Genomic DNA, 57,190 nt, shown 5'->3' on the forward strand with positions numbered 1-57,190 from the left:
TGAAGAGCACCCCGAAGGTCTGGGCCGCCTACCAGGCGACCGTCGTGGAACCCCGGCGCCGCAAGCAGGTGGACCTCCTGCGCCGGGGCCAGGAGAACGGCGAACTCCGCACCGACATCGACCCCGAGCTGATGAACGACCTGCTCGTCGGCCCGATGCTCCTGCGCACCGTCATGCGCGTCGACGCCGACCTCCCCGAGGGCCTGTCCGAACTCCTGGTCGACACGGTCCTGGTGGCGCTGCGCCCCGACCGCCAGGGCACGTGACGCGTGAACTGACGCGGCCCTGACGCCCCGTCCGTATGTGCGCGTTCCGTCACAGAAGCCGCTGTCGCCACCCGCGTTCGGAACTCCGGACGCCGACTTGTACGTCCTCGTGCCAGTACGGCCGTCATGGCACGGCGGATCGGGACCGATCATCCCCTAGGGTCGTAGGCGCGGGGACGATGGTGTGCACGGCAGGTAGTGAGGCGACGGTATGGCACAGCAGGCGTATGTGACGGAGACGGACGGCGGCGGCTCGGGGGACGAGCAGCGGGGGTCCCGGCTTCGGCGCCTGTGGAACAGACTGCGCGAGAGCTGGCGCGGCCCGGGGATCTGGCGCCGGGGTCTGATCCTCGCGGCGTTGGCGATCCTCCTCGCCCTCGTCATGCTGCTGCACTCGCGCATCCCGAACCGCATCGGCAACCTCGGCAGTCTCACGGAGACCTTCCTGCCCTGGTTCGGGCTCGTGACCCCGGTGCTGGTGGTCCTCGGCCTGGTCCGCAGGTCGGCGACCGCGCTGATCGCCGTGGTGCTCCCGGTGACGGTCTGGCTGAACCTCTTCGGCGGGCTGCTGCTCAGCGACAAGACGGGCATCGGCGGCGACCTGACCGTGGCCACCCACAACGTCAACGCGGACAACCCCGATCCGGCCGCTACGGCCCGTGACGTGGCCGCGTCCGGCGCGGACGTCGTAGCCCTGGAGGAGCTGACGGCCTCGGCGGTCCCGACGTACGAGAAGGCGCTCTCCTCGACGTACAAGTACCACTCGGTCCAGGGCACGGTCGGGCTGTGGAGCAAGGACCCGATGAGCGGCATCAAGGCGGTGGACATCAAGCTGGGCTGGACCCGCGCGATGCGCGCCACCGTCACCACCCCCGAGGGGCGGATCGCCGTCTACGTCGCCCATCTCCCCTCGGTGCGGGTGAAGCTGGAAGCCGGTTTCACGGCCCGGCAGCGCGACACGAGCGCCGACGCGCTCGGCGAGGCCATCGCCGCCGAGCCGCTCCCGCGGAAGATCCTCCTCGGCGACCTCAACGGAACGATGAACGACCGCTCCCTGAACGCCGTCACCGCCCAGATGCGCTCCACCCAGGGCGCGGCGGGCAGCGGCTTCGGGTTCAGTTGGCCGGCCTCGTTCCCGATGGCCCGGATCGACCAGATCATGGTCCAGGGTGTGGAGCCGGTCAGCTCCTGGACCCTCCCGAAGACGGGCAGCGACCATCTCCCGATCGCGGCTCGTGTGAACCTCGACACGAGCTCTTAACCTCGTGGAATAGCGGGCCTGGGAGTCTTTGTTCCGTAATTGAACTTAAGGTTCGACTGTACGGAACTCGGCTCTCCCGGAAAGGCACAGGCACCACCATGCCCCTGGCCCTGCTCGCACTGGCCGTCGGCGCTTTCGGTATCGGCACCACCGAATTCGTGATCATGGGCCTGCTGCCCGAGGTCGCGGACGACCTGCACGTCTCGATCCCCACGGCGGGACACCTGGTCTCGGCGTACGCGCTGGGCGTGGTGATCGGCGCCCCGCTGCTGGCTACCCTCACTGCCCGCATGCCCCGCCGCAAGGTCCTGATCGGCCTGATGCTCCTGTTCATAGCGGGCAACACCCTCTCGGCCTTCGCCCCCGGCTACGACTGGCTGCTCGCCGCCCGCTTCCTCAGCGGCCTGCCGCACGGCGCCTTCTTCGGCGTGGGGGCGGTCGTCGCCACCGGCCTGGCGGCCCCCGACCGCAAGGCCCGCGCGGTCTCCCTCATGTTCCTCGGCCTGACCATCGCCAACATCGTGGGCGTGCCCGCGGCCACGCTCATGGGCCAGCACTTCGGCTGGCGCTCCACCTTCCTCGGCGTCAGCGTGATCGGCGTCCTGGCGGTGGTGTCCCTGGCGTTCCTCGTCCCCCACGACACCACCCAGGCACCCGCGGCGGGCCTCCGCGGCGAACTGGCCGCCCTGCGCTCACTCCCGGTCTGGCTGGCCCTCGGCACGACGGTGGCCGGCTTCGGCGCGCTGTTCGCCGCGTACAGCTACATCACCCCGATGCTGACGGACGCCGCCGGGTACGCCGACACCAGCGTGACCCTGCTCCTCGCCCTGTTCGGCGTAGGCGCGACAGCGGGCAACCTCCTGGGCGGCCGCCTCGCGGACCGCTCGATGCGGGGCACGCTGTTCGGCGGCCTGACGTCGCTGGCGGTGGTCCTGGCACTGTTCCCGGCGTTGATGACGACACGGTGGACCGCGGCCCTGGCAGTGGTCCTGCTCGGCACGGCGGCGTTCGTGACCAGCTCCCCCCTGCTCCTGATGGTGATGGAGAAGGCATCCTCGGCCCCGTCGTTGGCCTCGTCGGCGAACCAGGCGGCCTTCAACTTGGCGAACGCGGGCGGCGCTTGGATCGGCGGGCTCGCCCTGTCGGCCGGTTTCGGCGTTACGTCCCCTGCGGTGGCCGGAGTGGGCTTGGCGCTGCTGGGCCTGGGAGTTGCCGTTACGGCGTGGGTGGTGGACCGGCGGCGCGCGGTACCTGGGCGGGAGCGGGTTGTCGCTACGCATGTGGCTGAGCAGGAGAGGGCGTTGCAGTCCTGACCGGCGACGTGGCTCGGCTATTGAAGCTCTGCCGGCCGCGTGCTGGTGAGCGCGCAAGATTGTGGAGTCCACCGACACGGCCGCCGCACTTCAAGGTCCTGCCAGGATCGGCCAGTTGTCCCGCGTCGGGCTCGGAAAAACACAGCGCGAAGGTCAGCGCCGTACCTGGGCGGCCGCCTCTGCGATGAGGTCGGCGACGCGCTCGGGGACCTCGTTGGGAAGGAAGAACACCGCGCCCGCGATCGTCACCACCCGGATGTGCGGGCACGCCTCGAGCACGCGCCGCTCCTGCGCGGTGAGCCCGCCGTCGCCCTTCTCCGCGTGCACCACCCAGGTCGGGACGCCCGCCGCGCACAGCCGCTCGGCCCGTTGTTCGTGGCGGTGCAGCCACCGCAGGTACGCGCGCAGAGCGGGCTGCTGGTGGCGCGGTACGTTCTTCGCGAAGTCGGCCCGCAGTTCGGCCCGGCGCTCGGCGGGCAGGTCGACCTTGCCGACCATCGCCGCGGCGCCCTTGGCGAGCACCGCGGCCGGCACGCCGCCGAGCACATCGCCGGCCCGCACCAGGGCGCGGAAGAAGGCCGGTTCGTCCGCCCGCGACATGCTGACGCCGAGCAGCACCGTCGGCCCGGTGAACGCCCCGGAGATCACCATCTCCAGCGCGACGACGGCACCCATGCTGAACCCGACGACGACATCGGCGCCGACCTCGGTGGCCAGGGCGGCGGTGAGTTCGGCGTACCGCTCGACGCTGTACTTGTCCGGCGGCGGTGCGCCCGCCTGGCCGGGCAGCGTCGCGGCGACCAGGCGCAGCCCCGCCAGGCCGGGCTGCGCCATCACCTCCGCGTAGGATCCCGCGCTGCACATGCCACCGGGTAGCAACAGCACGGTTGCGCGGCCGTCGGAGGGCCCTGACTGCCTGAGCTGCCAGTCCATGCTCATGCCGCATCGCCTCCAGGCCCCCGGTACGCGGACGGACCCTCAGTCCCATGCTAGGCCGACCCCACCGGCCCCGCCGCTGACCGGTGATGACCAGGTCCTGCATTCGGATCAGGCCGGCTGCACGGTGCGGTGCCTTCCGGCCGAGCCGGGCCGGCCTGATGGGGGTGCCCCCCTCGTGCGAGCCGGGTTGAGCGCGGCGAGTGTGCGGCTGCGAGGCGGAGGAACGGCAGGGCCTAGTCGAACCGCTCCAGATCCCGCAACCAAGCCGTGGCCGACCCGTCCGAAGGCGCCCGCCAATCCCCCCGAGGCGACAGCGAACCCCCCGCCGACACCTTCGGCCCATTCGGCATCGCCGACCGCTTGAACTGCGCGAACGCGAAGAAGCGGCGGCAGAAGACCTCCAACCACCGGCGGATCTCCGGCAGTTCGTAAGCGACCCGCTTGGCCTCGGGGAAGCCCGGCGGCCACGCGCCCGCCGCCGCGTCGTGCCACGCGTGCCATGCCAGGAACGCGATCTTCGACGGGCGGAAGCCGTACCGCAGGACGTGGAACAGGGTGAAGTCGTGCAGGGCGTACGGGCCGATCTTCGACTCGGTGGACTGCATCTCCTCGCCCGGTACCAGCTCGGGGCTGATCTCGGTGTCGAGGATCGCGGTGAGGATCTTGCCGGTCTCCTCGTCGAACTGCTCGCTGCTGACGATCCAGCGGATCAGGTGCTGGATCAGGGTCTTCGGTACACCGGAGTTGACGTTGTAGTGGCTCATCTGGTCGCCCACGCCGTACGTGGACCAGCCCAGCGCCAGCTCGGACAGGTCACCCGTGCCGAGGACGATCCCGCCACGCTGGTTGGCGAGGCGGAAGAGGTAGTCCGTGCGCAGGCCCGCCTGTACGTTCTCGAAGGTGATGTCGTACACCGGCTCGCCGGAGGCGAAGGGGTGGCCCATCTCCTTCAGCATCAGACGGGCCGTCGGCGTGATGTCCAGTTCCGCCGCGGTGACGCCGAGCGCGGCCATCAGCTTGTGCGCGTTGTCCTTGGTGTGGTCGCTGGTGGCGAAACCCGGCAGGGTCCACGCGAGGATGTCGCTGCGCGGACGGCCCGCCCGGTCCATCGCGCGGGCGGCGACGATCAGCGCGTGCGTGGAGTCGAGGCCGCCGGAGACTCCGATGACGACCTTCGGGCCGCCGATCGACGCCAGGCGCTGCTGAAGGCCCGCGACCTGGATGTTGTACGCCTCGTAGCAGTCCTGCGCGAGCCGGTCCGCGTCGGCCGGTACGAACGGGAAGCGTTCCAGGCGGCGGCGTAGGCCCAAGTCCGTGAGTGGCGGGGCGAGTTCGAAGCCGATCGTCCGGAAGTCCGAAGTCCGGCCCCGGTGCGTCCGCCGGTTGTCGTCGAACGTGCCCATCCGTTGCCGCTCCTGCCGCAGCAGGTCGAGGTCCACGTCGGCCACCGCGTACTCGTCGCCCAGCGGGAAGCGCTCGGTCTCGGCCAGCAGTACACCGTTCTCGTAGACCATCGCCTGGCCGTCCCACGACAGGTCGGTGGTCGACTCGCCGAGGCCGGCCGCCGCGTAGACGTACGCGGCGAGGCAGCGGGAGGACGCCGAGCGGCACAGCAGTTTGCGGTCCTCGGCGCGGCCGACCGTGATCGGGCTGCCGGAGAGGTTGACGAGGACGGTCGCGCCGGCGAGGGCCGCCTCCGCGCTGGGCGGCACCGGTACCCACATGTCCTCGCAGATCTCCGCGTGCAGGACCAGGGACGGGACGTCCAGCGCCGTGAACAGCAGGTCCACACCGAAGGGGACCGTCTCGCCGCCGACCCGGATCGTCCCGCCGCGCTCGTCCGCGCCGTCGGCGATCTGGCGGCGCTCGTAGAACTCGCGGTAGTTCGGCGGATACGACTTCGGTACGACGCCGAGGATCCGGCCGCGGTGGACGAGCACCGCGCAGTTGTAGATCCGGTTGCGGTGGCGCAGTGGGGCGCCGACGACCAGGACCGGCAGCAGGTCGGCCGAACCGGTGACCACTTCCCGGAGCGCATCCTCGACCTGGTCGAGGAGGGCGTCCTGGAGCAGCAGGTCCTCGATGGAGTAGCCGCACAGGGTCATCTCCGCGAAGACGGCGACGGCGACACCCTCCTCGTCGCAGCGGCGGGCATGGCGCAGGACGGTCTCGGCGTTGGCGTGCGGGTCCGCGATCACGGTGTGGCCCGTGCAGGCGGCGACGCGCGCGAAGCCGTGCTGATAGATCGACCAGAAGTTCAGTGGAGGCACCCACCCACTCTAATCGTCAGTGAGACACGATGGGGTGGCGTGGGGGGTTCTACCTCCCACGCCACCCCATCGAAAGGTGGTACTCGACTGCTACTCGCTACCGCTGCCTGGTCAGTGGTGACCCTGCGAGCGGCTGAACGACTGGACGTAGCCGTTCGCGGGCGTGCCCACGCCGGTCACGTCGTCGTAGCCCTTCACCGCGGACAGCGAGCTGTCCTTGCCGAGGCTGCGGACCGAGGTCAGCAGGCCGTCGGTGGCGTCGTAGCCGTTGGCGAAGTCCACGCGGGCCACCGCCAGGCCGGAGCCCGTGGGGTTGTCCGTGACGTCGTGGAACGCCTTCGAGCCGTACTTCGCGTAGATCGACGGGTTGGCGAAACCGATCGCCTTGCCGCCGCGCGCCTCCTGGGCCAGGGCCTGGACGGCCGCGATCACCGGGGAGGCCAGCGAGGTGCCGCCGATGCGGTACTCGCTGTACGCCACCGATCCGTCCGGGAGGGTCTGCGTCTGGCCGACCTTGAAACCGGTGTTCGGGTCGGCGATCGCCGAGATGTCCGGGACGACACGGTTGCCGGTGGCGCTGTTGGCCGTGGCGAGCGCGTTCGGGACGACACCCTTCTGGTAGAAGGGCTCGGCCACCGTCTTGCTGGTGCCGCCGCCCGCGCCCGAGGTGAAGGCGCCGGGGAAGCTCGTCCAGCTCTTGCCGTCGGCCGACAGCGAGGCCTTCTCGGTGCCCCAGCCGGTCTCCCACAGGTACTTGTCGCCCTTGCCGACGGCGAGGGAAGTACCGCCGACCGCCGTCACCCACGCCGAGTTGGCCGGGGTGTCGACCTGCTTCGTACCGGTGTTGGCGACCTCGTCGCCGTTGTCACCGGAGGAGAAGTAGAAGCCGATGCCCTCGACCGCGCCCAGTTGGAACACCTGGTCGTAGGCGGCCGCGAGGTCCGGGGTCTGGTTGGCCTCGATGTCGCCCCACGAGTTGGAGACGATGTCGGCCAGGTGGTTGTCGACGATCTTGCCGAGCGAGTCGAGCAGGTCGTCGTCCATGCAGGAGGCGGCGCCCACGTACGTGACGTTCGCCGCCGGAGCTACCGCATGCACGGCCTCGACGTCGAGGGTCTCCTCGCCGTACCAGCCCGAGGCGTCGCACTCGTCGGCACCGGTGTGGGTGTAGTCCGACGGGAGGACCTGCTTCAACTGGCTGGTCTTCCAGGTGGCGTCACCGTGGTTCTTCGCGTACTTGGCGGCGTCGTAGGCGATCGTCGGCGAGGCGTACGCGTCGGTGATCGCGACCCGCACCCCCTTGCCGGTGTACGTGCCCGCGCCGTAGGCGGCACGCAGTTGCTTGCCGGTGTAGCCCTGGACCGCGTACGGGATCTTCTGGCCGTAGGCGGACGGCAACGTGCTCGCCGTGTTCGAGCCGTAGTACGAGGAGAACGGCCCGGCGTTCTTGAACACCGCGGTCGGACCCGGCAGCGTGTCGTCGTGGCTCGCCGTGTGCGGCGCGTTGTCGAGACCGGTGACGGTCAGGACGGCACCGTTCAGGCTGTCCGGCGCGGAGGCCGTCTTCGACGGGGCGCGGTAGGTCTTCGAGCCCTTGGCGTAGTTGTGCAGCGAGGTGCTGAACGCCTTCTCGACGGCGGCCACGTCACCGGAGACCGTGACGTAGTGCTGGGTGGTGCCGGTGACCTTCAGCCCGGCGGACTTCAGCCAGGACTTGACCGCGGACACCTGGGCCGCCGTGGCGCCGAAGCGCTGCTGTACCTGAGCGGCGCTCAGGTACTTGCCGTACAGGGCCGAACTCGGGTCGGAGACTGCCTTGGCGTACGCCGCGAGGCCGGAGGCGTTCCGGCCGGCGAGGTAGACCCGAGCGGTGACCCGGGAGCTGTCGGAGGTCGCTCCCTTGTCCGCCTTGGCCGTGGCCCACGCGGGCTTGGTGCCCGCGAGCGTGTCCCGGCCCGGGCTGTCCGCGGCGTGCGCCGCGGGTATGCCGAGCGCCAGGGCACCGGCGATCATGGGCAGTGTCGCTGCCATGCTCACGCCGGCGCGCATGGTGGCGCGATTGGATCTCATGAAACCCCCTGCTATGCGGTTCGACGCATGGAGTGGTCGGTCCTCTGCGACCCGTACGGAACCTGCGGCGGAAGGGTCCGTGGATGGATCACACGATGGGGGCCACTCTTTCGATGAACCGTTCATGCCAGGGGAACGCAAAGGTCAAGAGAAACCCAAGGAACCGTCACCCAGGGCGAATTGGGGGCTTTTTTCCTTACGGGCGTGTAACGAACGACCGGGGATGCTTTACGAACGCGCTTTTGCGCCACGCTCCTTGAGCATGCCGGCCATCAACTGGATCTCCGACTGCTGCGCGTCGACCATCCCCTGCGCCAGCCGTTTCTCCACCCCCACCCGGCACTTGGCGACACACCCCTCCGCCATGTGGATACCGCCCTTGTGATGGTCCGTCATGAGTTGGAGATAGAACACCTCGGCCTGCTTGCCGCTGAGCGTGTTCAGCTTCTCCATCTCGGAGTTGGTGGCCATCCCGGGCATCAGCGCGCCGTCCTTCCCGGACGCCATGTCACCCATGCCCATCCAGGTCATCGGCGGATCGGCCGACACCTTCGGCAGCTCCCACAGGTCCAACCAGCCCAGCAGCATGCCCCGTTGGTTGGCCTGCGTCTGCGCGATGTCGTAGGCGAGCCGCCGTACCTCCACGTTCTTCGTCCGGTCGCGCACGATGTACGACATCTCGACGGCCTGCTGGTGATGGACCGCCATGTCCCGCGCGAACCCGGCGTCCGCCGAATCGGCCGTAGGGACAGAGGAGTTGGTGGATCCGCCGCCGTCCTCGGCGACCGCGTAGGTGATCGCGCCGGCCGCGACCAGGACGGCCGCGGCGGCACCCGCGACCCATCCGATGTACGCCCTCACGTCACATCGTCCCGCCGGTGCACGAGGCACCCGGTTCCGGCGTCTGGCTGCCCTGCACGAACTGGGCGAAGAACTTGTTCACGTTCGGGTCGCTCGCGCTCTTCACGGTGCGCTGGTGCCCCCACGCCGACAGCATGATCGGGTCCTGCTGGCTGTCGTAGGGACTCATCAGCGAGTACGGGGTCGCCTTCACCTTCGCCGCGAGCGCCTTGACGTCGGCGGCCGAGGCCTTCTTGTTGTACGTCACCCAGACCGCGCCGTGCTCCAGCGCGTGCACCGCGTTCTCGTCCTTGACGGCCTTCGTGTACACGTTGCCGTTGCAGTTCAGCCAGACCGGGTTGTGGTTGCCGCCCACCGGCGGGCGCATCGGGTAGTTCACCGTGCTGGTGACGTGGGTGCGGCCCAGCGTCCCCTTCCACGTCTTCACGCCGTCCGCGCCGGTGACGAAGTGCCCCGAACCGCTCTTGGAGTCACTGGCCGAGCTGTCCTTGTCGTCCTTGCCGGACTGCGCGTGCACGACGGCGACCCCGCCGACCACGAGACCCGCGGCGACCACCACGCTCGCCGCGATCTTCACGATCCGGCCGCGTCGCTCGCGGGCCTGCTCGGCGCGCCGCATCTCCTCGATGCGGGCCTTGCGCGCCGCGTTGCCGGTGCTCTTGGCGGAACCCATGGAATGTGTCCTTTTTTGGGGGAAGGGACAGGGGAAGGGGGGCGGAGTGAGGGACAGTCGAGTCCGCTGATCGTAGTGGGGGGTGAGGGGTTTCTCGTAGGGCGCCCACAGCAAAGACCACGGAAGAGTGCACCGGCCCCGGGCCAGGCATTACGAATGTCAGTCCGAGCAGGCAAGATGGGCACAAGAGCAGGACACCTGCCGTACGCGAGGCGTTCAGCCCAAGGACGGCCGGCCGATCATGGTCCGCAACGCGCACGAAATGGTGTTGTGGTGGGATGCTCAGGTGCCCGACCGCCTCCCGCGGTACGAGGACAGGCGGCCTGACCAGCAAGGATGGGGAAGCGGAAGATGGACAAGCAGCAGGAGTTCGTGCTCCGGACGTTGGAGGAGCGCGACATCCGGTTCGTACGGCTGTGGTTCACGGACGTGCTGGGCTTCCTCAAGTCCGTCGCCGTGGCCCCCGCCGAGCTGGAACAGGCCTTCGACGAGGGCATCGGATTCGACGGCTCCGCGATCGAGGGCTTCGCCCGCGTATACGAGTCCGACATGATCGCCAAGCCGGACCCCTCCACCTTCCAGGTCCTGCCCTGGCGCGCCGAGGCCCCCGGTACGGCCCGCATGTTCTGCGACATCCTCATGCCGGACGGCTCCCCGTCCTTCGCGGACCCGCGCTACGTCCTCAAGCGGGCGCTGGCCAAGACCTCCGACCTGGGCTTCACCTTCTACACCCACCCGGAGATCGAGTTCTTCCTCCTGAAGGACCGCCCGCTCGACGGCTCCCGCCCGACCCCGGCCGACAACTCCGGCTACTTCGACCACACCCCGCAGAACGTGGGCATGGACTTCCGCCGCCAGGCGATCACCATGCTGGAGTCGATGGGCATCTCGGTCGAGTTCTCCCACCACGAGGGCGCCCCGGGCCAGCAGGAGATCGACCTGCGCTACGCCGACGCGCTCTCCACGGCCGACAACATCATGACGTTCCGCCTGGTCATGAAGCAGGTCGCGCTGGAGCAGGGGGTGCAGGCCACCTTCATGCCGAAGCCGTTCTCGGAGCACCCGGGCAGCGGCATGCACACCCACCTCTCCCTCTTCGAGGGCGACCGCAACGCGTTCTACGAGTCCGGCTCCGAGTACCAGCTCTCCAAGGTCGGCCGCTCCTTCATCGCGGGCCTGCTGAAGCACGCGGCGGAGATCTCCGCGGTCACCAACCAGTGGGTCAACTCCTACAAGCGCATCTGGGGCGGCTCGGAGCGCACGGCAGGCGCTGGCGGCGAGGCCCCGTCCTACATCTGCTGGGGCCACAACAACCGCAGCGCCCTGGTCCGTGTCCCGATGTACAAGCCCGGCAAGACCGGCTCCGCGCGCGTCGAGGTCCGCTCCCTGGACTCGGGCGCGAACCCGTACCTGGCCTACGCCCTCCTCCTCGCCGCCGGCCTGAAGGGCATCGAAGAGGGCTACGAACTCCCCCCGGGCGCCGAGGACGACGTCTGGGCCCTCTCCGACGCGGAGCGCCGCGCGATGGGCATCGAGCCCCTCCCGCAGAACCTCGGCGAGGCCCTGACCCTGATGGAACGCAGCGACCTGGTCGCCGAGACCCTCGGCGAGCACGTCTTCGACTTCTTCCTGCGCAACAAGCGCCAGGAGTGGGAGGAGTACCGCAGCGAGGTCACGGCGTTCGAGCTGCGGAAGAACCTGCCGGTGCTGTAGTCGTCGTTCACAGTCGAGTGGGGCCGACAGTCCAGTCCAGGACTGACTGTCGGCCCCACTCGTGTTCTCCGCCCCTGCCTACCGCGTCGCGGTCGCGCCGTCGTAGACGTGGTCCGGGGTGACGATGCCCGTGATCGCGCGGGCGAGGAGGGTGGAGGGCTCCTGGCCGCCGCTGGTGATGTCCGTGTTGATCATGACGACCAGGGTGGCCTTCTCGGCGGGCAGGTAGACGGTCACCGTCTCGTAGCCCGGGATGGAACCGTTGTGGCCGATCCACCCGCCGGTCTCGAAGATGCCGAGGCCGTAGCTGAGGCCGGGGATGCCGGTCGGGATGGTCTTGAGGCGCTGGGCCTGTGTCTGGGGGCTGAGCAGTTCGCCGGTGGCGACGATCTTCGCCCAGCGGTGCAGGTCGTGCAGGTTGGAGATCATGCCGCCGGCCGCCCAGGCCCAACTGGGGTTCCAGTCCGTGGAGTCGACGGTCGCGCCGCTCAGGGTCTGGTTCGTGTAGCCGTGCGGATGCGGTTCGGGGAACTCCGTCCCGTGCGGGAGCAGCGTGTCGTGCAGGTGGGCCGGTCGTAGGACATGCATGTCGAGGTAGTCGGCGAGGTGCCGGCCGGTGACCTTCTCGATGACCAGGCCGAGCAGGACGAGGTTCGAGTTGGAGTACTGGAACTCCGTCCCCGGCGCGAACGTGTTCTTGTGCTTGAAGCCGTACGCCAGGAGTTCGCGCGGGGTGAAGAAGCGCTCCGGGTCGCTCAGCAGGTCCTTGGCGAAGTCCGGATCGGCGCTGTAGGGGAACAGGCCGCTGCGCATCTCGGCCAGTTGACGCAGGGTGATCCGGTGGCCGTCCGGCACGCCGTCGACGTAGCGGGAGATCGGGTCGTCCAGCCGGATGCGGTGCTCGTCGACCAGGTGCAGCAGCGCGGTGACCGTGAAGGTCTTGGTCTCGCTGCCGATCCGCAGGTAACCGTCGGTGGTCATCGGGCGGTGGGTGGCGGTGTCGGCGACGCCGGTCGCGCGGACGTAGCAGCCCTTGCCCGGCATCCACAGGCCGACGACGACACCGGGGATGGCGGCCTGGCGGCGGACGTCCTCGATCGTCTTGTCGAGGCGGGCGGTCGTCCTGTGGTCGAGACCACCCTGCGGGCAGTCGCCGTGGGCGTGCCGGTCGGCGCTCATGGGCCGGACGGCCGTGGCGGACGCCGCTGTCGTCGGGACCAGCGCGCAGGCCGCGATCAGCGTCGCGGCGAGCAGCCGGCGGTGGGGGGTACGTCTCATGTGGGAGCCTTCCAGTGACGGGCTGGGACGGCAGAACATCACCACCGGCGACTTGCCGTGACGGCTCCCTTCCGCCCGGGCAGCGGCGAGTCCACTCGTTCGGCGCCCGGAAGGATGAGGGGATGACATGACCGAGAACCTGATCAGCGCCCGGCTGCACCGGCGGATCCGACAGGACTTCCCGGACGCCGAGGTCGCGCGGGGGATCGTCGGGGCGCTGCGCATCCTGGCGGTCGAACTCGAAGACTCGCGGCAGAGCGCGGAACGGCTCCAGACGGCGGCCGTGCTGATCGCCGCCGGGGACGTCGAGCGGTTCCGCCGCGCGATCCGACTCGCCCGGACGGACTGGCGCGACCTGCTCATGGCGGGCGGCCTGGGAGATGACTTCGAGCGCGTTCTGGACGAGGAACTGGGCCCCGGATAGCGGCCCGTCTCCAGGCCGGGCCAGGCCGGGTCAGGCCGGGCCAGGCCGGGTCAGGCAGGCCAGGTCGAGTCGGAGCCGCCCTCGTCCCCCTACCTCGCATACGCCGGCGACACCGCCGCCGTACTGATCCGCCGCCCCCTGCCCGTCCCGTCCGCAGGTACCTCGTACAGGTCCGCCCCGTAGTCCCCGGGCAGTGCGTAGACGATGGTGTGGTCGTCCTTCCACACCACCTGGTCGTCCACGCTGCGGGGTTCGGCGAGCGGGGTTTCGCGCATCGTGCGGAGGTCGAGGACGTAGAGGTGCCAGGGGGCTTCCTTGGGGAGGCCCTTCACCCGCTTCTTGAAGGCGATGCGCGTGCCGTCGGGGGAGAGGGACGGGCACTCCACGTTCGCGTGCACGGTGGTGACCGTGTGGGTGCGCAGGTCGCCCCTGACCAGGTACGTGCTGCCCTTCGTCGCCAGCGTCGCGTAGAAGGTGCGGTCGTCCGCGGCGAAGGTCACGCCCCAGAAGTTGACGTCGGCCGCGTGGTAGACGTGGCCGTCCTTGAGGATGCGGAACGACTCCAGGGACGGGGTCAGTTTTCCCGTCCTGGTGTCGACGATCGCCGCCCGGGTCGAGAAGTTCGTGCCCGCGTACGAGTCGCCGCCCACGAACGCCGTCCACGCGGCGAAGTGGCCGGTGGGGGAGACGCGGGCCCGGGAGGGGATGCCGGGGACGGCGTAGTGGGCCGTCTCCTTGAGGTGGGCGTCGAGGATCAGCGCGCGGTAGGTGTCCGTGACCGTGCCGTGCACCGCCTGGAGGCAGACCCCGGTACCCGAACTGGCGTAGAAGCGGAGGCACTTGAGGCCCGAGGCGGTGCGGGGGCCCGAGGGGTCGGAGGCCGGGACCGTGGTCAGTTCGTCGCGGTGCGGGCCCCACGCCATGTTGCGGAACACCAGGCGGGCGGGGGTGGTCAGGGTGATCCGCCCCGCCGTGATCCTCGGGCCGCCGGGCTGGACCTCGTTACGGCGTTCGGCCCGCGCGGAGGCGTGCAGGACCGAGGCCACCGCCACCGCGGCGAGCGCGGCGACGGCGGCGAGGAGGATCAGGACGCGGCTGCGCAGGGTCATGTACCGGCTCCGGCGCGGCTGTTCGCCACGTCCATCTCAGGACGCCCAGATACCGGTGATGTCGGCGGCCGAGGCCGCGTTGCCCGCGTGGGTGGTCAGGCCCTGTGTGTCCTCCAGGGTGCGGAGGAGGTTGTAGTGGTTGTACGTGGTCGAGGACGTCGAACCCGCGGTCACCGGCTGGCCGTAGAGGACCGTCGGGATGCGGTTGCCGCTGAGCAGGTTGTCCTCGTCGAAGGTGACGACGAGCAGGCTGTTGTGGGTCTTGGCCCAAGTGGCGTACGCGCCAAGGTTGTTCTTCAGCCAGGTGTCACCGGTCGCCACCGAGCAGTCGTGCATGTCGCTGCACAGGTTGGGGGTGACGAAGGAGATGTCGGGGAGGGTCGTGTAGTCCGTCGGGAACTGCGCGAACGTCTTGGCCGTCGAGGTCGCGACGTTGCTGAAGCCGAACCACGGGTTGTGCTTGCGGGCGTAGGTGCCGCTGCTGCACGTCGTCGAACCCTGGCTCGGCAGCGTCTCGTTGTAGCTGGCCCAGGTGCCGCCCGCGGCCGTCACCTCGGAGGCGAGGTTCGCTGCCGAGGAGAAGCCGGCGGTGTAGCAACTGTCGCTGGTGATGCCCTGGGTGGAGCCGGAGAACAGCGCGAAGTAGTTCGGCTGGCTCGGGTGGGTGATCCCGTACGACTGGGTGAGGGCGGCGCCCCCGCTCGCCAGCGAGTTGATGTAGGGGGCGCTGGAGGAGCCGATGACCTGGCTGTAGGCGTGGTTCTCCAGCACCACGACGACGACGTGGTCCGGGGTCGGCACCCCGGTCGCGGCGTGCGCGGTCGAGGCGGTGCCGAAACCGGTCCAGACCCCGACGGCGGCGGCCGAGAAGGCGAGCGCGGACGCCACGGCGGCGCGGCTGCGGCGGTACACGGAACTGCCGGACACTTCTACCTCCGGGTGGGGGGAGGGGGACGGCGAACGGGGGCGACGGTGCTGACAGAGCATGCACACGCCAAGATGCCCGCATCCTGCCGTGCCCAACCCGGTGGATGAAGAAGTGGTGAACTTACTGCCTTTGGTGAACCACGGCTCCTTGCGAACTACTGCTGTGGCCCGGCCAGTTGGGCCAGCACCTGGTGCAACGGCTCGGTGGCCCGCTTGCGGTACTCCTGGATCGCCCAGCCGTTGCCGTCCGGGTCCTTGAAGTACATGAAGGTCGCCCCGTCCTGCGGCGCGAACTGCACCGGCTCGCTGACATCGAGCCCGCGCGCGATCAGCTCGTCGTAGGCCGCCTTCGCGTCCTGCACGCACAACTGCATACCGTGGTACGTCCCCGGCTGCGGCGTCCCGGTCGGCACCTGAAGACCGTCGACCAGCGCGATCGAACAGCCGGACCCCGGCGGTGTGAGCTGCACGATCCGCACGCCCTCCATCACCTCACCGTCGAGATCCACGTGGAAACCGACCTTGTCCCGGTAGAACTCCTTGGCCCGTTCCACGTCCGAGACGGGCAGCAGGATCACTTCCAGGGTCATGTCCATGGCTTGACTCCTTCGTGCGGCGCCGGTGCGTCACTCGAACCGCCACCGCGTCTGGCTGAACGGCTCCCCCTTACCGAAGCCGAAAACCGTGCGCGGCGCCACAGCGAAGACATACGCGTACCCGGCACCGTGATGAAAGGCCCCGTCCCGCACGTCGAAGCGCCAGAAGCTGCCGTACTTCGCCTCCCACGCTGCGGCCAGCTCCCGCAGCCGGTCCTCGTCCACGACCCGCACCGCCGCCCCCTCGACGACCAGGTCGTACCCCTTGTCCCAGGTGCTCGTGCCGGTCGTCAGCACCACCTGCGGGTTGTCGGCGAGGTTGCGCGCCTTGCGCTCCTCTGGGCCGGTGCAGAAGTGCAGCGCCCCGTCCGACCACACCGCCGGCAGGGGCGTCACATGCGGCCGCCCGTCCGGCCGTACCGTCGAGATCCAGAACTGCTCGGCCGCCCCGAGCCGTTCCTCCGCCTCGGCCCAGTCGGTCGCGGTGGCCGTCGGGTCGCTGTAGCGGGGGTCGAGACGGGTCAGTGGTTCCTTGTCGGTCATCGGCTTCTCCCTGTGTCGGCCTGTCCCTGGTCCTGCAGATGAGACTCCGTACCCCGCCGGAACTCATCGCCGCACGCCCCGGGGCCACCGCCCGCACCTGCGGTTAGGCTCGGGGCGTTACGACCTTGATCCGAGGGAGGCCGGATGACGGCGCCGGGGCGCAGGAGCAGCACCTTCACGCGACTGCTGCGGCACGGCTTCACCGATCCCTCGGCCGCCGAGCGGCTCCTGGAGAGCGCGGAGCTGGCGCCCATAAGGAACGACCCGGTCCTGCTGGAGGCCCTCGGCGCCACCGCCGACCCGGACCTCGCCCTCCAGGGTCTCGTACGGCTCCTGGAGGCGCAGCCCGAGCCCACCGCCCGGCACGAGCTGACCGACACCCTCATCGCGGCGAAGCCGCTGCGGGACCGGCTGCTCGGCGTCCTCGGCGCCTCCGCCGCCCTCGGCGACCACCTCGCCCGGTACCCGCGCGACTGGCACGCCCTCGTCATGTACGAGCCGCGCGACCTGCACCCCGGGGTGGAGGAGTTCGAGCGTGGTCTCGCCGGGGCCACCGACCCGGTCGCCCTCCGCGTCGCCTACCGCCGCTGTCTGCTGTCCATCGCCGCCCGGGACGTGTGCGGGACCACCGACCTCGCCCAGACCGCCGCCGAACTCGCCGACCTCGCCACCGCCACCCTGCGCTCCGCCCTCGCCATCGCGAGCGCCGCCGCGCCCGACGACGCGGCGCTGTGCCGGCTCGCGGTGATCGCGATGGGCAAGTGCGGCGGCCACGAGCTGAACTACGTCTCCGACGTCGACGTCATCTTCGTCGGCGAGGCCGTCGACGGCGCCGACGAGGGCAAGGCGCTGCGCGCCGCCACCAAGCTCGCCGCGCACATGATGCGGGTCTGCTCCGAGACCACCGTCGAGGGCTCGATCTGGCCCGTCGACGCCAATCTCCGCCCCGAGGGCCGCAACGGCCCGCTGGTCCGCACCCTCTCCAGCCACCTCGCCTACTACCAACGCTGGGCCAAGACCTGGGAGTTCCAGGCCCTGCTCAAGGCTCGCCCGGTGGCCGGCGACCTCGCGCTCGGCGAGGAGTACGTCACCGCCCTCGAACCCCTGGTGTGGCAGGCGGCCGAGCGCGAGAACTTCGTCACCGACGTGCAGAAGATGCGCCGCCGGGTCGTCGAGAACATCCCCGTCGCCGAGATCGACCGCGAACTCAAGCTCGCCCCCGGCGGCCTGCGGGACGTCGAATTCGCCGTCCAGCTCCTCCAGTTGGTGCACGGCCGCGCCGACACCTCGCTGCGCAGCGGCAGCACGCTCACCGCGCTCCAGGCCCTCGCCGCCGGCGGCTACGTCGGCCGTGAGGACGCCGCCCGCCTCGACGACGCCTACCGCTTCCTGCGCACCATGGAACACCGCATCCAGCTCTACCGGTTGCGCCGCACCCACCTGGTCCCCGTCGAGGAGGCCGACCAGCGGCGCCTGGGCCGCTCGATGGGCCTGCGCACCGACCCGGTCGTCGAGCTGAACCGCGAGTGGAAGCGCCACGCCACGGTCGTACGACGCCTGCACGAGAAGCTCTTCTACCGCCCGCTGCTCGACGCGGTCGCCCAACTCGCCCCGGGCGAGACCAGGTTGAGCGCCCAGGCGGCCCGCGAACGCCTGGTCGCACTCGGCTACGGCGACCCGGCCGCGGCCCTGCGCCACATCGAGGCCCTCGCCTCCGGCGTCACCCGCAAGGCCGCCATCCAACGCACCCTGCTGCCCGTCCTGTTGGGCTGGTTCGCGGACTCCGCCGACCCGGACGCGGGCCTGCTCAACTTCCGCAAGGTCTCCGACGCGCTCGGCAAGACCCCTTGGTACCTACGGCTGTTGAGGGACGAGGGCGCCGCGGCCGAGAACCTCGCCCGCGTCCTGTCGGCCGGCCGGCTCGCCCCCGACCTCCTGATGCGCGCCCCCGAAGCGGTCGCCCTGCTCGGCGACGGCGACGGCGGCAGCGGCCTCGAACCCCGCGAACGCGCCCACCTGGAGCAGGAGATACTGGCCGCCGTCGGCCGCGCCGACGACGCCACCCAGGCCGTCACCTTCGCCCGCGGCGTCCGCCGTCGCGAACTCTTCCGTACGGCCGCCTTCGACATCGTCGGCTCCTACGGCACCGAGACCCAGCCCGCCGAGGCCGACCAGGGCGCCCTCGTCGACCGGGTCGGCGGCGCCGTCTCCGACCTGACCGCGGCCACCCTCGCCGGCACCCTGCGCGCGGTGGTCCGCGCGGGCTGGGGCGACACCCTGCCCACCCGCTTCGCGATCATCGGCATGGGCCGCTTCGGCGGCCACGAACTCGGCTACGGCTCCGACGCGGACGTCCTGTTCGTGCACGAACCCCGCGAGGGCGTCGAGGAGCGCGAGGCCTCCGAGGCGGCCAACAAGGTCGTCTCCGAGATGCGCCGGCTGCTCCAGGTCCCCAGCTCGGACCCGCCCCTGCTGATTGACGCGGATCTACGTCCCGAGGGCAAGTCGGGCCCACTCGTACGGACGTTGAAGTCGTACGAGGCCTACTACCGCCGCTGGTCCCTGGTCTGGGAGTCCCAGGCGCTGCTGCGGGCCCAACCCGTCGCCGGTGACGAGGAGTTGGGCCGCGCCTTCATCGAGCTGATCGACCCCCTGCGCTATCCGGCGGAGGGCCTCGGCGACGATGCGGTACGCGAGATCCGCCGCCTCAAGGCCCGCATGGAGTCCGAGCGGCTGCCGCGCGGCGCCGATTCGACCCTGCACACCAAGCTGGGGCGCGGTGGCCTCTCCGACGTCGAGTGGACCGTACAGCTCATGCAGTTGCACCACGGCTGGTCCGAACCGGGCCTGCGCACCACCCGCACCCGAGAGGCCCTCGCCGCCGCGTGCGCCGCGGAACTCATCTCCACGGAGGACGCGTCGACCCTGGACGAGGCCTGGGTGCTGGCGACCCGTGTCCGCAACGCGGTGATGCTGGTGCGCGGGCGGGCCGGCGACACGTTTCCCTCGGAGCCGCGGGAACTGGCGGCGGTGGGGCGGTACTTGGGGTACGGCCCCGGTCATGTGGGGGACATGCTCGACGACTACCGGCGTACGACGCGTAGGGCGCGGGGTGTGGTGGACGTTCTGTTCTACGGGGCTTAGGTGGGTTGCTGCTCGGCTGCCGACCGGTGGGGGCTGGTCGCGCCCCTTTGGGGCATGTTCAGTCGGCGTCGGCTGGAAAGCGCTACGCCCGTCAGGATCACCGCCATGCCCGCCACCACGCGTAGCCCCACCTTCTCGTCGAGCAGCACGGCCCCCAGCGAGACCGACACAACCGGCAGCAGATAACCGACCGTTGCCGCGCTGGTCGCGCCCTCGTCGGCGATCAGGCGGTAGTTGAGGTAGAAGGTCACGCCGGTGGCGAGGACGCCGAGGGCGGTGACCGCGAGGAGGGCCGTGAGGTCGGCGTGTACGGGGCCGGCGGCGGGCAGGCCCAGGGTCGTCCAGGCCGTCGCCGCCATCAGTTGGGCCGCCGAGACGGCCAACGGCGCCTGGCCGGAGGTGAGTTTGCGGGCCATGTACGCGAAGGCCACGGCGTAGCTGGCGGCGGCGCCCAGCAGGGCGAGCGCGCCCCAGCCGAACAGGCCCGAGCGTTGCCAGGGGGCGAAGACCAGGACCGTACCCGCGAAGCCGAGGAACAGTCCGGACAGGCGGCTGCGGGCGAGGCCGCGGTCGGTGCCGAGGGTGATGCCGATCAGGAGTGACCACAAGGGAGTTGTGGCGTTCAGGACGCCCGCGATCCCGGAGTCGACGGTCTGCTCGCCCACGCTGAACAACGCGAACGGGACGGCGTTGCAGAACAGGGCGGCCACCGCGAGCCGGCCCCAGGTCGCGCGGTCGCGGGGCAGGCGCTGACCGGCCGCGCGGGCCAGGGCCAGCAGCACCAGTGTGCCGAGGGCGCAGCGGGTGATGGTGATCTGGGCGGGGGAGAGGCCGTGGTCCAGGGCGAGTTTGATCCACAGGAAGCCCGACCCCCACAGGAGGGCGAGTACGGCCATGCGGAACGTCGAGGCGGGCTGCATGGGTCCACGGTCCGGCAGAGCAACACTTCAGCACAAGCGAAAGATTCTACAGTCACTGTTAACCTCTCCTACATGCTTGATGTGCGACGCATGCAGGTCCTGCGGGCCGTGGTGGACAGCGGATCGGTGACCGCGGCGGCGGCCCGGCTCGGCTACACGCCGTCCGCCGTCAGCCAGCAGATCGGGGCGCTGGAGAAAGAGGCCGGGACCGCGCTCCTGGAACGGGTCGGACGCGGGGTGCGGCCCACGGCGGCCGGGCTGCTGCTCACCGGGTACGCGGACGCGATCGGCCGGCAGGTCGCCGAGGCGGAGACGGCGCTCGCGGACCTGGTGGCCGGCCGCACGGGACGGCTCACGGTCCGCTACTTCGCCACCGCCGGTGCCGCCCTGGTCGCCCCCGCCGTGGCCCGGCTCCGCGCCGAACACCCGGGATTCCAGATCGAGTTGAAGCTGACCGATCCCGAGGATCCGCTGCCCGAAGTGAAGGAGGGCCGGGCGGACGTAGCCCTGGTCGTGGGCCCATCCGGCTCCTCCGGCTCTTCCGGCGGTCACGAGGGCGTACGGCTGGTGAAGCTGCTGGACGATCCGTATCTCGCCGTACTGCCGAAGGGGCACCGGTTGGCGGGGCGGCGGAGCGTCGAGCTGCGGGAGCTGGCCGAGGAGGCGTGGGTGGGCAGCGAGTGGCCGGGGCCGTGCCTGGACGCGCAGCTCGACGCGTGCGCGGCGGCGGGGTTCCGGCCGCGGTTCGCGGTGGAGAGCGAGGACTATGTGACCGCGCAGGGCTTCGTCGCGGCGGGCCTGGGCGTGAGTCTGATCCCCCGGCTGGGCCTCGGCAGCCGCCATCCGGGCGTGGTCGTACGGGCCGTACGGCGCCCCGAGCCGGTGCGGACCATCCATGCCGCCGTCCGCGAGACGGCACCGCCTCAGCCGGCCCTGCGGGCATTCCTGACGGCGCTGCGGGACGCGGCGACCGCGCCGGACGGCCCCTAGACCCTGACGGGCGCCGCCAACCCGTCTGCTCCCCGGAGCGCCACCCCGCGCGGCAGCGCGTACGGAAACGTGCCGTACCAGACGCGGGAGACCATGAAGCCGAAGGACAGGCAGAGCATGCCGCCGACCGCGTCCAGCCAGAAGTGGTTGGCCGTGGAGACGATGACCAGGAGCGTCATCGCCGGGTACAGCAGGCCGAGGACGCGGACCCAGGGGAGTTTCGCCAGGGCGAAGATCGTCAGGCCGCACCACAGGGACCAGCCGATGTGCATGGACGGCATCGCGGCGTACTGGTTCGACATGTTCTTCAGGTCGCCGGAGGCCATCGACCCCCAGGTCTGGTGGACCATGACGGTGTCGACGAAGTGGCCGCCGTTCATCAGGCGCGGCGGGGCCAGCGGGACGAAGTAGTAGCCGACCAGGGCCACCGCCGTCGTCGCGAACAGCACCAGGCGTGTGGCCGCGTACCGGCCCGGATGGCTGCGGTACAGCCACACCAGGACACCCAGCGTCACGATGAAGTGCAGTGTCGCGTAGTAGTAGTTCATGCCGACGATCAGCCAAGTCACCGAGTTCACCGCGTGGTTGACCGACTGCTCGACGTCGATGCCGAGGTCGCCCTCGACCCGCCAGATCCAGTCCGCGTTGCGCAGCGCCTCGCCCCGCTGTTCCGGCACCGCGTTGCGCACCAGCGAGTACACCCAGTAACTCACGCCGATCAGCAGGATCTCGAACCACAGCCGGGGCCGGCGCGGAGTGCGCGCCCGACGCAGCAAACCCTGCCCCGCGGCGTCCGCGACGGGGCTCGGAACGGCTTCTTCGCGGCCTTCCAATGTCGTCACGGTGGTCTCACCCATAGACATGAAGTCTGCCAGAAAAGGCTTCCCCGACCGATCATCCCCTGGTCGGGTCCGGCTCGCATGTTCTACGGCGGGAAGAGGCCCCCGTCTCCTACCAGCGCACTGGAACGGCCGCGTTCCCCTCCCCCTCAGGGACGAGTCCGGTCCCCGGGCGCCGAGGCCGTCGAACCGCGCACCACCAGCTCCGGCATGAACACGAACTCGCTGTGCGGCGCGGGCGTCCCGCCGATCTCCTCCAGAAGCGTCCGCACCGCCGCCTGCCCCATCGCCGGCACCGGCTTGCGGATCGTGGTCAGCGGTGGGTCGGTGAACGCGATCAGCGGGGAGTCGTCGAAACCCACCACCGAGACGTCCCGGGGCACGTCCAGACCCCGCTGCCGGGCCGCCCGTATCGCGCCGAGCGCCATCATGTCGCTCGCGCACACCACCGCCGTGCAGTCCCGGTCCATGAGCGCGGCGGCGGCGGCCTGCCCGCCCTCCAGCGTGTACAGCGAGTGCTGGACGAGCCGGGTCTCCACATCCTCGGCGGTCAGGGTCAGTTGGTCCTGCATCGCGCGGACGAAACCCTCGATCTTGCGCTGCACCGGCACGAACCGCTTGGGGCCGAGCGCCAGACCGATGCGGGTGTGGCCGAGCGAGATGAGATGCGTGACGGCGAGGGTCATCGCCGCGCGGTCGTCGGGGGAGATGAACGGCGCCTGCACCTTCGGCGAGAAGCCGTCCACGAGCACGAACGGCACGCCCTGCGCCCGCAGTTGGTCATAGCGCTGCATGTCGGCGGAGGTGTCCGCGTGCAGCCCGGAGACGAAGATGATGCCGGCCACCCCGCGGTCGACGAGCATCTCGGTCAGCTCGTCCTCCGTGGATCCGCCCGGGGTCTGGGTGGCGAGGACGGGGGTGTAGCCCTGCCGGGTCAGCGCCTGGCCGATGACCTGCGCCAGGGCCGGGAATATCGGGTTCTCCAGCTCCGGCGTTATCAGGCCGACCAGGCCCTCGCTGCGCTGCCGCAGCCGTACCGGACGTTCGTAGCCGAGCACGTCGAGTGCGGCGAGGACGGACTGGCGGGTGGTGGCGGCGACGCCCGGCTTGCCGTTGAGGACGCGGCTGACGGTCGCTTCGCTCACCCCCGCCTGGGCGGCGATGTCGGCAAGCCGTGTAGTCACGGGAGTGGACTGTACCGGCCGTCGGCGCGCTGCGGGTTGCTGCGTCATCGCGATCCCTCGTGTTCTGGTCGGCGTCTGGTCGGCGTACGACATGCGGCAAGAGCTTGCAGAGTCTTGCACAAGTGTCCCATCGCCCGCTCAGCCGCATCAACACTGGGTTGCGTGAGGGTCCAGGAGAAGTCACGGGCGGGTAACTCTGCGGCGGTCTTGCAGTTTTTTGCAGCAAGGACTTTCGCAACGCTTGCATCGCTGTTACGTTCGGCGACGCCCGGCGGCCGCGAAGGCGCAGTCGGCAGTCGCAGGGGCGGCGGACGGGCCCGCCCCCTGCAACCACACGGGCTTTCACCCTCAAGGAGAACTCATGCGGCGTGGCATAGCGGCCACCGCGCTGGTGGCGTCCCTCGCCCTCGCGGCGACGGCCTGCGGCGGCAGTGACAGTGACAGCGGCAAGTCGGACGGGCCGGTCACCATCACCTGGTGGGACACCTCCAACGCCACCAACGAGGCGCCGACGTACAAGGCCCTGGTCGCCAAGTTCGAGGCGGCCAACACGAACATCAAGGTCAAGTACGTCAACGTGCCCTTCGACCAGGCGCAGAACAAGTTCGACACCGCCGCCGGCTCCAAGGGCGCCCCGGACGTGCTGCGTTCCGAGGTCGGCTGGACCCCCGCCTTCGCGAAGAAGGGCTACTTCCTGCCGCTGGACGGCACCGAGGCCCTCGCGGACCAGTCCAAGTTCAAGTCGAACCTGATCACGCAGGCCCAGTACGACGGCAAGACGTACGGCGTGCCGCTGGTCACCGACACCCTGGCCCTCGTCTACAACAAGGCCCTCTTCGCCAAGGCCGGCATCACCGCCGCCCCCACCACCTGGGACGAGCTGAAGACGGACGCCGCGAAGATCAAGGCCAAGACCAAGGTCGACGGCTACTGGGGCTCCACGGCGGCCTACTACGCGCAGAGCTTCCTCTACGGCGAGGGCACCGACACCGTCGACGCCGCCGCCAAGAAGATCACCGTGAACTCCGCCGCCGCGAAGAAGGCCTACGGCACCTGGCTGAGCCTCTTCTCCGGCACGGGCCTGCACAAGGCCGACACCACCGCGGACGCCTACGCCCACATCCAGGACGCGTTCGTCACCGGCAAGGTCGCCGCGATCATCCAGGGCCCCTGGGAGATCACGAACTTCTACAAGGGCTCGGCCTTCAAGGACAAGTCCAACCTCGGCATCGCCACCATCCCGGCCGGCTCCACCGGCAAGTCCGGCGCCCCGACCGGCGGTCACAACCTCTCGGTCTACGCCGGCTCGGACTCCGCGCACCAGAAGGCGGCCCTGAAGTTCGTCAACTTCATGACCTCCGCCGCCTCCCAGTCGACGATCGCGCTGAAGAACTCGACGCTGCCGACCCGCGACGACGCCTACACAGCGGCCGTCAAGGCCGACCCGGGCATCGCCGGCTACCAGGGCGTCCTCGGTGCCGCCCAGCCGCGCCCGGCGCTCGCCGAGTACAGCTCCCTGTGGACCCCGCTGGACACCGAACTGCCGAAGATCGCAGGCGGCAAGGAGTCCCTCGACAAGGGCCTGAGCAACGCCGAACTCGCGATCCAGAAGCTGGTCCCGGACTTCAGCAAGTAGCCCCGAGCGGCCGTCGGATCTGCGGGAAACCGGGGGACGGATCCGACGGCCGCCGGCCTGCGCAGGCCCAACTCCTGATCTTCCAGAAGGTGTCGAACGAACCATGACAGTCGCCATCGACCGCGCGACCGGCAAGCGCCACGGTGACCGCGCACCCCGCCCCGCCCCGGCCAGGCGCCTCAAGCACGGTTACCAGAAGCACTGGTACGCGTACGCGATGATCACCCCCGTGGTCGTCGTGCTAGGCGTCCTCGTGCTCTACCCCCTGGTGTACGGCCTCTATCTGACGCTCACCGACGCCAACAGCCTCAACACCGCGCGCACGATCGGCGTCAACCACATCGACGCCACCTACAAGTTCATCGGGCTCGACAACTACAAGGACGTCCTGTTCGGCCCGACGGCGTACGACCGCTTCTGGTCGCACTTCATCTGGACGATCGTGTGGACCGCGCTCTGCGTCACCTTCCACTACACGATCGGCCTCGGCCTCGCCCTGCTGCTCAACCAGAAGCTGCGCGGCCGCACCATGTACCGGCTGATCCTGATCCTGCCGTGGGCCGTCCCCACCTTCGTCACCGTCTTCGGCTGGCGCTTCATGCTCGCCGACGGCGGCATCATCAACACCGCGCTGCACACCCTGCACCTGCCCCAACCCGACTGGCTGGAGAGCACGTTCTGGCAGCGGTTCGCCGCCATCATGGTCAACACCTGGTGCGGTGTGCCCTTCATGATGGTCTCGCTGCTCGGCGGCCTCCAGTCCATCGACGCCTCGCTCTACGAGGCCGCCGAGATGGACGGCGCGAGCCCCTGGCAGCTCTTCCGCCACGTCACCCTGCCGGGCCTCAGGTCGGTCAGCTCCACGGTCGTACTCCTCGGCATCATCTGGACCTTCAACCAGTTCGCCGTCATCTTCCTGCTGTTCGGCAACACGGCCCCCGACGCCTCGATCCTCGTCACCTGGTCGTACTACCTCGGCTTCGGCCAACAGCCGCGCGACTTCGCCCAGTCGGCGACCTACGGCATCCTGCTGCTGGCCATCCTGATCGTCTTCACCTCCTTCTACCGCCGCTGGCTGAACCGCAATGACCAACAGCTCGCGATCTGAGGCAGGAGCCCCCATGAGCAGCAACACCACGCGCCGCCGGGGCGAGTTGAGCCGCGCCGGTTCCCTGACCTCGCACGGCATCCTGATCGTCGCGAGCCTGATCGCCCTCTTCCCGATCGCCTGGCTGGTCTTCCTCTCCCTCGGCCCGGACTCGGACGACTACCTCCACCCGGCCGGCATCTGGAAGAAGATGACGCTCGGCAACTACTCGTTCGTGCTCCAGCACACCGAGTTCTTCGACTGGTTGAAGAGTTCGCTGATCGTCTCGCTCGGCACCACGGTCATCGGCGTGACCATCGCCGCAAGCACCGGCTACGCCGTCTCGCGGATGCGCTTCCCCGGCTACCGGAAGTTCATGTGGGTGCTCCTGGTCACCCAGATGTTCCCGATAGCGGTACTCATCGTGCCGATGTACCAGATTCTGGCGAATCTCCAGCTCATCGACAGCTACCTTGGACTCATCCTCGTCTACTGCTCGACGGCGGTGCCGTATTGCGCCTGGCTGCTCAAGGGTTACTTCGACACGATCCCGTTCGAGATCGACGAGGCCGGACGCGTCGACGGGCTGAACCCCTTCGGCACGTTCGCGCGACTGATCCTGCCGCTCGCCAAGCCGGGCCTGGCGGTCGCCGCGTTCTACAGCTTCCTCACCGCCTTCGGCGAGGTCGCCTTCGCCTCGACGTTCATGCTGTCCGACACCAAGTACACCTTCGCGGTCGGCCTCCAGACCTTCGTCAGCGAACACGACGCCCAACGCAACCTGATGGCAGCGACGGCGGTACTGATCGCGATACCAGTGGCCGCCTTCTTCTACCTCGTCCAGAAGAACTTGGTAACCGGCCTGACAGCGGGTGGCACGAAGGGCTAGGACGCGCCCCCGATAGGGGCGCGGGGAACTGCGCACTCAGCTTCCACCCCGCCGCACCCAACAAAAGACCCGAGGCGGCCGTGGTTGTCCATCCGACCCCGCTGACACCACGGCCGTCTCGTCACCAACTCCCCATGCCCAGAACCCCGTTACGCACCAAGGACGCCATGAGCCAGCAGCAATCCGCCGCACCGGCCCCCGCCACTGTCACCATCAACCGTCACCGCGACTGGTGGAAGGACGCGGTGATCTACCAGGTCTACCCCCGCAGCTTCGCCGACAGCAACGCCGACGGCATGGGCGACCTGGAAGGCGTCCGCACCCGGCTGCCGTATCTGCGCGACCTCGGCATCGACGCCGTCTGGCTCAGCCCGTTCTACGCCTCCCCGCAGGCGGACGCCGGCTACGACGTCGCCGACTACCGCGCCGTGGACCCCATGTTCGGCAACCTGCTCGACGCCGACGCGCTGATCCGCGACGCCCACGGGCTCGGCCTGCGCATCATCGTCGACCTCGTCCCCAACCACTCCTCGGACCAGCACGAGTGGTTCAAGCGGGCGCTGCGCGAAGGTCCCGGCTCGCCATTGCGGGAGCGCTACCACTTCCGCCCCGGAAAGGGCGAGAACGGCGAACTCCCGCCCAACGACTGGGAGTCCATCTTCGGCGGCCCCGCCTGGACCAGGGTCGAGGACGGGGAGTGGTATCTCCACCTCTTCGCGCCCGAGCAGCCCGACTTCAACTGGGAACACCCGGCGGTCGGCGACGAGTTCCGCTCGATCCTGCGTTTCTGGCTCGACATCGGCGTCGACGGCTTCCGGATCGACGTGGCCCACGGCCTGGTCAAGGCGGAGGGCCTGCCCGACCTCGGCTCCCACGATCAGGTGAAGCTGCTGGGCAACGATGTCATGCCGTTCTTCGACCAGGACGGCGTGCACGACGTCTACCGCCAGTGGCGTACGGTCCTCGACGAGTACGCGGGCGAGCGCATCTTCGTCGCCGAGGCGTGGACCCCGACCGTCGAGCGCACCGCGAACTACGTCCGCCCCGACGAACTCCACCAGGCCTTCAACTTCCAGTATCTGTCGACCGATTGGGACTCCGGGGAACTCCGTACGGTCATCGACCGCACCCTGGAGGCCATGCGCCCGGTCGGCGCCCCCGCCACCTGGGTGCTGTCCAACCACGACGTCACCCGGCACGCCACCCGCTTCGCCAACCCGCCCGGCCTCGGCACCCAGATCCGCACGGCGGGCGACCGGGAGTTGGGCCTGCGCCGGGCCCGCGCGGCAACGCTGCTGATGCTGGCGCTGCCCGGCTCGGCGTACATCTACCAGGGTGAGGAACTCGGCCTGCCGGACGTCGTCGACCTCCCGGACGAGGTCCGCCAGGACCCGGCGTACTTCCGGGGCGCCGGCCAGGACGGCTTCCGCGACGGCTGCCGGGTGCCGATCCCGTGGACGCGCGAGGGATCGTCGTACGGCTTCGGGAACGGCGGGAGTTGGCTGCCGCAGCCGGACGGCTGGGGCGAGTTGAGCATCGAGGCGCAGACAGGTACGGCCGGTTCGACGCTGGAGCTGTACCGGGCCGCGCTCGCCGTCCGCCGCACCCAGCCCGACCTCGGCGCTGGCGATTCGGTGGAGTGGCTGCGCGCGCCCGAGGGCGTACTCGCCTTCCGGCGTGGGGAGTTCGTGTGTGTCGCGAACACCGGCGGGGAGTCGGTGACGACTCCGACGTACGGCCGTCTCCTGCTCGCCAGTGGTGAGGTGACCGAGGCGTCCGGCGAGGCGAAGCTGCCCGCCGACACGACGGCGTGGTGGATCAGCACGCCGTAACAGGAAACTTCTTGCAGGAACTTCACCCGGCCCGCTGCCCTTTTGGGCGGCGGGCCTTTAACATCTGGCCACCGCAAGGTTTTCCAGCGGTTTCCATTGAGTTTCAGCAAGAATCTTCAAGTGCCTTCAACGGAGAAGGAACCCCCACATGGCCAGCAGCAGATCACTTGCAGGAGCCTTCGCCCTCGCCGCCGCGACGGCCGTCCTGGTGCCCGGCACCGCACACGCCTCCCCACCCGGCACCAAGGACGTCACCGCCGTCCTCTTCGAGTGGAACTTCGCCTCGGTCGCCAAGGAATGCACCAACACGCTCGGCCCGGCCGGTTACGGCTACGTCCAGGTCTCCCCGCCCGCCGAGCACATACAGGGCTCGCAGTGGTGGACGTCGTACCAGCCGGTGAGTTACAAGATCGCCGGACGGCTCGGCGACGCGACCGCCTTCCAGAACATGATCAGCACCTGCCACGCGGCGGGCGTGAAGGTCGTCGTCGACACCGTCATCAACCACATGTCGGCGGGCAGCGGCACCGGCACCGGCGGCTCGACGTACACGAAGTACAACTACCCCGGCCTGTACTCCTCGTACGACATGGACGACTGCACGTCCACGGTCAGTGACTACACCAACCGCGCCAACGTCCAGAACTGCGAACTGGTCGGCCTGGCCGACCTGGACACCGGCGAGGAGTACGTCCGCGCCACCATCGCCGGCTACATGAACACCCTCCTCGGCTACGGCGCCGACGGCTTCCGCATCGACGCGGCCAAGCACATCCCGGCGACCGACCTCGCGAACATCAAGTCCCGTCTGACCAACCCCTCCGTGTACTGGAAGCAGGAGGTCATCTACGGCGCGGGCGAGGCCGTCCAGCCCACCGAGTACACCGGCAACGGAGACGTCCAGGAGTTCCGCTACGCCTACGACCTCAAGCGCGTCTTCAACAACGAGAACCTCGCCTACCTGAAGAACTACGGTGAGGGCTGGGGGTACATGAGCAGCTCGGTCGCCGGTGTCTTCGTCGACAACCACGACACCGAGCGCAACGGATCGACCCTGAACTACAAGGACGGCGCGAACTACACCCTCGCCAACGTCTTCATGCTCGCCTACCCCTACGGCGCCCCGGACATCAACTCCGGCTACGAGTGGTCCGACGCGGACGCCGGACCGCCCAACAACGGTGCGGTGAGCGCCTGTTGGCAGGACGGCTGGAAGTGCCAGCACGCCTGGCCGGAGATCAAGTCCATGGTCGCCTTCCGCAACGCCACGAGCGGCCAGTCCCTCAGTAACTGGTGGGACGACGGCAACGACGCGATCGCGTTCGGCCGGGGCAGCAAGGGCTATGTCGCCATCAACCACGAGTCGTCGTCGCTGACGGAGACCTACCAGACGTCGATGGCCGCCGGGACGTACTGCAACGTGCAGAACAACACGACGGTGACGGTGAACAGTTCGGGTCAGCTCACCGCCACCCTCGGCAGCAACACGGCCCTGGCGATCTACGCCGGGAAGTCGAGCTGCTGATCCATCCGCTGGGTGCCGATGACGGACAGCAGGCGCAGCGCCTCCTCGTCCGGTGAGCCCGGGGTGGCGGTGTAGATCACGACCTGCTGGTCCCGGTCGGTGATGTCGGGGGCGTCGCAGTTGACGGTGATCGGGCCCACCATGGGGTGCTGGAAGGTCTTGCACAGGGTGGGCTCGGCGCTCACGTCGTGGGACTCCCACAGCCGCCTGAACTCCTCGCTTCCGGCGAGGAGTTCGGAGACCAGCCCGGTCACCTCGGGAGCGTCGGGGTAGCGGGCGGCGGCCGCCCGCAGCCGCTGGGCGGAGAGCCGGGCGAACGCGTCCACGTCCGACACCCCGTACAGCCGGACGCCCTCCGGGCGCGGGGCGAGGAAGGCCCGGCGCACGAGGTTGCGCTCGCGCGGGGGCAGCGCGGAGAAGTCCTCCATCAGGGCCGCCGCCAGATCGTTCCAGGCCAGCACCTCCATGGTCGCCGACGTCACGAAGGCAGCGGACCGCGGCAGCCGGCGCAGCAGATCGAGGAGGCTCTGCCGTACCTCGCGCGCGGGCCGCGGGCCGCGGGCCTGCGATTCTGCAGGTCGATGGCGGCGGAGCCTGAGCGGCCGCCGCCGGGTCACCGCCGTCAGGGCGTGATGGTGATGTGCTTGGCCATCGCGGTGACGGCGAGGTCGCCGTGGTCGACCCACTGGGGGAAGGCCAGCGTCTTGTGCCGGGTCGAGGCCGGCGGCGTGATCTCCAGGTAGGAGGCGTGCACCGCGCCCGAAGTGCCGGTGTTGGCGTGGCTCCAGGAGACGACGGCCTCCGCGCTCTCGCCGTTCTTGAGGGTGAGGGTCTTCTTGCCGGGGTTGTGCGCGTACCAGGTGTTCCCCCAGGCCGTGTGGGTCGTGAGCTTCTTGTGCGCGGAGTTCTCCAGGCCGAGCCCGGGGTAGCCGCGCAGCGCGCACGTCCTGCCGCTGAGGTTGCGCAGCTTGATGACGACACCCTGGTGGTTCATCCCGCCCGCGAGCTGCCGGCCGAAGGTGGCCTTGAGCCCGGCGGCGGAGCAGGTCGGCGTGCTGGGGCTCGCGGCCTGCGCGGTACCCGCCCAGGCGAGGCCCAGGGCCGCCACGGCGGTCGCGGCGAGCACGGTACGGCCGGTCCTGCGGGGGCCGCGGTGCGTAGTGGTGGCTGTCCGGTCGGTGGTGTTCCGCTGGTCGTTCATGGTGACGGTTCTCCGCTCGCGCTCTGTGGTCGTCCTCCGCCCTACAAACAGTGCGATGCGCGGTGTGGCGGAAAAGTTCGGAGCCGCACAGGCGTGACCGCCTTCGGCTGTGATTGGAAGTTCTTTCTGTGACTTTCACGAGTCTTGCTGCAACCCTTGCGTCGGCGATACGGTCACGCCGGGGTCGGACCCGAACTGAGTCGTAATCGCGAGGAGTTCACGCCTGTGATACCGAGATGGCCGGCGCCCCGGACGCGCCGCACCGCGCTACGAGGACGAGTCGTGGGTGTCGTGGTCGCCGCGCTCGTCGCGGCCTTCGTCCCACCCCTCGCGGCCCACGCGGCGGCCCCGCCCGCACCCCCGTCCGACGCCAAGCTGGCGTCGACACCCGCCCGGCACGACGACACCCGCGAGCAGTTCTACTTCGTGATGCCGGACCGGTTCGCCAACGGCGACACCTCCAACGACCAGGGAGGGCTGACCGGTTCACGCCTCAGCACCGGCTACGACCCCACCGACAAGGGCTTCTACCAGGGCGGCGACCTCAAGGGCCTGACAAAGAGGCTCGACTACATCAAGGGCCTCGGCACCACCGCCATCTGGATGGCCCCGATCTTCAAGAACCAGCCCGTACAGGGGACGGGCGCCGACGCCTCTGCCGGCTACCACGGTTACTGGATCACGGACTTCACCAAGGTCGACCCGCACTTCGGCACCAACAAGGACCTGGCGACCCTCATCTCCAAGGCCCACGCCAAGGGCATGAAGGTCTTCTTCGACGTCATCACCAACCACACCGCCGACGTCGTCGACTACGAGGGCAAGTCCTACGACTACCTCTCCAAGGGCGCCTTCCCGTATCTGACCAAGGACGGACAGCCCTTCGACGACGCCGCCTACGCCGACTACGCAGCCGGGACGAAGACCTTCCCCGCCGTCACCACCGCGTCCTTCCCCAAGACCCCGACCGTCCCTGCCGACAAGGCGGACGTGAAGGTCCCGTCCTGGCTCAACGACCCCACGATGTACCACAATCGGGGCGACTCGACCTACGTCGGCGAGAACGCCACCTACGGCGACTTCTCCGGCCTCGACGACCTGTGGACCGAGCGTCCCGAGGTGGTCAGCGGCATGGAGAAGATCTACGAGAAGTGGGTGCGCGACTTCGACGTCGACGGCTTCCGCATCGACACCGTCAAGCACGTCGACATGGACTTCTGGACCCAGTGGGCGACGGCTCTCGACAAGTACGCCGCCGCGCACGGCCGGAAGAACTTCTTCATGTTCGGCGAGGTCTACTCCGCCGACCCGTCCGTGACCTCGCCGTACGTCACCCAGGGCCGCCTCGACGCCACGCTCGACTTCCCCTTCCAGGACGCGGCCCGCGCCTACGCCTCCCAGGGCGGCAGCGCGCGGAAGCTCGCGAGCGTCTTCGGCGACGACTACAAGTACACGACCGACAAGGCGAACGCCTACGAGCAGGTCACCTTCCTCGGCAACCACGACATGGGCCGCATCGGCTACTTCCTCGACCAGGACAACCCGAAGGCCACCGGCGCCGAACTCCTCGCCAAGGACAAGCTCGCCAACGAGCTGATGTTCCTCAGCCGCGGCAACCCCGTCGTCTACTACGGCGACGAACAGGGCTTCACCGGCTCGGGTGGCGACAAGGACGCCCGCCAGCCGATGTTCGCCTCGAAGATCACCGACTATCTCGACGACGACGAGATCGGCACCGACCGCACGGCCGCGAGCGACGCGTACGACTCGACCGCCCCGCTGTACAAGGACATCGCCGCCCTCTCCAAGCTGCGCAAGGACAACCCGGCACTGACCGACGGCGTCCAGACCGAGCGCTACGCGGCCGACGGCGCCGGTGTCTACGCCTTCACGCGCACCGGCGGCGGCGCCGAGTACATCGTCGCCCTCAACAACGCCGACACGGCCAAGGCCGCGACCTTCGCGACCGGTTCGCCGGACATGAAGTACCGGGCGATCTACGGGACTTCGGCCACCGCGACGAGCGGCGCCGACAACAAGGTGACGGTCACCGTCCCGGCCGGCTCCGCGATCGTGCTCAAGGCGGCCGGCCCCCTCGCCAAGCCGCTGAACAAGCCGACGATCACCCTCAAGGCTCCCGACGCCGGAGCCACCGGCACCGTCGAGCTGAGCGCCGACGTCACCGGCGGCCGGCTCGACCGGGTCGTCTTCGCCGCCCAGACCGGCAACGGCAAGTGGCGGACGCTGGGTTCGGCCGACCACGCCCCCTACAAGGTCACCCAGACCCTCGGCAAGGACGTACCGGCCGGAACAGCCCTGCGCTACAAGGCGGTTGTGGTCGACTCGACCGGCCGCACGGCGAGCGCGACGGCGGCCTCCACCTCCGGCACCCCGCCCGCCGAGGAAATCCCCACGGCCTCCTCCCGCGACTACGCGATCGTCCACTACAAGCGCACCGACGGCGACTACGACAACTGGGGCCTGTACGCCTGGGGCGACCTCGCCGACGGCGAGGCGACGACCTGGCCGGCCGGCCACCCGTTCGTCGGGCGGGACGCCTACGGGGCCTTCGCCTACGTCAAGTTGAAGCCCGGCGCCACGAACGTCGGCTTCCTGGTGATCGACAAGGACGGCAACAAGGACGTAGCCGCAGACCGCTCGATCGATGTCACCAAGACCGGCGAGGTCTGGATCGAGCAGGGCAAGGAGACCGTAGCGACGGACCGGCCCGACTACCCGGCGCAGGACACAACCAAGGCCGTCATCCACTACCACCGCGCGGACGGCGACTACACCGGCTGGGGTCTGCACGTCTGGACCGGCGCCGCGAACCCCACGGACTGGTCGAGCCCCTTGCAGCCGGTGAGGACCGACGCCTATGGCGCCGTCTTCGAGGTGCCGCTCAACTCCGGGGCCACCAGCCTCAGTTACATCCTCCACAAGGGCGACGAGAAGGACCTCTCCGCCGACCAGTCGCTCGACCTCAAGTCCAACGGCCACGAGGTGTGGCTGCTCAACGGCCAGGAGAAGTACCTCCTGCCACAGCCCGCCGGCAGCGCGGCGGCTCTCGACCTGACCACCTCCAAGGCGGTCTGGATCGACCGGAACACCGTCGCCTGGAACGGCTCGGACGCGGCAGCCTCCACCCAACTCCTCTACTCCCGCGACGGTTCGATCGCCGTGAAGGACGGCGCGCTGACGAGCGACGACGAGCGCTGGCTCCGGCTGTCGAAGACCACACTCACCGACGCCCAGAAGGCCAAGTTCCCCTATCTGAAGGACTACACGGCCTGGTCCGTCGACCCGCGTGACTGGGACCGGGTGCCAGAGGCCCTGACCGGTCAGCTCGTCGCCTCCCAACGGGCCGTCAACGGCGCCGTGTTGGCAGCGACGGGCGTACAGATCGCCGGTGTCCTCGACGACGTGTACGCCGCCGCGACCAAGGCAGAGCTGGGCCCGACCTTCCGCAACGGCCGTCCCACGCTGGCCGTCTGGGCGCCGACCGCGCAGAGCGTGTCGCTGGAGCTGGACGGCTCGCTCAAGAGGATGAGCCGTGACTCCGCCACCGGCGTCTGGTCCGTCACCGGTCCGGCCTCCTGGAAGAACAAGCCCTACCGGTACGTCGTGAAGGTGTGGGCGCCGACCGTCCAGAGGCTGGTGACCAACAAGGTCACCGACCCCTACTCGGTCGCCCTCACCGCCGACTCCGAGCGTAGCCTCGTCGTCGACCTCGCCGACAAGTCCCTTGCCCCGAGCGGCTGGTCGAGCCTGAAGAAGCCCAAGGCGGTGGCGCTGAAGGACGCCGAGATCCAGGAGCTGCACATCCGGGACTACTCGGTGGCGGACGAGACCGTCCCGGCCGCCGACCAGGGTACGTATCTCGCCTTCACCGACAAGAACAGCGACGGCTCGAAGCATCTGCGGGAGCTGGCCGCGTCCGGGACGTCGTACGTGCATCTGCTGCCCGCCTTCGACATCGCCACCATCCCGGAGAAGAAGTCCGAGCAGTCGACCACCGACTGCGACCTCGCCTCCTACCCGGCCGACTCGGAGAAGCAGCAGGAGTGCGTGGCGGCCGTCGCCGCGAAGGACGCCTACAACTGGGGCTACGACCCGTACCACTTCACCGTTCCCGAGGGTTCGTACGCGACCGATCCGGACGGCACCGGCCGTACCGTCGAGTTCCGGAAGATGGTCGAGTCGCTGAACGAGGACGGGCTCCGGGTCGTCATGGACGTGGTCTACAACCACACGGCGGCCAGTGGGCAGGCGGACTACTCGGTCCTGGACAAGATCGTGCCCGGCTACTACCAGCGGCTGCTCGCCGACGGCAGCGTGGCCACCTCCACCTGCTGTGCCGACACGGCCACCGAGAACGCCATGATGGGCAAGCTCGTCGTCGACTCCGTGGTCACCTGGGCCAAGGAGTACAAGGTCGACGGCTTCCGCTTCGACCTCATGGGACACCAGCCGAAGGCCAACATCCTCGCCGTACGCAAGGCGTTGGACGCGCTGACCCCGGCGACGGACGGTGTCGACGGCAAGAAGATCATCATGTACGGCGAGGGCTGGAACTTCGGCGAGGTCGCCGACGACGCCCGCTTTGTGCAGGCCACGCAGAAGAACATGGCCGGCACGGGCATCGCGACCTTCTCCGACCGGGCCCGTGACGCCGTGCGCGGCGGCAGCCCCTTCGACGCGGACCCGGGCGTCCAGGGCTTCGCGTCCGGGCTGTACACCGACCCCAACACCTCGACGGCGAACGGCACTTCGGCCGAGCAGAAGGCCCGCCTGCTGCACTATCAGGACCTCATCAAGGTCGGCCTGAGCGGCAATCTCGCCAAGTATCACTTCACCGACACGGACGGCAAGGACGTCACCGGAGCCGAGGTCGACTACAACGGCACGGCCGCCGGATACGCGGACGCGCCGGGTGATGCCCTCGCCTATGTCGACGCGCACGACAACGAGTCCCTGTTCGACGCGCTGGCCTACAAGTTGCCGGCCGGCACTGGCGCCGCCGACCGGGCCCGGATGCAGGTCCTCGCCATGGCCACGGCGACCCTCTCGCAAGGTCCGGCGCTGTCGCAGGCCGGGACCGATCTGCTGCGCTCCAAATCACTGGACCGCAACTCTTTCGACAGCGGCGACTGGTTCAACGCGATCCACTGGAACTGCGCGGACGGCAACGGCTTCGGGCAGGGGCTGCCGATGGCGGCCGACAACGAATCCAAGTGGCCGTACGCAAAAGGCCTGTTGACGTCGGTCAAGGTGGGCTGCGGGCAGATCGAGGGGGCCTCGGCCGCCTACCGGGACCTGCTGAAGATCCGTACGACCGAGCCCGTGTTCTCGCTCGACACGGCCGGGCAGGTGCAGTCGAAGCTGTCGTTCCCGCTGTCGGGGACGGGCGAGACGCCCGGGGTGATCACCATGGAACTCGGTGATCTCGTGGTCGTGTTCAACGCGACGCCGGGCACCCAGCAGCAGAAGGTGGACGCGCTGGCCGGTACCGGCTACCGGCTGCATCCGGTGCAGGCGGCGGGCGCGGACTCTACCGTGAAGTCCGCGTCGTACGCGAAGGGGACGGGCACCTTCACCGTTCCGGGGCGTACAGCGGCGGTCTTCACCCGGACATCCTGAAAGCGCATTATCGTGGGTGGGGCAGGCTGTGGACACCGGCCTGCCCCACCGGTGTGTCCTAGGGCCAGGGCTGACAAATGGATGTCAACGGCAAACTGACGCACGCGACCGTACTGGTCGTGGACGACGAGCCGGCGAGCCGGTTCGCGGTCGAGAGTGTGCTGATCCGCGCCGGCCATCGGGTCCTCGCGGTCGGCAGCGGAGAAGAGGCGCTCACCGAACTCGACGTACGGCTGCGCAAGGGGAACCTCCCCGACGTGGCCCTGATCGACGTGCACCTGCCGGACATGAGCGGGTTCGAACTGTGCCGACTGCTCAAGGACCGGCCGCGCATGGCGGGCCTGCCGGTCGTGCATGTCTCGGCCCTCGCCGTCCCCCCGAGCGACCGCTGCCCGGCGCTCGACGCGGGCGACGAGGCCTATCTGACAGTGCCCGCGGAGCCCGAGGAGATCGAGGCGGCGGTCCGCGCCGCCGTCCGCGCGGCCCGGCTGCGAGCCGACGACCAGGCGCTCGTGCAGCGCCTCACCCTCCTGTCGGAGATGATCGTCACCATCCAGGCGGCGCGCTCCCTCCAGGAACTCGTCGAGGTCGCCGCCGACGGCACCGCACGGCTCACCGGCACCCCCGCCGCCGTGTTCGTCCTCGACCGCGACGACGAGCTGTACCGAGGCCTCCCCCGGGATCGCAACTCGGTCGCGCTGCCGGGCGAGGAGGCCGATCGGACCGTGGCCCGGCTGCTGCGGCGGCTCTCCCAGGGGCAGTCCGGGGTGCAGATCACCACGGTGCCCGCCCCGCTGTGGCCCACCGGGTTCTTCCGGCCCGGGGTGGAACACGACGCCCGGCTGGCGCTGGTCCTCACCCAGGAGGGCCGGGCCCCGGTCTGTCTCGCCGCCCCCACGCGCGGGCTGCGCCGGGTGGGCCCCGAGGCCGAGGCGCTGCTCGCACAGCTCGCCCAGGCCACGGCGCTCGCCGCCGAGCCGCTCCTCATGTACCAGGTCGAGCGGCATGTCGCCCTCACCCTCCAGCGCAGCTTCCTGCCCAAGCCGGACAAGCTGCCCGAGACGCCGGGTGTCAACGTCGTCGTCCGGTATGTGCCCGCGTCCCAGGACACCGAGATCGGCGGCGACTTCTACGCCGCGCTGCGGGTCGACGGGGGAGTGCTCTTCGCGGTCGGCGACGTCGTCGGGCACTCGCTGGAGGCGGCCACCGTCATGGTGGAGATACGGCACGCGCTGCGCGCCTACTGCGTCGACGAGAGCGACCCGAGCGTGCTCGCCGAGCGGCTGGACCGCATGCTGCGGCACTACCACCCGGAGACCACGGCCACCGTCTGCATGGTCCTCGTCGACCCCGACACCGGGCGCACCCTCATCTCCAACTCGGGCCACATCCCACCCCTGATCATCCGGGACAGCGGCAGCGCGGACTACGCCAAGGCGGCCGGTCCGCTGCTGGGCGTGGGCCTGTCCCATCCGCCGCCCACCGAACTGTTCCTGGAACCCACCGACCGCCTCCTCATGATCACCGACGGTCTGATCGAGACCCGCGGCACCGACCTCGGTGCCTCGATGGAACAACTCCGCGCGGCCGCCACCGGCGCCCTCCCCGGCCTGGACGCCCTGTGCGACACCCTCCTCGACACCTTCGGCCACAACCGGGACGACGACATCGCGATGCTGGCGCTGCGGCTAGGGTGAGCGGCGGGTTGTTGGCTTAGAACAGGAGTTGCCCCATGCCGCAGATCACCGTCGACCACTCCCGCACGATCTCCTTCGACCAGGAGGGTTTCGCCCGTGCGCTGCACGAGGCGGTGGTCGAGATCGCGGCCGCCAAGCCGGAGGCGTGCAAGACCCAGTTCCGCCCGAGCGAGTACACGGCCTTCGGGTACGAGGGTCTCGACGAGCTGGGTCACACCGTCGTCCACGTCACCGTCGGCCTGCTCGCCGGACGCACCGAGGAGACCAAGGCACGGCTGACCGAGAAGGTCCTGGAACTCCTCCGCGAGTACGTCCACGAGGACGGCTCCGTCCTGCACGCCTCCGCCGAGGTACGCGAACTGGACCCGTCCTACCGCAAGTTCGAGCGCTGAGGGCTGGGCCGACAGGGCCTAGGACGCCAGGGCGATCAGCCGGACGACGAGGTCGCTGAACGGCCCGTCGCCCGGCTCGTTCCTGAGCGATTCGCGCAGCAGCTCGCTCAGTTCCTCGTCGTACGCGGCGCTCACCGCCGCCAACGCCCCGAAGTCGTGGACGAGTTGGCGCTCCAGATCGGCGCGTGGGATACGGCGGCCGTCCAGCCAGATCAGGGCCGTCGACTCGACGAGCGATATCCAGGAGCGGATCATCAACTCCAGCCGGGCGGGCGGGTGTTCGACCTTCATGTGCGACAGGATCTGAAGGTACGCGGCCTGCCGCACCCCGTCGACAAGGGCGTTGGTGGTGGACGAGCCGACGGCCGGACCGCCGCGCATCAGCGCCGCGAAACCGGGGCCGTGGTCGTCGACGAAGTCGAAGAACCGGCCCATCACCTGCAGCAGCCGCGCACCCAGCGACCCCTCCTCGGCGACCACGAACCGCCCGGCGAGATCGTCCGAGGCACGCTGCAACGCGGCCTCGTACAGGCTGAGTTTGCCGGGGAAGTAGTGGTAGACCAGCGGCCGGGAGATCCCCGCCGCCGCGGCTATCTCGTCGATGGAGACCTCGTCGGGCGAGCGACGGCTGAACAGGTCGAGAGCGACGCCGATCAACTGCTGCCGCCGTTCCTCGACCCCCATCCTGCGGCGAACCCCGGTACTCATGCGAACACCCTACCGATCTCTTCCGGCCCCGAACGGACCGGACCGACCAGGGTTGTTCACATCACCTCATCACAAGTCCAGCACCAAACGCACACTTCGAGCCCGGGACACACAGATCAGCATCGAGTCGGCCCGCTCCGCGTCCGTCAGCAACTCGTCCCGGTGGTCCACCTCCCCTTCCAGTACCCGCTGTTGGCAGGTTCCGCAGAAGCCCTGCTCACAGGAGTAGAGGGTGTCGGGCAGCTCCGCCCGGACGGCGGCGAGGACGGTGGAGTCGGCCGGCACGGTCAACGTCCTTCCGGTGCGCCGGAGTTCGAGTTCGAAGGGCGTGTCGTCACCCTCCGACGCCGGGGGCGCGAAGCGCTCAAGACGCACCTCCCGGAAGCGTTCCGCCATGGCCGACATGAGCCCCTCGGGACCGCAGCAGTAGACGACGGCTCCCTCCGGCACGTCCGCCAACTGCCCCTCCAGATCGGGCGGTCCGGTCACGACGGTCACCCGGTCCGCGCCGAGTTCCTCGATCTCCGCCAGGAAGGGCATCGACTCCCGCGACCGGCCGGCGTACAGCAGCCGCCAGTCGGCGCCCTCCGGCAGCGCCCGCAGCATCGGCAGCACCGGGGTGATCCCGATACCGCCGGCGACGAAGACATACGCGGGCGCCTCGACGAGCGGGAACCGGTTGCGCGGCCCCCGCACCTCCAACTCCGCACCCACCCGCACCTGTTCGTGCACCTCGCGCGACCCGCCCCGCCCGTCCTCGACCAGCCGCGTCGCGACCGTGTACGACGAGCTGTCCGCCGGGTCCCCGCACAGCGAGTACTGCCGCACCAGCCCCGAGGGCAGCACCAGATCGATATGTGCCCCCGCCGCCCAGCGCGGCAAGTCCCGGCCTTCCAGGCGCAGTTGTACGACCCCGTCGGCGACCGTCTCCTTTGCCGCGACCCGCAGCTTCAGTGCCCGTGAGCGCGGCCGGCCCGAGGTCGGCGGATCCAGCGCGGGCAGCGGCCACAGCGGCGAGGCCCGCACCCGCCGCCGCAGCGCCCGCCGGGTCAGCAGCGCGGCCCCCGCCAGCACCGCCACGGTGAGCGGCTTTGGCATCAGGCCACCCCCTTCTCGGCCCGCTCGGCGGCCAACGCCGCGGGCGAGGAGGCCAGATAGGCGACGGCCTGCTCGGTGCTGCCCTCCTGCGAGGGGTGGTAGGCACGGCTCAGGTAGCGGGGTATGGACCTGACCATGTCCCCGGTGGCGGGCAGTGTGCCGCGCCGGCCGGCGACGTAGAAGTCCTTGAAGCTCGCCCTGCGGTCCACGAGCGTCGGGTCGTTCGCCATGAAGAAGCGGGTCCCGCGCTGCCACAGGAACATCAGCGCGGCGAACGCGGTCGCCCAGGTCCGTGCGCGCCGCCGGTAGCTGCCGTCGACGTGCGTGAAGAGGTCGAAGGCGACGGACCGGTGCTCGACCTCCTCGGCGCCGTGCCAGCGCAGCAGGTCCAGCATCGTCGGATCGGCGCCGCGCCGGTCCAACTCCTCGGCGTTCAGCACCCAGTTGCCGAGGAAGGCGGTGTAGTGCTCGATGGCCGCGATGGTGGCCACCCGCTCCAGCAGCCACCACTTCCGGGCCCGGCCCGGGGGCAGCGTGCGGTCGCCGAGCAGCTTCTCGAAGAACCAGTCGACCTGCGCGGTGTACGGCGTCGGGTCGAGCCCCAGCTCCCTCAGATGAGGCAGCACCTCGTCATGGGCCTGGGAGTGCATCGCCTCCTGGCCGATGAACCCGATCACGTCCGCCCGCAGCCGGTCGTCCCGGATGAGGGGCAGCACCTGCTGATAGACGTGCACGAACCACCGCTCACCGGCGGGCAGCAGCAGATGCAGCACATTGATCGTGTGCGTGGTGAACGGATCGCCGGGCACCCAGTGCAGCGGGGTGCCCTCCCAGGAGAAGGACACCCTTCGAGGCTTGAGCGGCGTGTTGGACATGGCGTCAATGTACTGACGGGTAAGTCCGCGCGGAACCCTTCCGCGCGGACTTGTTGACGCGAGTGTCAGCTAGCGCAGCCCGGAGATCGTCCGGCCGTCGTCCAGCGCGCCCTTCAGCTCGGCCTGCGCTCCTTGCCGCGTCTTGACGGCCAGCAGGCCGCCCTTGGCCGAGCCGGTCACCCCGCCCGTCGCCGTGATCGACTCCGTGCCCTCGCTGCCCGCGGCCAGCAGATACCAGTGGCCCGCCGCCGACTTCCACAGCACCCCGGCCAGCACATGCGGATCACGTGGCCCGCACGCCGGCACGTCCTGCGCCTTCGCGACGACCGCGCCGAACGTCCCGCCCGGCGTCTGGAACTGCGCCAGCACCCGCTCGCCGCCGCCCCGCCAGGTCTCGGCCCGTGTGCACGTCCACGCCCCCGCGCCGCTCGCGTTCGGCAGGGGCTGCTGGGCGTACTGCCAGGCGTTCACGGACCGTACGCCCAGCGAGCGCATCGCGCCGAGGGAGCAGGCGAAGGGCGCCCAGGCGTGCTGGGCCTGCGAGCCGGACGCCTCGTGGACCGAGCCGGGCCGGCCGGCGGTCAGGTGCGCCGGGACCAGCTCGCCGAGGTCGCTCATCAGCCGGGTGCCGGTGTCGTCGGTCAGTTGGAGCACGTTCCACGACGTGCACGCGCCGGTCTGCTGGGCGGGGCTGGCCAGCGGCGAGGTGATCCCGTCGGTGAGGGTCAGGGGCAGCGCACCGGCGTTCGGCTTCTGGAGGTCCCGCTCGGCCGCCTTCTTGATCCAAGGGGCGGTCAGATAGCGGACGTTGCCGTCGGCCCGGTCCAGGACCACCGCGTTCGCCTCGGACCCGGTCGCGCCGTCGACCCGCGCGAAGTCCAGCGCGGCCCCCTTGGTGCCGTCCTTCGGTTCGGCGTAGCGGGCGATGCGCAGACCGTCGTAGAGGATCACCACGCGCGCGTTGTCGACCGTTCCCGCGTACAGGAGTTGGGGTGGTCCGGCCGGGCCGCCGGAGGGGGTGCCCGGGGTCGCCGAGACCTGGACGGACTCGCCGGGGCGGGCCCAGACGGCGAGGGCGCGGCGCAGCAACGCGGTGTTCTTGGTGAGGTCGCCGCGGGCGGGCCAGACGGAGAAGTCCTTGCGCGCGGAGAACTCCCACGCGGTGGGCGCGACCCTCGCCAACTTGCCTGGGTTCAGGGCCGCTTCGGCCGCCGGGTTCTCCGCGTACGCGGGGGCGGCGGCGCCGTCCGGGCCCCAGCCGCCGCCGGGCAGCGCGAGCAGGGCACCGCACACGATGACGGCCGCCGCGGCGGCGAGCGCGGCTTTGCCGTGCTGACGGCGGCGCATCAGATCGGTGGGCCGGGCGTGCAGCGAACAGGGGTCGAACTCGGGGGATTCCAGCAGCCCGTAGCGCTCTGGCGCCTCATCGGCCTCGCGCAGCGCCGCGTCCACCTCGTCGACCCCGGCCGCCGTGAGCACCCGGCGAACGTCGCCGTCGGGCAGTTGCTCCAGGCCGCGCAACACATACACCGCGCGCGCCGGGCCGGACAGGGCCGACAGCCGCTGGTCCAGGGCGAGTTCGTCGGCGCCGCCCGAGCGCGGGAAGAGCCGCAGGCCCCACACCTGGGGGAGCAGCGGGGGGAGTTGGGAGCGCTTGGGCCACGACCGGAACGACAGCGGCAGGCCCGCCTCCAGCGCCGTACGCACGACCTGGAGGCGGACGAAGGCGTACCCGGGGTCGCCGTCCCGGCCGGTCGACTGGGCCGGGATGACGGACGCCGACGCGCGGCCCCTGGGCAGGGCGCGCTGGGTGAGGGCGTGCGCGGTCAGGACCCGCCGGTTGCGGCCGAGGCTCGGGGGCAGCACCAGATAGGCGAGCCGGACGAGCCGTGGATAGTGCTCGACGAGCGCGGCCTCGGCCTGTTCGACATCGACGGCCGGGTCGGTGGGTGAAGCTGCGGGGCGCTTGGCGACATCCTGTGACTGCACGTTCAGCAAAACGAGCGAATGGTGAGTTGGTCACCGCCACTCGGGCGACTCAGCCGTCGGGTTCGACCAGGGCCCGCGCGTAGTTCGCCATCGACCGCTGGTAGCGCGGCAGATGGGGTGCCAGGGCGCCCAGCACGAGGGAGAGGCCCTCGCGGTCCCGGCCCAGGCTGGACAGACACAGGGCGAGACACCCGCGTACCGCGTCGTTCAACTCGTCGGAGGGCGCGTCGAGTTCGGGCGTGAGCAGCTTGACGCCCTCCTCGGCCTGCCCGATGTTCCGCAGCGAGCTGGAGAGTTGGATCTTGGCTCGCCGCCCCTTGTACCCGCTCAGCTCGCTCAGCCCGAGTGCCAGCGCCTCCCGGTACAGCGGGACCGCCCGGTCCGAGTGCCCGGTCGAGTCCCAGGCGCAGGCCCGCTCGAAGGGGCCCAGCGGACTGTCGTCCGGGAGCTCGGCGACCAGCGCGTCGATCACGGCCCGGAATTCGGCCGCCCGCTCCTCGGGATAGTCGTCGAAGGTGGCCCAGGCGGCGGTCACACGGTCTTCCCAGTCTTGGTTCACGGGCGCCACCTTCGCACACGCGTACAGCCGGGGAACACGGATTTGAGCGCGGAGCCCGTCGTGGCCGTATCGAAGGAGAAGGTCCCTCGCCGGGGCCGACTGCGGCATGCTGCTGACCGGACGACCGGAGGAACGACAGATGAGGCTGACCCGACCGATGCTCGCGGTGGCCGGCGCCACGGCGGCGCTGGCGCTGGTGGGCTGTGGCGCCGACACCAAGGCCGCGACCGTACCGACGGCGGCCACCGGCAGCCTGGAGAGCCTGGCGGCCAAGGTGAAGTGCACGCCCGACATCCAGACGGACGCCGACGAACTCCGCCAGGCCATCTGCACGATGAGCTACGGCAAGTTCGTCCTCGCCACCTTCGCCACCGACCGAGGCCAGCGCGAGTGGATCAACGACGCCAAGGACTACGGCGGTTTCTACCTCGTCGGCCGCAAGTGGGTCGCCGTCGGCACCGACAAGATCGTGAAGAAGCTCCAGACCACGCTGGGCGGCGACGAGGAGATCGGCACCGACCACTCCAAGCACACGAGCTGAACTCCCTTTACGGGAAGCCCCCTTGAGGGCACACGAAAGCGGGCGGTGGGATTCTCCCACCGCCCGCTTTCGTACTACTGCCTACTCACTGGCACTTCTTGCCGGAGTTGACGCAGTTGGCGATCTTCGCCGCCAGGTTGTTCTTGGTGACGCTGATGAAGTCGTCGTGGTCGGTCGACGCCTTGTGCAGCTGCTCCGGGAAACCGTCCACCGCGTAGGCGTTCTTCACGGTGCCGTCCGCCTGGAGGGTGGGGGGCGTGATCTTGTAGACCAGGCGCATCGTCAGCTGCGGGATGGCCTTGAAGCCGTTCCCGCAGACACCGCTCGCCGGGTCCGCGAAGGCCACGTGCGTACGGTGGTTGGCGCTGTCGATGTTCACGCCGTCCCAGCAGCTCTGGAACGCGAAGGTGCGGACCACGTTGCTGCCCTGCGGGCAGATCGGGTACTGCTCCGTGAGCTGGACCTTGTTCTCGAAGCCGGTGCAGCTCCAGTGTGCGTTGGCGTTCGCCAGACCGTTGGTGAGGGTCTTGGCGTCACCGGTGATGATGCGCAGGAACTGCGGCATCGCGACGACCTTGCTGGCCGGCGAACCGACGTACTTGATCTGCGCCGACTGCGGCGTCAGGATCTTGCCGACGTTGCCTTCCTTGCCACCGCCGAGCGCGTTGGCGTCGAACTCCTGCGAGCCGTCCTGCACACGCACGACCGGCCAGTAGTACGCCGAGAGGTCACTCTGGTTCTGGCAGCTGGAAGGAGCGGCCAGCAGCGAGTCGTTCGTGGAGAACGCGTTGACCTTCTGGTTGCCGACGTAGTCGTGCTCGTGGTGCGCGCCGTTGGTCACACCAGGAGCCACGATGACGTTGTCGGTGTTGTGGTTCTTGTTGGCGTTCACACCGCACTTGGTGGTGAAGCTGCCCGTCGAGGCCTGAGCCTGGTTCTGCGGCTTGGCGAGGACGTTGTTCGCGACCTTCGTGATGTCCACGAAGTCCGCGGCCGTCGGGCCGTTGCCGGCCTGACCGCCGTTGTTGGCGGCGGGCGCCGAGGCGCTGGCGCTGGCGCTCGGGGCGGCGGTGTTGCCGTTGTTCTGGCCGCCGTTGTTGTTGTTCTGCCCGCCGTTGTTCTGGCCGCCGCCGTTGTTGTTCTGACCACCGGCGGTGGTGTTGTTGGCGTTCTGCGTCGTACAGGCGGCGAGTTGCTTCAGTGCGGTGGCGTTGACGCTGCCGCCCACTCGCTGGATGTCGATGCGGATGCGGTCGATCGTCGCGGCCCGCTTCTCCTTGAGGGGGCCGACGATCGCGTTCTGCACGAAGCTCGCGTCGTTCGCCTGTGCCTGGCGCGTCGAAGCAAGCCGGCTGTAGGCCTCGGTGATCTGCTTGTCCAGGTTCGCCAGCTCGGTGGCGACACCCTGACGAGCCTTCTGCGGCACGTTCGTCAGCTGCTGACCGACGTCCGGGCAGGCGATCGTCGCGACCTGGGCCGCCGTGGCGGCCTTGGTGGTGTTCTGGCCCGATGAGTTGGACTCATGCGCCGAAGCGTTCATCTGTGCCCAGAGCAGCCCGCCCCCACCGAGCGCTAGGGCAGCCGATGCGGCAATGGCCTTGGTGGCCAGCGGCGTACGGCGTTTACGATCATTGCGTCCCATGGAACTCCTCTGACTTCCTTGCGGGGCAGCGAGGCGCCCGACAGGAGTGAAGCGGCTCCCTCAGATACGCAGGGGGTCCCAGGAGTGTTCAGCCGTCTCATAAATTTATGAGAGGTTCCTGGGTAAGTCCCCTCTCAACTGGCGCTTAAACACCGGCAGTTGTGATCGACTCACAGCTAGTGCTCAGCGTCCCTGGTCCAAATACGCCAGTACGGCCAGCACGCGGCGATTGTCGTCATCGGAGACTTCCAGCCCCAGTTTGGCGAAAATATTGGACGTGTGTTTCGCGATCGCCCGTTCCGTCACGACGAGTTGCCCGGCGATCGCGGCGTTCGACCGGCCCTGCGCCATCAGTTCAAGGACCTCGATCTCCCGAGGGGTCAACTGCCCCAGCGGCCGGTCGTCGGCGGCCCGCCGCGCCAGCAACTGCTGGATGACCTGCGGATCCATCGCCGTCCCACCGCCGGCCACCCGCCGTACGGCGTCCACGAACTGCTCCGCGTCGAACACCCGGTCCTTCAGCAGATAGCCCACCCCACCCGTCCCGTCGGCGAGCAACTCCCGCGCGTACAACTGCTCGACGTGCTGCGACAGCACCAGCACCGGCAGCCCGGGCCGCTCCCGCCGCGCCCGCAGCGCGCACTGCAGCCCCTCGTCGGTGTGCGTGGGCGGCAGCCGTACGTCGACCACGGCCACGTCGGGCGCCAACTCGGCCAGTGCCTTGGTGAGTTCGGGCCCGGTCTCGACGGCCGCGGCGATCTCGAAGTCGTAGGCCTCCAACAGCCGCACCAGCCCGTCCCGCAGCAGGAACAGGTCTTCGGCTAGGACAACGCGCACGGAATCTCCATGGTCACCATGGTGGGACCGCCCGCGGGACTGCTGACGGCCAGGACGCCGTCGAATGTACCCAGGCGCCGCTCGACTCCGGAGAGTCCCGACCCCGCGCCGACCCGCGCGCCGCCCCCGCCGTTGTCGGTGACGGAGATCCGCAGCACCCCCGCCCCTTCCTTCACGTGATGGAGGTCGATCCAGATCCGGTCGGCCCCCGCATGCTTGACGGCGTTGGTGAGCACCTCGCTGACGGCGAAGTACGCGGCCGACTCGACCGGCGCGTCCGTCCGCCCGCCCCCGAGGTCCGTGCTCACCTCCGTGGACACCGGCATCCGTAGCGCCAACGCCCTTACGGCATCGCCGAGTCCGCGCTCCGCCAATACCGGCGGATGGATACCGCGCACCAGATCACGCAGCTCGTCCAGTGCCTCGGCGGAGGACTGCCGGGCGCGGGCGAGGAGTTCCCGGGCTTTCGCCGGGTTCTTCTCCAACAGGGCCTCGATCGTGCCGAGTTCCATGCCCATCGCGACCAGCCGGGCCTGTGCGCCGTCGTGCAGATCGCGTTCGATACGGCGCAGCTCGGCGGCCGAGGAGTCCACGGCGTCCCGTCGGGTCTCGGTCAACACCCTTACCCGCTCGGCGAGTTCACCCTGCCCCGGGGCGAGCACGGAACGCGTCAAGAGGAAGTGGACACGCAGCAGCGCGGGCGTGAGGAAGTAGGAGGCGACGAGCAGCGCGACGCCGAGCAGCCCCGCGAGCAGCGCAGTGCCCTGCCCGCTCACCGGCACGAACCCGTACCACCACCCGACATACGTCCCATCCGTGAACACCCGCCACAGCCCGAGGGGCAGTGCGAAGCCCTCCAGCGGATAGAACACCAGGGCCGCCGGCAGCAGCGCGGTGACGAACCCGGCGATCATGTCGACGGGCAGCCAGCGCAGATCGCGCCAGGTCGCGGGGTCGCCGAGCATCCGGAAGGTACGGGTCCACGGGCGCGCGTCCCGGGGGATGGACCGGTACGCGGGCGGGATACGCACCCCGCACCACTCCGCGGCCAGCAGCCGCCGCCGGTCCGCGTGGGCGCGCACGCCGGCCAGCACCCAGGGAGTGGTGAACAGACCGAGGCCCAGCGGGATCAGCACCAGCGAGACGACGGTGAGCAGGAAGAGGGCGAGCGACCCGGCGAGGGAGAGGAGCGCGAGGGCGAGCGCCCGCAGCCCGGCGGTGAGGACGACACGGCCCTGTTTCACATCCATGCCGCAAGTCTCACCGAGCGGGGCCGCAAGGTCACGGGGCCCGGCCACCGCGGCGGGGGTGTACCTGGCGACACCGCCGTCTCAGCGCATTCCGAGCACCTTCGCCTCCACAGCGGGGTCGAGCCCCACCGCCGGCCGGTCCGGACGCTGCGGCGCGACCCCGCCGATGCCCCGCAACCAGCTCCACGTGTCGGCCACCGTCTCCTCCACGGGACGACAGCTCAGCCCGGTCGCGAGCGCCCGGGACACATCGGCCCGATGCAGCGCGTCGTACCCCTCACTGCCCTCCGGCACCCACACCGGCAACTGGGTCCACGGCTCGATACCCGCCGCGAGCACCACTTCGGGATCGGTCCACCGCAGCTCCGCCGCCCCACCCGTGACCCGCACACATGTGTCCAGCAGCGACCCCATCGTCGCGTGCCCGCGCGCGGAGACCAGGTTGTACGCCCCGCTCAACTCGCGCTCCACCGAACCGAGCAGCCACTGCGCGAGATCACGCACGTCCACGTACTGGAGGGCCAGCTCCCGCGGCCCCGGCGCCAGCACCGGCCCGCCGCGCGCGACCCGGTTCAGCCACCACGGCAACCGCCCGATGTTCTCGTACGGCCCGAGGATCAGCCCGGCCCGAGCGAACACCGACCGCTCGGGACCGAACGCGCCGAGCGCGGCCAGTTCGCCGCCCCGTTTGTCGCGCGCGTAGTCGGTCGGGCCGGCGTCGGGCTCGGCGCCCTCGACGACGGGGGCGTCCTCGGAGCACCCGGCGGGCGGCGGCCAGGCGTACACCGAGCGGCTCGACACATACACGTACCGGCCCACCCGGTCGGCGAGCAGCCGCGCCGCGTCGTGCACCGCGCGGGGCGCCGCCGACCAGGTGTCGACCACGGCGTCCCACTCGCCCTCGGCCAACGCGGCGAGCCCGCCGGGCGCGGTGCGGTCGCCCCGCAACGCCCTTACTCCGGCCGGGGGTTCGAGTCGGCCCCGGTTGAGGACGGTCACCTCCCAGCCCCGGCCGAGGGCCGCCTCCACCACGGCCCGTCCCGCGAACTCCGTACCGCCCAGCACCAGAAGTCTCATGCCGACGACTCTGCCCGCGCGGCCCGCGGAACGGAACGTGGATCTGCCGTCAGCAGAGGATCAACGCGCGGTGGGCGGCGTGTACTTGTACCCGACCCGGCGCACCGTCTGGATCGCCTTGCGGTGCTCGACCCCCAGCTTGCGGCGCAGCCGGGCGATGTGGACGTCGACGGTACGGCCGTCGCCCACATGCCCGTAGCCCCACACCGTGGTGACCAGTTGGTCGCGGGTGTGCACCCGGTTGGGGTGGGCGACGAGATGGGCGAGCAGTTCGAACTCCAGGTAGGTGAGGTCGAGTTCCTCGCCCTTGAGCTGGGCGGTGCGCTGCACGGTGTCGATCCGGACCAGCGGTTCGGCGTCGGCGGCGGCGATGCCGGGCGTGCCGTCGGCCAGGACGTCGGGGTGTGCGGTCCGGGTGAGGTGCGGGCTGTCGGCCGGGATGAGGACGAGGTACCCGACCATCGGCGGCTGCCCCGGCAAGGTGGGCAGCGTGTGCGGGGGCGCGGGCAGCCAGGTGGCACCCGGCGGCAGGAACTCCGCCACGTCGATCACCTCGTCCCGGTCGACGGCGCGCAGATGGTGCCGTGCGGCGGTGGGGGAGGGGGCGTCGAGTGTGGCGGAGGGCAGGGAGTGAATGATCGCCATGAGAGGTCAGCTCTTTCGCGCGAGAGGTTCGTCGAGGGACGTACGTCGAGTCGCGCAGGCCGGAGGCCGAGGGTGTACGGCTTTAGAGGGCCGGCGCGTTCATCGCGCGACAACACACCCGGTCGAAGTCATGGTGCTGACGGGAAGGCCAGAAGGGCTCCAGGTCATGGCGACCCGTCGCTCCGCACTTCTGGTAGTTGCCCATGCGCCCATTGAAGCAGACACGCGCCCGCAACAGGAGCCTCCTCTCACAGCTTGGACGCGAGAGGGCGCCCACCATGACGGTGGACGCCCTCCGCGTGACTACGGGGCTGATCAGACCTGGCCGGCCTTCTCCAGCGCGGCGCAGCAGGTGTCGACGATCAGTCGGGTCACCAGGTACGGGTCGACGTTGGCGTTCGGACGGCGGTCCTCGATGTAGCCCTTGCCGTCCTTCTCGACCTGCCACGGGATACGGACCGAGGCACCGCGGTTGGAGACGCCGTAGGAGTACTCGTTCCACGGGGCGGTCTCGTGCAGGCCCGTCAGGCGGTCGTCGATGCCGGCGCCGTAGTGCTTGACGTGGTCGAGGGGCTTGGAACCCTCGCCGAGGGACTCGCACGCGGTGATGATCGCGTCGTAGCCCTCGCGCATCGCCTTGGTGGAGAAGTTGGTGTGCGCGCCCGCGCCGTTCCAGTCGCCCTTGACCGGCTTGGGGTCGAGGGTCGCGGAGACGCCGAAGTCCTCGGCGGTGCGGTAGAGCAGCCAGCGGGCGATCCACAGGTGGTCGGAGACCTCCAGCGGGGAGACCGGGCCGACCTGGAACTCCCACTGGCCGGGCATGACCTCGGCGTTGATGCCGGAGATCGCGAGACCGGCCTTCAGGCAGTTGTCCAGGTGGGCCTCGACGATCTCGCGGCCGAAGATCTCGTCGGCGCCGACGCCGCAGTAGTAGCCGCCCTGAGGGGCCGGGAAGCCGCCCTCGGGGAAGCCCAGCGGGCGCGCGCCGTCGAAGAAGGTGTACTCCTGCTCGATGCCGAAGATCGGCTCCTGCGCGGCGTACTTCTCGGAGACCTCGACGAGCGCGGCACGCGTGTTGGACTCGTGCGGCGTCATGTCGATCTCAAGGACCTCGCACATGACGAGGATGTCGTCGCCGCCGCGGATCGGGTCCGGGAAGCTGGCGACCGGCTTGAGCACGCGGTCCGAGGAGTGCCCCTCGGCCTGGTTCGTGGACGACCCGTCGAAGCCCCAGATCGGCAGCTCGGCGCCCTTGGCGTCATCGGCGAGAATCTTCGTCTTGGAACGCAGCTTGGCCGTCGGCTGGGTGCCGTCGATCCAGATGTACTCAGCCTTGAAGGTCACGGGCCACATCCTTCGGGGTGGGTCTTTCGGTCGCACTTGCGGGTGCCGCGGCGCAGCGGCACTGGAGCGCCGCGATTCATGCCCGGCAGCTTGTCAACATGCGATTTCCCGATCATTGCTCGAATGTGAACCCCGTGTTACCTGCCGATGCTGTGGCGCGATTCACCCGCCCCGGGCCCGACCCGCCGTTCGCAATCGCGGACGGGAGCGGCCGGACCGCTCGTATGCGATGGGGTTAGCCCTCGGCGACCTTGCGCCGGTCGCCCTCGCTCCGGATCCGGCGCACCCACCCGGCCCGCTCGAGCCGGGAACCGGCCACCGCGTCCACGCCGCCGACCTCGGTGGTCATTCCTACGGCGGCTGGATCGCCCTGCACTACGCACTGCACGCGCCCGACCGCGTACGCCGTCTGTTCCTCCTCGACCCGACCCAGTGCTTCGCCGGGTTCGAGACGGCGTATCTGCCGCACGCGCTGCCGATGCCGCTGCGGCTCACCGCGCGCGGGGTTCCCGTCCGCGAAGCCGGTGACCGGTCCCCGGCCGGCGCTCGACGCGCTGCGCGGGCTGAACGCGTCGGTCCTGCTGCTTCTGGCCGGAAGCAGCAGGACCATGACACGCACCTGGTGGCGACCCGGGCGGCAGGTCTGCTGCCGCGCCTGAGCGACTGGGCCGTCACCTCACCGGTTTTCTGGGACCTTGAGCCTCACCCCACCTTCTGGATCAGAGCACGGCGGATCAGGAACTTGCCGGGCTCACGGACCTGTTCGAAGGCCGCGTTGTTCAGCAGGACACAGCTACCGGAGACCGAAGTGACCTTCACCGTCGTGGACTTGTTGTTGTCCAGGTTGGTGACCTTCAGCGTCGTACCGGCCGGGAACTGGTTGCTGGACGCGGCGGGCGCACCGGCCTCGCCGGAGAGCGTGACCGTCGAGCCGTTGCACACCTGGCTGCCCGCGGCGGCGGCCCCGCCACCGGTGTTGCCCGCGGGAGGGGTCGCCGCGGGCGCGGAGGTCGCGGTCGATCCCGCAGGAGCTGACTGCGCCGGCTGCGTGGTCTGGGAGTCCTGAGCCGACTCCCCAACCGCACAACCGGACGCCTTCTGCTGCACCTTGATCTGCGCGATGACCGCTTCGCGGTTGGCGATCCGCGCGCTCGACTGGGCGTCGGGCGCGGCGCGTTGACCGTCGATGAACTTCTGGTTGTTGCCCAGCGCGGTGGCGAGCCCCTGACAGACCGTCGAGTTCGCGGCGGACAGGGTCTTGGCGTTCTGCGCGGTCGACTGCGAGGCGTTCGACGTGGTGGCGAGAGCGAAGGCTCCGCCTCCCGCGACCGCCGCCGCGGTGACCAGCAGCGCCAGCTTCTTCTTCGTACTGGCGGTTCTCCTGCGCGACATTCACGTCTCCTGTGGGGTAGGGGAGCGTACGCCGCTATGTACGGGATGCCGAACGATGTAACTCAGCGGACACAGGAGTCACATAAGTGACGTGCATCACAAGGGCGTTGGGCGTCCGGAGCGAGCCGGGTCAGCGGGACAGCGCGTCCCGTACGGCCTCGTCGCTGCGGGCGACGACCGCCGTGCCGTCGTCCGCCGTGATGATCGGCCGCTGGATCAGCTTCGGATGCTCGGCCAGCGCCGCCACCCACCGCTCCCGCGAACTCGCGTCCCGCGCCCACTCCTTGAGCCCGAGCTCCTTGGCCACGGCCTCCTGGGTACGGGTGATGTCCCACGGTTCGAGCCCGAGCCGCTCCAGTACGTCCCTGATCTCGCCCTCGCTGGGCACATCCTCCAGATAACGGCGGACGGTGTACTCGGCCCCCTCCGCGTCGAGCAGACTCACGGCACTACGGCACTTGGAACAGGCCGGGTTGATCCAGATCTCCATGGGTTCACGGTACCCATGAACCCCCCCTCGCCCAGGTCAGCCGGTGCCGTGCGCGAACGGACCGCCCTCACCGAACGCGAGCCGCCCGAAGTTCTCGCCGATGCGCCGGTGTCCCGCCGGATCGGGATGGATCCCGTCGGGCAGCGGGAACTCGTCGTGGTCCCGCTCGCCGTAGAGGTCGAGGCCGTCGAGGTAGTGCAGGTTCGGGTCGTCGTCCGTCCGCTGTTCCACGACCCGGGCCAGCTCGTCGCGGATGACCCTCAACGTCAGGCGCCCGGCGGGGAGTTCGGCCGGATCGCCCATGGCCTTGAACCGCGGGGTGCCGCCCTCGAAGTCCGGGGCGAGCGGCCCGGGGGTGTCCTCCTGCACCGGGCAGAGGATGGGGGACACCACCAGCAGCGGCGCGGTCGGATGCCCCTCGCGGAGGGTGTCGAGGAAGCCGTGGACCGCGGGGGTGAACGCGCGCAGCCGCATCACGTCGGCGTTCACGACATTGATGCCGATCTTGACGCTGATCAGGTCCGCCGGGGTGTCCCGCATCGCGCGGGCGGTGAACGGGTCGAGCAGCGCGCTGCCGCTGAACCCCATGTTGACCAGCTCCACTCCGCCGTGCGCCGCCGCCAGGGCGGGCCAGATCGCGGTCGGACGCGTGGCGTTCGAGCCGTGGCTGATGGAACTCCCGTGGTGCAACCACACCCTGCGCCCGCTCTCCGGCGCCTTCTCGACGGGCGCGTCCGTGCGCAGCGCGATCAGCTCGGTGATCTCCGTGTGCGGCAGCCAGATCTCGATGTCCTTGTCCCCGGCCGGGAGTTCGGCGAACCGGGCGGTGCCGGACGGGCCTTCCGACAGTTCGGAGGCCTGGGTGAACATGTCGGTGATCGTACGGATGTTGCCGCCGGGCACCGTGGCCTGCGCGGTGGGACGGCCGTCGACCAGCAGGTCGTACACGCCGTCGGGCGGGGGCGGGAAGCCTTCGTAGACGCGCTTGGTGGGCAGGGTGTCCAGCTCGATCGTGGTGGCCCGGGTGCGGAACACCAGTCGTACGCCCGAAGGTTGGGCCTCGGCGACGGTCAGTTGGGTGTCGGGGATCTGGCGGCGGGCCCGGGCGGGGAGGCGATGGGGCAGCAGGCCGTGCGCGGTCGTCTCCATGTCGAGGAAGCCGCGCACCATGTCGGGGGTGACGGGCGTGGTGGTCCAGTCGCGTTCGGTGTTCATCGCCTCGGGTTCCGTAGCAGGGTGTCGAGTGAGTCCACGATCCAGTTCCACGACTCCCGCGCATCAGGCGCGCTGTGGTCGAAGCCTCCGGCCAGCTCCAGGCTGACGTAGCCGTGGAAGACGCTGCCCAGCATCCGGACCGCGTGCGTCTGGTCGGGTTCGGTCAGGTCGTAGCCGCGCAGGATCGCCCGGGTCATCTGCGCGTGCCGCACTCCGGCGCTGGCGGCGGCTGTCTCGGGGTCCAGCCGGAGCCGGGCGGCGGCGTACCGGCCGGGGTGCTCGCGGGCGTAGTCGCGGTAGGCGTCGGCGAAGGCGGCCAGGGCGTCCTTGCCGGCGCGTCCGGCGAGGGCGTCGGCGACCCGGTCGGCGAGTTCCTCCAGGGCGAACAGGGCGATCCTGGTTCTGAGTTCCTGGGAGTTCTTCAGATGCGAGTACAGGCTCGCGACCTTGACGTCGAACCGCCGGGCGAGCGCGGACACGGTCACCTGCTCGAACCCGACCTCGTCGGCCAGCTCCGCGCCCGCGCGTGTCAGCCGCTCCGGGGTCAGCCCTGCTCTGGCCATAACCTTCCTCTCGTTTACTGAAAGGCATTGTGCATTTCCCTAAAACCTTTAGGCAAATCCCCGGGTGAGGCGATGGGCGATGCGATGCGCTCTGTTCGAATTTCTCGACGCCTCACGCATACCTTCCGGACCAGGGGTGACATGGTGACAACATCCTTTCCCACCTGGGCATTTGAGGCCAGCTGTGGGCTCACCGGATGTCAGTGGCGGGCAGTAGACTGTGAGCAGTGTTCGAGGGTGTCGCCGGGGGGTCCGGACGGCGCCCTGACCGCGACAGGAGGATGTCCGTGCCCGCTGCCGCACTGAAGCCGAAGCCGTTGCCGACCCAGTCCACCGCGAAGCGCCCCGTCCAGCTCGACCTGCCCTACGTCCCCGTGGAGAAGCGGCCGCTGCCGCCCGGACGCCCGCGGGACTGGTACGTCACACACAACCGCCGCCTCAAGGCGATGCGGCTCGCGATCGCCCTGCTCGACTCTGGCGTGTACGTCCCGAACCAGGCCCGCAACGAGACGATCCGCAGCACCGCCGAGCTGATCGGCGTCCACCCGCCGTCGGAGACGACGTGCCACATGGTGCGGGCGTTGATGCGGTACTCGCGTTGAGGGGTGGCGCCGGGTGCCCTGTGTTTTCGGGGTGCCCGGCGCGCCGCGCTGTGCGGCGGTGGTTCAGAAGCCTCCGGGCAGGTCCACCAGGGGTTCGTCGAAGGGGGGCGACTCCGTGTGCCGCAGGACGGCCGTCCCGGACAGGTCGTCGAGTTCGACCAACCGGTCCAGCGGGGCAGCCGCGACCTGAGGCAATAGTTCTGCCGCTCGTTGCTGGAAGTCCGCGAACGCGCTTGTCAGGTCGGTCATCCTGTTCGCCGGAGAGACGCCGAGGAGATATTTCGCCGCGGACACCAGCAACTTCGTGCCGTTACCGCTCCTGCGCGTCGCTTCGGTGACCGCCTTCCACGTGACGGCTTTGGCGTCGGTCGGATCCAGCGTGGCGTAGGAGGCGACGTCGAACGCCCAGGACACCATCCGCTCACCCCGCAGGACCTCGTCCGCCGCGCCGTCCGGCCGCTTCCCGCCCGCCGCTTCCCTGAGGGTTCCGTCGGTGAAGTCCTTCGCCCGCAGGTCCCTCGTCAACCCCTTGGCCATGCGCGCCAGTTGCCTCTTCTCGGCACGGTCCGCATCGGACAGGGCGCGGTACGGCGCGAGAGGCACGTCCTCGACGGCGTGCTCGTCGTCGCCCGCCATGAGGCGCCTCAGCCTCTCGAACTTCAGGAACAGGTCGTGTTCCTTGGCGGCGACTTCGGTCGGGTCGGCGCCCCGGTCCAGACACGCTTCGAGTTCCGTCGCACAGACGCGCAACTCCCGCACAGCTTGGCCGAGTTCGACACCACTGGCACTCATGGACACCCCTGGAAGGCCGCGGCAGTCGGGAGTTCCGTGCTCAGCCCGAGGACAACTCCTTCTCCACCGGCGTCCGGAACCGAGGTGTGACCCGAGTCGCCCCCACCCACCCCCGCAACCGTTCCGCCGCCTCCTCGATCGCCGCCTCCGCCTCCCGGCCGACCCCCTCCCTCTCCAGCAGTCGCCACGCGATCTCCCCGTCAGCCCGCTGCGCCCAACCCCCCACCACCCGCCCGTTCCACCACACCGTCGGCCCCACGTTGCCGCTTCCGTCGAACAGCGCGGGGCGCAGCTCCGGTGCCAGGTACCAGTCCCGTTGCTGCCAGGCCATCGCCGTCGGGTCGAGCGCCGG

The 57,190-nt window shown here is 69.8% G+C and carries 48 protein-coding genes and 2 pseudogenes (2 of these 50 only partly in view); 18 read left to right on the plus strand and 32 right to left on the minus strand.

Annotation, left to right across the window (positions count from 1 at the left end):
* The 3 genes from ABZT04_RS10180 to ABZT04_RS10190 form a co-directional block, all read left to right on the plus strand.
* Positions 1–266 carry the end of a TetR/AcrR family transcriptional regulator gene (locus ABZT04_RS10180; protein ID WP_356055033.1) on the plus strand. It extends 361 nt beyond the left edge of the window, so 266 of the gene's 627 nt are visible here — the last part of the coding sequence; the start codon falls outside the window, past its left edge; it ends in the stop codon at positions 264–266.
* 211 nt (positions 267–477) lie between these two features.
* Entirely contained in the window at positions 478–1,527 is a 1,050-nt protein-coding gene (locus ABZT04_RS10185) for an endonuclease/exonuclease/phosphatase family protein (RefSeq protein WP_356055035.1), read from the plus strand.
* A 98-nt stretch (positions 1,528–1,625) separates the two neighbouring features.
* Entirely contained in the window at positions 1,626–2,840 is a 1,215-nt protein-coding gene (locus ABZT04_RS10190) for an MFS transporter (RefSeq protein ID WP_356055037.1), read from the plus strand.
* A 153-nt stretch (positions 2,841–2,993) separates the two neighbouring features.
* On the opposite strand, the gene ABZT04_RS10195 is transcribed toward ABZT04_RS10190, so the two are convergent.
* The 5 genes from ABZT04_RS10195 to ABZT04_RS10215 form a co-directional block, all read right to left on the minus strand.
* The gene (locus ABZT04_RS10195) at positions 2,994–3,779 is read right to left on the minus strand and encodes an alpha/beta hydrolase (protein ID WP_356055039.1); all 786 of its coding nucleotides are present in this window, start codon (positions 3,777–3,779) and stop codon (positions 2,994–2,996) included.
* A gap of 233 nt (positions 3,780–4,012) precedes the next feature.
* Complete coding sequence (locus ABZT04_RS10200; protein WP_356055041.1) at positions 4,013–6,049, minus strand: NAD(+) synthase; 2,037 nt, start codon at positions 6,047–6,049, stop codon at positions 4,013–4,015.
* 111 nt (positions 6,050–6,160) lie between these two features.
* The gene (locus ABZT04_RS10205; protein WP_356055043.1) at positions 6,161–8,119 is read right to left on the minus strand and encodes a S53 family peptidase; all 1,959 of its coding nucleotides are present in this window, start codon (positions 8,117–8,119) and stop codon (positions 6,161–6,163) included.
* 228 nt (positions 8,120–8,347) lie between these two features.
* Complete coding sequence (locus ABZT04_RS10210; RefSeq protein WP_356055046.1) at positions 8,348–8,980, minus strand: DUF305 domain-containing protein; 633 nt, start codon at positions 8,978–8,980, stop codon at positions 8,348–8,350.
* A 1-nt stretch (position 8,981) separates the two neighbouring features.
* A complete protein-coding gene (locus ABZT04_RS10215; protein WP_356055048.1) occupies positions 8,982–9,653 on the minus strand; it encodes a DUF3105 domain-containing protein in 672 nt (223 codons plus the stop codon).
* A gap of 351 nt (positions 9,654–10,004) precedes the next feature.
* Here ABZT04_RS10215 and glnA point away from each other — a divergent pair, with 351 nt between their 5' ends.
* Entirely contained in the window at positions 10,005–11,366 is a 1,362-nt protein-coding gene (gene glnA, locus ABZT04_RS10220; RefSeq protein WP_356055050.1) for a type I glutamate--ammonia ligase, read from the plus strand.
* Between the two features lie 78 nt (positions 11,367–11,444).
* Here the strand turns inward: glnA and ABZT04_RS10225 are convergent, their stop codons facing one another.
* The gene (locus tag ABZT04_RS10225; RefSeq protein WP_356055052.1) at positions 11,445–12,644 is read right to left on the minus strand and encodes a serine hydrolase domain-containing protein; all 1,200 of its coding nucleotides are present in this window, start codon (positions 12,642–12,644) and stop codon (positions 11,445–11,447) included.
* Positions 12,645–12,771: 127 nt separating this feature from the next.
* Here ABZT04_RS10225 and ABZT04_RS10230 point away from each other — a divergent pair, with 127 nt between their 5' ends.
* Positions 12,772–13,068: a hypothetical protein gene (locus tag ABZT04_RS10230; protein ID WP_356055054.1), complete on the plus strand. Its 297-nt coding sequence runs from the start codon at positions 12,772–12,774 to the stop codon at positions 13,066–13,068.
* Positions 13,069–13,157: 89 nt separating this feature from the next.
* On the opposite strand, the gene ABZT04_RS10235 is transcribed toward ABZT04_RS10230, so the two are convergent.
* From ABZT04_RS10235 to ABZT04_RS10250, 4 genes are all read right to left on the minus strand, one after another.
* The gene (locus ABZT04_RS10235; RefSeq protein WP_356055056.1) at positions 13,158–14,177 is read right to left on the minus strand and encodes a TolB-like translocation protein; all 1,020 of its coding nucleotides are present in this window, start codon (positions 14,175–14,177) and stop codon (positions 13,158–13,160) included.
* 36 nt (positions 14,178–14,213) lie between these two features.
* Positions 14,214–15,104, minus strand: coding sequence for an alkaline phosphatase family protein (locus ABZT04_RS10240; protein WP_356055058.1), 891 nt, complete (start codon positions 15,102–15,104; stop codon positions 14,214–14,216).
* 155 nt (positions 15,105–15,259) lie between these two features.
* Positions 15,260–15,700 (minus strand): VOC family protein, encoded by a 441-nt coding sequence (locus ABZT04_RS10245; protein ID WP_356055060.1) that lies wholly within the window; start codon positions 15,698–15,700, stop codon positions 15,260–15,262.
* A gap of 30 nt (positions 15,701–15,730) precedes the next feature.
* The gene (locus ABZT04_RS10250; RefSeq protein WP_356055062.1) at positions 15,731–16,243 is read right to left on the minus strand and encodes a pyridoxamine 5'-phosphate oxidase family protein; all 513 of its coding nucleotides are present in this window, start codon (positions 16,241–16,243) and stop codon (positions 15,731–15,733) included.
* 144 nt (positions 16,244–16,387) lie between these two features.
* Between ABZT04_RS10250 and ABZT04_RS10255 the strand changes: the two genes are divergently transcribed.
* Positions 16,388–19,387, plus strand: coding sequence for a bifunctional [glutamine synthetase] adenylyltransferase/[glutamine synthetase]-adenylyl-L-tyrosine phosphorylase (locus ABZT04_RS10255; RefSeq protein WP_356055064.1), 3,000 nt, complete (start codon positions 16,388–16,390; stop codon positions 19,385–19,387).
* Here ABZT04_RS10255 and ABZT04_RS10260 read toward each other — a convergent pair.
* A complete protein-coding gene (locus ABZT04_RS10260; protein WP_356055066.1) occupies positions 19,384–20,307 on the minus strand; it encodes a DMT family transporter in 924 nt (307 codons plus the stop codon). The genes ABZT04_RS10255 and ABZT04_RS10260 overlap by 4 nt on opposite strands.
* Before the next feature lie 72 nt (positions 20,308–20,379).
* Here ABZT04_RS10260 and ABZT04_RS10265 point away from each other — a divergent pair, with 72 nt between their 5' ends.
* On the plus strand, positions 20,380–21,297 hold the full coding sequence (locus ABZT04_RS10265; protein ID WP_356055068.1) for a LysR family transcriptional regulator: 918 nt from the start codon (positions 20,380–20,382) through the stop codon (positions 21,295–21,297).
* Here ABZT04_RS10265 and ABZT04_RS10270 read toward each other — a convergent pair.
* Together ABZT04_RS10270 and ABZT04_RS10275 are read right to left on the minus strand one after the other, a co-directional pair.
* A complete protein-coding gene (locus ABZT04_RS10270) occupies positions 21,294–22,154 on the minus strand; it encodes a phosphatase PAP2 family protein (RefSeq protein WP_356055070.1) in 861 nt (286 codons plus the stop codon). The genes ABZT04_RS10265 and ABZT04_RS10270 overlap by 4 nt on opposite strands.
* Positions 22,155–22,285: 131 nt before the next feature.
* Positions 22,286–23,320 carry a LacI family DNA-binding transcriptional regulator gene (locus ABZT04_RS10275; protein WP_355909467.1) on the minus strand — a complete coding sequence of 345 codons (1,035 nt, stop codon included), beginning with the start codon at positions 23,318–23,320 and terminating at the stop codon, positions 22,286–22,288.
* A gap of 361 nt (positions 23,321–23,681) precedes the next feature.
* On the opposite strand from ABZT04_RS10275, the gene ABZT04_RS10280 reads away from it, so the two are divergent.
* From ABZT04_RS10280 to ABZT04_RS10300, 5 genes are all read left to right on the plus strand, one after another.
* Positions 23,682–24,956, plus strand: coding sequence for an extracellular solute-binding protein (locus ABZT04_RS10280; RefSeq protein ID WP_356055072.1), 1,275 nt, complete (start codon positions 23,682–23,684; stop codon positions 24,954–24,956).
* Between the two features lie 103 nt (positions 24,957–25,059).
* The gene (locus ABZT04_RS10285) at positions 25,060–26,064 is read left to right on the plus strand and encodes a sugar ABC transporter permease (protein ID WP_356055074.1); all 1,005 of its coding nucleotides are present in this window, start codon (positions 25,060–25,062) and stop codon (positions 26,062–26,064) included.
* Between the two features lie 13 nt (positions 26,065–26,077).
* Positions 26,078–26,932 carry an ABC transporter permease subunit gene (locus tag ABZT04_RS10290; protein WP_356055076.1) on the plus strand — a complete coding sequence of 285 codons (855 nt, stop codon included), beginning with the start codon at positions 26,078–26,080 and terminating at the stop codon, positions 26,930–26,932.
* A gap of 167 nt (positions 26,933–27,099) precedes the next feature.
* Complete coding sequence (locus ABZT04_RS10295) at positions 27,100–28,764, plus strand: glycoside hydrolase family 13 protein (RefSeq protein WP_356055078.1); 1,665 nt, start codon at positions 27,100–27,102, stop codon at positions 28,762–28,764.
* Positions 28,765–28,912: 148 nt separating this feature from the next.
* The gene (locus tag ABZT04_RS10300; RefSeq protein ID WP_356055080.1) at positions 28,913–30,289 is read left to right on the plus strand and encodes an alpha-amylase family protein; all 1,377 of its coding nucleotides are present in this window, start codon (positions 28,913–28,915) and stop codon (positions 30,287–30,289) included.
* Here ABZT04_RS10300 and ABZT04_RS10305 read toward each other — a convergent pair.
* Together ABZT04_RS10305 and ABZT04_RS10310 are read right to left on the minus strand one after the other, a co-directional pair.
* A pseudogene (locus tag ABZT04_RS10305) lies at positions 30,265–30,843 on the minus strand (transcriptional regulator); the annotation flags it as partial. The gene ABZT04_RS10300 and the pseudogene ABZT04_RS10305 sit on opposite strands and share 25 nt — an antisense overlap.
* 68 nt (positions 30,844–30,911) lie before the next feature.
* Positions 30,912–31,490: a DUF4232 domain-containing protein gene (locus tag ABZT04_RS10310; RefSeq protein ID WP_356055082.1), complete on the minus strand. Its 579-nt coding sequence runs from the start codon at positions 31,488–31,490 to the stop codon at positions 30,912–30,914.
* A gap of 225 nt (positions 31,491–31,715) precedes the next feature.
* Between ABZT04_RS10310 and pulA the strand changes: the two genes are divergently transcribed.
* From pulA to ABZT04_RS10325, 3 genes are all read left to right on the plus strand, one after another.
* The gene (gene pulA, locus ABZT04_RS10315) at positions 31,716–37,130 is read left to right on the plus strand and encodes a pullulanase-type alpha-1,6-glucosidase (protein WP_356055084.1); all 5,415 of its coding nucleotides are present in this window, start codon (positions 31,716–31,718) and stop codon (positions 37,128–37,130) included.
* Between the two features lie 77 nt (positions 37,131–37,207).
* Positions 37,208–38,827 (plus strand): fused response regulator/phosphatase, encoded by a 1,620-nt coding sequence (locus ABZT04_RS10320; protein WP_356055086.1) that lies wholly within the window; start codon positions 37,208–37,210, stop codon positions 38,825–38,827.
* 35 nt (positions 38,828–38,862) lie between these two features.
* Positions 38,863–39,219 carry an isomerase gene (locus tag ABZT04_RS10325; RefSeq protein WP_356055088.1) on the plus strand — a complete coding sequence of 119 codons (357 nt, stop codon included), beginning with the start codon at positions 38,863–38,865 and terminating at the stop codon, positions 39,217–39,219.
* Positions 39,220–39,237: 18 nt separating this feature from the next.
* Here ABZT04_RS10325 and ABZT04_RS10330 read toward each other — a convergent pair whose 3' ends face one another.
* The 5 genes from ABZT04_RS10330 to ABZT04_RS10350 form a co-directional block, all read right to left on the minus strand.
* On the minus strand, positions 39,238–39,927 hold the full coding sequence (locus ABZT04_RS10330; protein WP_356055090.1) for a TetR/AcrR family transcriptional regulator: 690 nt from the start codon (positions 39,925–39,927) through the stop codon (positions 39,238–39,240).
* A gap of 69 nt (positions 39,928–39,996) precedes the next feature.
* Positions 39,997–41,025 carry a PDR/VanB family oxidoreductase gene (locus tag ABZT04_RS10335; RefSeq protein ID WP_356055092.1) on the minus strand — a complete coding sequence of 343 codons (1,029 nt, stop codon included), beginning with the start codon at positions 41,023–41,025 and terminating at the stop codon, positions 39,997–39,999.
* Positions 41,025–41,900 carry a metal-dependent hydrolase gene (locus tag ABZT04_RS10340; protein ID WP_356055094.1) on the minus strand — a complete coding sequence of 292 codons (876 nt, stop codon included), beginning with the start codon at positions 41,898–41,900 and terminating at the stop codon, positions 41,025–41,027. Before ABZT04_RS10340 ends, ABZT04_RS10335 begins: the two co-directional genes overlap by 1 nt.
* A 69-nt stretch (positions 41,901–41,969) precedes the next feature.
* A complete protein-coding gene (locus tag ABZT04_RS10345) occupies positions 41,970–43,889 on the minus strand; it encodes a hypothetical protein (protein ID WP_356055096.1) in 1,920 nt (639 codons plus the stop codon).
* Positions 43,890–43,938: 49 nt separating this feature from the next.
* Positions 43,939–44,448, minus strand: coding sequence for a tetratricopeptide repeat protein (locus ABZT04_RS10350; RefSeq protein WP_356055098.1), 510 nt, complete (start codon positions 44,446–44,448; stop codon positions 43,939–43,941).
* Between the two features lie 139 nt (positions 44,449–44,587).
* Here ABZT04_RS10350 and ABZT04_RS10355 point away from each other — a divergent pair, with 139 nt between their 5' ends.
* Positions 44,588–44,989 carry a hypothetical protein gene (locus tag ABZT04_RS10355; RefSeq protein ID WP_356055100.1) on the plus strand — a complete coding sequence of 134 codons (402 nt, stop codon included), beginning with the start codon at positions 44,588–44,590 and terminating at the stop codon, positions 44,987–44,989.
* A gap of 85 nt (positions 44,990–45,074) precedes the next feature.
* Here the strand turns inward: ABZT04_RS10355 and ABZT04_RS10360 are convergent, their stop codons facing one another.
* The 6 genes from ABZT04_RS10360 to glnII form a co-directional block, all read right to left on the minus strand.
* Entirely contained in the window at positions 45,075–46,631 is a 1,557-nt protein-coding gene (locus ABZT04_RS10360; protein ID WP_356055102.1) for a DUF1996 domain-containing protein, read from the minus strand.
* 183 nt (positions 46,632–46,814) lie between these two features.
* Positions 46,815–47,468 carry a response regulator transcription factor gene (locus ABZT04_RS10365; RefSeq protein WP_356055104.1) on the minus strand — a complete coding sequence of 218 codons (654 nt, stop codon included), beginning with the start codon at positions 47,466–47,468 and terminating at the stop codon, positions 46,815–46,817.
* Positions 47,453–48,718, minus strand: a complete 1,266-nt coding sequence (locus tag ABZT04_RS10370; protein WP_356055107.1) for a sensor domain-containing protein — start codon at positions 48,716–48,718, stop codon at positions 47,453–47,455. Before ABZT04_RS10370 ends, ABZT04_RS10365 begins: the two co-directional genes overlap by 16 nt.
* Positions 48,719–48,799: 81 nt before the next feature.
* Complete coding sequence (locus ABZT04_RS10375) at positions 48,800–49,795, minus strand: NAD-dependent epimerase/dehydratase family protein (RefSeq protein ID WP_356055109.1); 996 nt, start codon at positions 49,793–49,795, stop codon at positions 48,800–48,802.
* A gap of 60 nt (positions 49,796–49,855) precedes the next feature.
* Positions 49,856–50,440 carry a winged helix-turn-helix domain-containing protein gene (locus ABZT04_RS10380; RefSeq protein WP_356055111.1) on the minus strand — a complete coding sequence of 195 codons (585 nt, stop codon included), beginning with the start codon at positions 50,438–50,440 and terminating at the stop codon, positions 49,856–49,858.
* A 315-nt stretch (positions 50,441–50,755) separates the two neighbouring features.
* The gene (gene glnII, locus ABZT04_RS10385) at positions 50,756–51,784 is read right to left on the minus strand and encodes a glutamine synthetase (protein WP_356055113.1); all 1,029 of its coding nucleotides are present in this window, start codon (positions 51,782–51,784) and stop codon (positions 50,756–50,758) included.
* A gap of 334 nt (positions 51,785–52,118) precedes the next feature.
* Between glnII and ABZT04_RS10390 the strand changes: the two are divergent.
* Positions 52,119–52,439 (plus strand): annotated as a pseudogene (locus tag ABZT04_RS10390) (alpha/beta hydrolase); the annotation flags it as partial.
* 47 nt (positions 52,440–52,486) lie between these two features.
* Here the strand turns inward: ABZT04_RS10390 and ABZT04_RS10395 are convergent.
* The 4 genes from ABZT04_RS10395 to ABZT04_RS10410 form a co-directional block, all read right to left on the minus strand.
* Positions 52,487–53,176, minus strand: coding sequence for a hypothetical protein (locus ABZT04_RS10395; protein WP_356055115.1), 690 nt, complete (start codon positions 53,174–53,176; stop codon positions 52,487–52,489).
* Between the two features lie 130 nt (positions 53,177–53,306).
* Positions 53,307–53,666, minus strand: a complete 360-nt coding sequence (locus ABZT04_RS10400; RefSeq protein ID WP_355909548.1) for an arsenate reductase family protein — start codon at positions 53,664–53,666, stop codon at positions 53,307–53,309.
* 36 nt (positions 53,667–53,702) lie between these two features.
* The gene (locus ABZT04_RS10405) at positions 53,703–54,881 is read right to left on the minus strand and encodes a GDSL-type esterase/lipase family protein (RefSeq protein ID WP_356055117.1); all 1,179 of its coding nucleotides are present in this window, start codon (positions 54,879–54,881) and stop codon (positions 53,703–53,705) included.
* Complete coding sequence (locus ABZT04_RS10410; RefSeq protein ID WP_356055119.1) at positions 54,878–55,444, minus strand: TetR/AcrR family transcriptional regulator; 567 nt, start codon at positions 55,442–55,444, stop codon at positions 54,878–54,880. The genes ABZT04_RS10405 and ABZT04_RS10410 overlap by 4 nt, the downstream gene beginning before the upstream one ends.
* A 287-nt stretch (positions 55,445–55,731) precedes the next feature.
* On the opposite strand from ABZT04_RS10410, the gene ABZT04_RS10415 reads away from it, so the two are divergent.
* Positions 55,732–56,046, plus strand: coding sequence for a hypothetical protein (locus tag ABZT04_RS10415; protein WP_355909556.1), 315 nt, complete (start codon positions 55,732–55,734; stop codon positions 56,044–56,046).
* Between the two features lie 63 nt (positions 56,047–56,109).
* Here ABZT04_RS10415 and ABZT04_RS10420 read toward each other — a convergent pair whose 3' ends face one another.
* Together ABZT04_RS10420 and ABZT04_RS10425 are read right to left on the minus strand one after the other, a co-directional pair.
* Complete coding sequence (locus ABZT04_RS10420; protein ID WP_356055121.1) at positions 56,110–56,838, minus strand: hypothetical protein; 729 nt, start codon at positions 56,836–56,838, stop codon at positions 56,110–56,112.
* A gap of 40 nt (positions 56,839–56,878) precedes the next feature.
* Positions 56,879–57,190, minus strand: the 3' portion of a protein-coding gene (locus tag ABZT04_RS10425; protein ID WP_356055123.1) for a winged helix DNA-binding domain-containing protein. The gene runs 876 nt beyond the window's last position; 312 of the gene's 1,188 nt are visible here — the last part of the coding sequence; the start codon falls outside the window, past its right edge — the gene reads right to left on this strand; the stop codon is at positions 56,879–56,881.

Source organism: Streptomyces sp. NPDC005492, assembly GCF_040605995.1.
Lineage (GTDB): Bacteria > Actinomycetota > Actinomycetes > Streptomycetales > Streptomycetaceae > Streptomyces.

Coding starts and splice junctions, on each gene's coding strand:
- ABZT04_RS10185 (WP_356055035.1), top strand. CDS start 478: ATGGCACAGCAGGCGTATGTGACGGAGACGGACGGCGGCGGCTCGGGG.
- ABZT04_RS10190 (WP_356055037.1), top strand. CDS start 1,626: ATGCCCCTGGCCCTGCTCGCACTGGCCGTCGGCGCTTTCGGTATCGGC.
- ABZT04_RS10195 (WP_356055039.1), bottom strand. CDS start 3,779: ATGAGCATGGACTGGCAGCTCAGGCAGTCAGGGCCCTCCGACGGCCGC.
- ABZT04_RS10205 (WP_356055043.1), bottom strand. CDS start 8,119: ATGAGATCCAATCGCGCCACCATGCGCGCCGGCGTGAGCATGGCAGCG.
- ABZT04_RS10215 (WP_356055048.1), bottom strand. CDS start 9,653: ATGGGTTCCGCCAAGAGCACCGGCAACGCGGCGCGCAAGGCCCGCATC.
- glnA (WP_356055050.1), top strand. CDS start 10,005: ATGGACAAGCAGCAGGAGTTCGTGCTCCGGACGTTGGAGGAGCGCGAC.
- ABZT04_RS10225 (WP_356055052.1), bottom strand. CDS start 12,644: ATGAGACGTACCCCCCACCGCCGGCTGCTCGCCGCGACGCTGATCGCG.
- ABZT04_RS10230 (WP_356055054.1), top strand. CDS start 12,772: ATGACCGAGAACCTGATCAGCGCCCGGCTGCACCGGCGGATCCGACAG.
- ABZT04_RS10235 (WP_356055056.1), bottom strand. CDS start 14,177: ATGACCCTGCGCAGCCGCGTCCTGATCCTCCTCGCCGCCGTCGCCGCG.
- ABZT04_RS10245 (WP_356055060.1), bottom strand. CDS start 15,700: ATGGACATGACCCTGGAAGTGATCCTGCTGCCCGTCTCGGACGTGGAA.
- ABZT04_RS10250 (WP_356055062.1), bottom strand. CDS start 16,243: ATGACCGACAAGGAACCACTGACCCGTCTCGACCCCCGCTACAGCGAC.
- ABZT04_RS10255 (WP_356055064.1), top strand. CDS start 16,388: ATGACGGCGCCGGGGCGCAGGAGCAGCACCTTCACGCGACTGCTGCGG.
- ABZT04_RS10260 (WP_356055066.1), bottom strand. CDS start 20,307: ATGCAGCCCGCCTCGACGTTCCGCATGGCCGTACTCGCCCTCCTGTGG.
- ABZT04_RS10265 (WP_356055068.1), top strand. CDS start 20,380: ATGCTTGATGTGCGACGCATGCAGGTCCTGCGGGCCGTGGTGGACAGC.
- ABZT04_RS10270 (WP_356055070.1), bottom strand. CDS start 22,154: ATGGGTGAGACCACCGTGACGACATTGGAAGGCCGCGAAGAAGCCGTT.
- ABZT04_RS10280 (WP_356055072.1), top strand. CDS start 23,682: ATGCGGCGTGGCATAGCGGCCACCGCGCTGGTGGCGTCCCTCGCCCTC.
- ABZT04_RS10285 (WP_356055074.1), top strand. CDS start 25,060: ATGACAGTCGCCATCGACCGCGCGACCGGCAAGCGCCACGGTGACCGC.
- ABZT04_RS10290 (WP_356055076.1), top strand. CDS start 26,078: ATGAGCAGCAACACCACGCGCCGCCGGGGCGAGTTGAGCCGCGCCGGT.
- ABZT04_RS10295 (WP_356055078.1), top strand. CDS start 27,100: ATGAGCCAGCAGCAATCCGCCGCACCGGCCCCCGCCACTGTCACCATC.
- ABZT04_RS10300 (WP_356055080.1), top strand. CDS start 28,913: ATGGCCAGCAGCAGATCACTTGCAGGAGCCTTCGCCCTCGCCGCCGCG.
- ABZT04_RS10310 (WP_356055082.1), bottom strand. CDS start 31,490: ATGAACGACCAGCGGAACACCACCGACCGGACAGCCACCACTACGCAC.
- ABZT04_RS10320 (WP_356055086.1), top strand. CDS start 37,208: ATGGATGTCAACGGCAAACTGACGCACGCGACCGTACTGGTCGTGGAC.
- ABZT04_RS10325 (WP_356055088.1), top strand. CDS start 38,863: ATGCCGCAGATCACCGTCGACCACTCCCGCACGATCTCCTTCGACCAG.
- ABZT04_RS10330 (WP_356055090.1), bottom strand. CDS start 39,927: ATGAGTACCGGGGTTCGCCGCAGGATGGGGGTCGAGGAACGGCGGCAG.
- ABZT04_RS10335 (WP_356055092.1), bottom strand. CDS start 41,025: ATGCCAAAGCCGCTCACCGTGGCGGTGCTGGCGGGGGCCGCGCTGCTG.
- ABZT04_RS10340 (WP_356055094.1), bottom strand. CDS start 41,900: ATGTCCAACACGCCGCTCAAGCCTCGAAGGGTGTCCTTCTCCTGGGAG.
- ABZT04_RS10355 (WP_356055100.1), top strand. CDS start 44,588: ATGAGGCTGACCCGACCGATGCTCGCGGTGGCCGGCGCCACGGCGGCG.
- ABZT04_RS10360 (WP_356055102.1), bottom strand. CDS start 46,631: ATGGGACGCAATGATCGTAAACGCCGTACGCCGCTGGCCACCAAGGCC.
- ABZT04_RS10370 (WP_356055107.1), bottom strand. CDS start 48,718: ATGGATGTGAAACAGGGCCGTGTCGTCCTCACCGCCGGGCTGCGGGCG.
- ABZT04_RS10375 (WP_356055109.1), bottom strand. CDS start 49,795: ATGAGACTTCTGGTGCTGGGCGGTACGGAGTTCGCGGGACGGGCCGTG.
- ABZT04_RS10380 (WP_356055111.1), bottom strand. CDS start 50,440: ATGGCGATCATTCACTCCCTGCCCTCCGCCACACTCGACGCCCCCTCC.
- ABZT04_RS10395 (WP_356055115.1), bottom strand. CDS start 53,176: ATGTCGCGCAGGAGAACCGCCAGTACGAAGAAGAAGCTGGCGCTGCTG.
- ABZT04_RS10400 (WP_355909548.1), bottom strand. CDS start 53,666: ATGGAGATCTGGATCAACCCGGCCTGTTCCAAGTGCCGTAGTGCCGTG.
- ABZT04_RS10405 (WP_356055117.1), bottom strand. CDS start 54,881: ATGAACACCGAACGCGACTGGACCACCACGCCCGTCACCCCCGACATG.
- ABZT04_RS10410 (WP_356055119.1), bottom strand. CDS start 55,444: ATGGCCAGAGCAGGGCTGACCCCGGAGCGGCTGACACGCGCGGGCGCG.
- ABZT04_RS10420 (WP_356055121.1), bottom strand. CDS start 56,838: ATGAGTGCCAGTGGTGTCGAACTCGGCCAAGCTGTGCGGGAGTTGCGC.